This is a genomic window from Xylanibacter oryzae DSM 17970 (assembly GCF_000585355.1).
In the GTDB taxonomy this organism is placed as follows: Bacteria; Bacteroidota; Bacteroidia; order Bacteroidales; family Bacteroidaceae; genus Prevotella; species Prevotella oryzae.
Genome location: NZ_KK073873.1, coordinates 1 through 57,671, shown reverse-complemented (window position 1 = coordinate 57,671; position 57,671 = coordinate 1). Strand labels below are relative to the sequence as shown.

General features: G+C 37.8%; 44 protein-coding genes and 1 tRNA gene (1 of these 45 running past the window's edge). 22 read left to right on the top strand and 23 right to left on the bottom strand.

Annotated features, from left to right (window positions below):
• Positions 1–193 carry the 3' portion of a sensor histidine kinase gene (locus tag XYLOR_RS00215; protein ID WP_036875899.1) on the top strand. Its footprint begins 1,118 nt before the window's first position, so the window shows 193 of its 1,311 coding nt (coding positions 1,119–1,311); the start codon falls outside the window, past its left edge; its stop codon occupies positions 191–193.
• A 110-nt stretch (positions 194–303) separates the two neighbouring features.
• Here XYLOR_RS00215 and rhaD read toward each other — a convergent pair whose 3' ends face one another.
• Positions 304–1,113 (bottom strand): rhamnulose-1-phosphate aldolase, encoded by an 810-nt coding sequence (gene rhaD, locus XYLOR_RS00210; protein WP_036875897.1) that lies wholly within the window; start codon positions 1,111–1,113, stop codon positions 304–306.
• A 144-nt stretch (positions 1,114–1,257) separates the two neighbouring features.
• Complete coding sequence (locus XYLOR_RS00205; protein ID WP_036875894.1) at positions 1,258–2,940, bottom strand: SulP family inorganic anion transporter; 1,683 nt, start codon at positions 2,938–2,940, stop codon at positions 1,258–1,260.
• 997 nt (positions 2,941–3,937) lie between these two features.
• Between XYLOR_RS00205 and XYLOR_RS00200 the strand changes: the two genes are divergently transcribed.
• From XYLOR_RS00200 to recA, 3 genes are read left to right on the top strand one after another with little or no spacing between them, the layout of a single operon-like run.
• Positions 3,938–4,531, top strand: coding sequence for a DUF6621 family protein (locus tag XYLOR_RS00200; RefSeq protein WP_036875891.1), 594 nt, complete (start codon positions 3,938–3,940; stop codon positions 4,529–4,531).
• Positions 4,532–4,553: 22 nt separating this feature from the next.
• On the top strand, positions 4,554–5,747 hold the full coding sequence (locus tag XYLOR_RS00195) for a saccharopine dehydrogenase family protein (RefSeq protein WP_036875888.1): 1,194 nt from the start codon (positions 4,554–4,556) through the stop codon (positions 5,745–5,747).
• Positions 5,748–5,763: 16 nt separating this feature from the next.
• The gene (recA, locus tag XYLOR_RS00190) at positions 5,764–6,798 is read left to right on the top strand and encodes a recombinase RecA (RefSeq protein ID WP_036875885.1); all 1,035 of its coding nucleotides are present in this window, start codon (positions 5,764–5,766) and stop codon (positions 6,796–6,798) included.
• Between the two features lie 77 nt (positions 6,799–6,875).
• Here recA and XYLOR_RS00185 read toward each other — a convergent pair whose 3' ends face one another.
• On the bottom strand, positions 6,876–8,171 hold the full coding sequence (locus tag XYLOR_RS00185; protein ID WP_051508799.1) for a hypothetical protein: 1,296 nt from the start codon (positions 8,169–8,171) through the stop codon (positions 6,876–6,878).
• 223 nt (positions 8,172–8,394) lie between these two features.
• Here XYLOR_RS00185 and dnaK point away from each other — a divergent pair, with 223 nt between their 5' ends.
• Positions 8,395–10,332, top strand: coding sequence for a molecular chaperone DnaK (gene dnaK / locus XYLOR_RS00180; RefSeq protein WP_036875882.1), 1,938 nt, complete (start codon positions 8,395–8,397; stop codon positions 10,330–10,332).
• 89 nt (positions 10,333–10,421) lie between these two features.
• Here dnaK and XYLOR_RS00175 read toward each other — a convergent pair whose 3' ends face one another.
• Both XYLOR_RS00175 and XYLOR_RS00170 read right to left on the bottom strand, forming a co-directional pair.
• A complete protein-coding gene (locus tag XYLOR_RS00175; RefSeq protein ID WP_084608488.1) occupies positions 10,422–11,711 on the bottom strand; it encodes a M56 family metallopeptidase in 1,290 nt (429 codons plus the stop codon).
• Entirely contained in the window at positions 11,708–12,124 is a 417-nt protein-coding gene (locus XYLOR_RS00170; protein ID WP_036875879.1) for a BlaI/MecI/CopY family transcriptional regulator, read from the bottom strand. Before XYLOR_RS00170 ends, XYLOR_RS00175 begins: the two co-directional genes overlap by 4 nt.
• Before the next feature lie 762 nt (positions 12,125–12,886).
• On the opposite strand from XYLOR_RS00170, the gene XYLOR_RS00165 reads away from it, so the two are divergent.
• Positions 12,887–13,393 (top strand): hypothetical protein, encoded by a 507-nt coding sequence (locus XYLOR_RS00165; protein ID WP_154655632.1) that lies wholly within the window; start codon positions 12,887–12,889, stop codon positions 13,391–13,393.
• A 171-nt stretch (positions 13,394–13,564) separates the two neighbouring features.
• The gene (locus tag XYLOR_RS13510; protein ID WP_169730538.1) at positions 13,565–13,780 is read left to right on the top strand and encodes an AAA family ATPase; all 216 of its coding nucleotides are present in this window, start codon (positions 13,565–13,567) and stop codon (positions 13,778–13,780) included.
• Between the two features lie 143 nt (positions 13,781–13,923).
• Here the strand turns inward: XYLOR_RS13510 and XYLOR_RS00160 are convergent, their stop codons facing one another.
• From XYLOR_RS00160 to XYLOR_RS00140, 5 genes are read right to left on the bottom strand one after another with little or no spacing between them, the layout of a single operon-like run.
• Complete coding sequence (locus XYLOR_RS00160) at positions 13,924–14,913, bottom strand: arabinan endo-1,5-alpha-L-arabinosidase (RefSeq protein ID WP_036875877.1); 990 nt, start codon at positions 14,911–14,913, stop codon at positions 13,924–13,926.
• 36 nt (positions 14,914–14,949) lie between these two features.
• Positions 14,950–16,575 (bottom strand): arabinan endo-1,5-alpha-L-arabinosidase, encoded by a 1,626-nt coding sequence (locus XYLOR_RS00155; protein WP_036875875.1) that lies wholly within the window; start codon positions 16,573–16,575, stop codon positions 14,950–14,952.
• Between the two features lie 6 nt (positions 16,576–16,581).
• Positions 16,582–18,396 (bottom strand): hypothetical protein, encoded by a 1,815-nt coding sequence (locus XYLOR_RS00150; RefSeq protein ID WP_036875873.1) that lies wholly within the window; start codon positions 18,394–18,396, stop codon positions 16,582–16,584.
• 32 nt (positions 18,397–18,428) lie between these two features.
• Positions 18,429–20,180 carry a RagB/SusD family nutrient uptake outer membrane protein gene (locus XYLOR_RS00145; RefSeq protein WP_036875871.1) on the bottom strand — a complete coding sequence of 584 codons (1,752 nt, stop codon included), beginning with the start codon at positions 20,178–20,180 and terminating at the stop codon, positions 18,429–18,431.
• 19 nt (positions 20,181–20,199) lie between these two features.
• Positions 20,200–23,406 (bottom strand): SusC/RagA family TonB-linked outer membrane protein, encoded by a 3,207-nt coding sequence (locus XYLOR_RS00140; RefSeq protein ID WP_036875869.1) that lies wholly within the window; start codon positions 23,404–23,406, stop codon positions 20,200–20,202.
• Between the two features lie 600 nt (positions 23,407–24,006).
• Between XYLOR_RS00140 and gpmA the strand changes: the two genes are divergently transcribed.
• Both gpmA and XYLOR_RS00130 read left to right on the top strand, forming a co-directional pair.
• Positions 24,007–24,753, top strand: coding sequence for a 2,3-diphosphoglycerate-dependent phosphoglycerate mutase (gpmA, locus tag XYLOR_RS00135; RefSeq protein ID WP_036875867.1), 747 nt, complete (start codon positions 24,007–24,009; stop codon positions 24,751–24,753).
• 83 nt (positions 24,754–24,836) lie between these two features.
• Complete coding sequence (locus XYLOR_RS00130) at positions 24,837–25,724, top strand: fructose bisphosphate aldolase (RefSeq protein ID WP_036875864.1); 888 nt, start codon at positions 24,837–24,839, stop codon at positions 25,722–25,724.
• A 230-nt stretch (positions 25,725–25,954) separates the two neighbouring features.
• Here XYLOR_RS00130 and XYLOR_RS00125 read toward each other — a convergent pair whose 3' ends face one another.
• The 3 genes from XYLOR_RS00125 to XYLOR_RS00115 all read right to left on the bottom strand — a co-directional run bounded on the left by XYLOR_RS00125 (position 25,955) and on the right by XYLOR_RS00115 (position 31,267).
• A complete protein-coding gene (locus tag XYLOR_RS00125) occupies positions 25,955–28,915 on the bottom strand; it encodes a two-component regulator propeller domain-containing protein (RefSeq protein WP_036875862.1) in 2,961 nt (986 codons plus the stop codon).
• A 216-nt stretch (positions 28,916–29,131) separates the two neighbouring features.
• Complete coding sequence (locus tag XYLOR_RS00120; RefSeq protein ID WP_036880377.1) at positions 29,132–29,551, bottom strand: DoxX family protein; 420 nt, start codon at positions 29,549–29,551, stop codon at positions 29,132–29,134.
• A gap of 948 nt (positions 29,552–30,499) precedes the next feature.
• A complete protein-coding gene (locus XYLOR_RS00115) occupies positions 30,500–31,267 on the bottom strand; it encodes a DUF2971 domain-containing protein (protein WP_036875860.1) in 768 nt (255 codons plus the stop codon).
• A 424-nt stretch (positions 31,268–31,691) separates the two neighbouring features.
• Between XYLOR_RS00115 and XYLOR_RS13880 the strand changes: the two genes are divergently transcribed.
• The 4 genes from XYLOR_RS13880 (at position 31,692) to XYLOR_RS00100 (ending at position 33,631) form a co-directional block, all read left to right on the top strand.
• Positions 31,692–31,868, top strand: coding sequence for an AlbA family DNA-binding domain-containing protein (locus XYLOR_RS13880; RefSeq protein ID WP_245601922.1), 177 nt, complete (start codon positions 31,692–31,694; stop codon positions 31,866–31,868).
• Between the two features lie 194 nt (positions 31,869–32,062).
• On the top strand, positions 32,063–32,281 hold the full coding sequence (locus XYLOR_RS13975) for an ATP-binding protein (RefSeq protein WP_051508796.1): 219 nt from the start codon (positions 32,063–32,065) through the stop codon (positions 32,279–32,281).
• 29 nt (positions 32,282–32,310) lie between these two features.
• The gene (locus XYLOR_RS13970; protein ID WP_051508795.1) at positions 32,311–32,571 is read left to right on the top strand and encodes an HTH domain-containing protein; all 261 of its coding nucleotides are present in this window, start codon (positions 32,311–32,313) and stop codon (positions 32,569–32,571) included.
• 97 nt (positions 32,572–32,668) lie between these two features.
• Positions 32,669–33,631: a PGN_0703 family putative restriction endonuclease gene (locus XYLOR_RS00100; RefSeq protein ID WP_036875858.1), complete on the top strand. Its 963-nt coding sequence runs from the start codon at positions 32,669–32,671 to the stop codon at positions 33,629–33,631.
• Positions 33,632–33,722: 91 nt separating this feature from the next.
• Here the strand turns inward: XYLOR_RS00100 and XYLOR_RS00095 are convergent, their stop codons facing one another.
• From XYLOR_RS00095 to XYLOR_RS00085, 3 genes are read right to left on the bottom strand one after another with little or no spacing between them, the layout of a single operon-like run.
• The gene (locus tag XYLOR_RS00095; RefSeq protein ID WP_036875856.1) at positions 33,723–35,069 is read right to left on the bottom strand and encodes a hypothetical protein; all 1,347 of its coding nucleotides are present in this window, start codon (positions 35,067–35,069) and stop codon (positions 33,723–33,725) included.
• A gap of 1 nt (position 35,070) precedes the next feature.
• Positions 35,071–37,332 (bottom strand): helicase-related protein, encoded by a 2,262-nt coding sequence (locus XYLOR_RS00090; RefSeq protein ID WP_051508794.1) that lies wholly within the window; start codon positions 37,330–37,332, stop codon positions 35,071–35,073.
• Positions 37,302–38,207, bottom strand: a complete 906-nt coding sequence (locus tag XYLOR_RS00085) for a HamA C-terminal domain-containing protein (RefSeq protein ID WP_036875853.1) — start codon at positions 38,205–38,207, stop codon at positions 37,302–37,304. The genes XYLOR_RS00090 and XYLOR_RS00085 overlap by 31 nt, the downstream gene beginning before the upstream one ends.
• Before the next feature lie 317 nt (positions 38,208–38,524).
• Between XYLOR_RS00085 and XYLOR_RS00080 the strand changes: the two genes are divergently transcribed.
• The 4 genes from XYLOR_RS00080 to XYLOR_RS00065 all read left to right on the top strand — a co-directional run bounded on the left by XYLOR_RS00080 (position 38,525) and on the right by XYLOR_RS00065 (position 41,654).
• On the top strand, positions 38,525–39,043 hold the full coding sequence (locus XYLOR_RS00080; protein ID WP_036875850.1) for a HEAT-like fold family protein: 519 nt from the start codon (positions 38,525–38,527) through the stop codon (positions 39,041–39,043).
• A 242-nt stretch (positions 39,044–39,285) separates the two neighbouring features.
• Positions 39,286–39,861: a hypothetical protein gene (locus tag XYLOR_RS00075; protein ID WP_036875849.1), complete on the top strand. Its 576-nt coding sequence runs from the start codon at positions 39,286–39,288 to the stop codon at positions 39,859–39,861.
• Between the two features lie 43 nt (positions 39,862–39,904).
• On the top strand, positions 39,905–40,345 hold the full coding sequence (locus XYLOR_RS00070) for a hypothetical protein (protein WP_036875847.1): 441 nt from the start codon (positions 39,905–39,907) through the stop codon (positions 40,343–40,345).
• Between the two features lie 34 nt (positions 40,346–40,379).
• Complete coding sequence (locus XYLOR_RS00065; protein ID WP_154655631.1) at positions 40,380–41,654, top strand: S41 family peptidase; 1,275 nt, start codon at positions 40,380–40,382, stop codon at positions 41,652–41,654.
• Positions 41,655–42,447: 793 nt separating this feature from the next.
• On the opposite strand, the gene XYLOR_RS13165 is transcribed toward XYLOR_RS00065, so the two are convergent.
• From XYLOR_RS13165 to XYLOR_RS00040, 5 genes are all read right to left on the bottom strand, one after another.
• Positions 42,448–43,638, bottom strand: coding sequence for a TlpA disulfide reductase family protein (locus tag XYLOR_RS13165; RefSeq protein ID WP_084608485.1), 1,191 nt, complete (start codon positions 43,636–43,638; stop codon positions 42,448–42,450).
• Between the two features lie 215 nt (positions 43,639–43,853).
• Positions 43,854–44,240, bottom strand: coding sequence for a DUF1634 domain-containing protein (locus tag XYLOR_RS00055; protein ID WP_036875842.1), 387 nt, complete (start codon positions 44,238–44,240; stop codon positions 43,854–43,856).
• A 5-nt stretch (positions 44,241–44,245) separates the two neighbouring features.
• Positions 44,246–45,079, bottom strand: a complete 834-nt coding sequence (locus XYLOR_RS00050) for a sulfite exporter TauE/SafE family protein (RefSeq protein ID WP_036875840.1) — start codon at positions 45,077–45,079, stop codon at positions 44,246–44,248.
• A 776-nt stretch (positions 45,080–45,855) separates the two neighbouring features.
• A complete protein-coding gene (gene bamJ, locus XYLOR_RS00045; RefSeq protein WP_036875838.1) occupies positions 45,856–46,482 on the bottom strand; it encodes a BamJ family beta-barrel-assembly machinery protein in 627 nt (208 codons plus the stop codon).
• Positions 46,483–48,024: a glycine--tRNA ligase gene (locus tag XYLOR_RS00040; RefSeq protein ID WP_036875836.1), complete on the bottom strand. Its 1,542-nt coding sequence runs from the start codon at positions 48,022–48,024 to the stop codon at positions 46,483–46,485.
• 85 nt (positions 48,025–48,109) lie between these two features.
• Here XYLOR_RS00040 and XYLOR_RS00035 point away from each other — a divergent pair, with 85 nt between their 5' ends.
• From XYLOR_RS00035 to XYLOR_RS00020, 4 genes are all read left to right on the top strand, one after another.
• On the top strand, positions 48,110–50,821 hold the full coding sequence (locus XYLOR_RS00035; protein ID WP_036875835.1) for a DNA gyrase/topoisomerase IV subunit A: 2,712 nt from the start codon (positions 48,110–48,112) through the stop codon (positions 50,819–50,821).
• Positions 50,808–51,641 carry a DUF3316 domain-containing protein gene (locus XYLOR_RS00030; RefSeq protein WP_084608484.1) on the top strand — a complete coding sequence of 278 codons (834 nt, stop codon included), beginning with the start codon at positions 50,808–50,810 and terminating at the stop codon, positions 51,639–51,641. The genes XYLOR_RS00035 and XYLOR_RS00030 overlap by 14 nt, the downstream gene beginning before the upstream one ends.
• Complete coding sequence (locus XYLOR_RS00025) at positions 51,638–52,654, top strand: S41 family peptidase (protein WP_036875834.1); 1,017 nt, start codon at positions 51,638–51,640, stop codon at positions 52,652–52,654. The genes XYLOR_RS00030 and XYLOR_RS00025 overlap by 4 nt, the downstream gene beginning before the upstream one ends.
• A gap of 54 nt (positions 52,655–52,708) precedes the next feature.
• Positions 52,709–52,790: transfer RNA gene (locus tag XYLOR_RS00020), tRNA-Leu, on the top strand.
• Positions 52,791–52,881: 91 nt separating this feature from the next.
• Here the strand turns inward: XYLOR_RS00020 and XYLOR_RS00015 are convergent.
• Positions 52,882–53,841, bottom strand: a complete 960-nt coding sequence (locus XYLOR_RS00015) for a transporter (RefSeq protein WP_036875833.1) — start codon at positions 53,839–53,841, stop codon at positions 52,882–52,884.
• 99 nt (positions 53,842–53,940) lie between these two features.
• Here XYLOR_RS00015 and XYLOR_RS00010 point away from each other — a divergent pair, with 99 nt between their 5' ends.
• Positions 53,941–55,977 carry a TonB-dependent receptor plug domain-containing protein gene (locus tag XYLOR_RS00010; RefSeq protein WP_036875832.1) on the top strand — a complete coding sequence of 679 codons (2,037 nt, stop codon included), beginning with the start codon at positions 53,941–53,943 and terminating at the stop codon, positions 55,975–55,977.
• A 66-nt stretch (positions 55,978–56,043) separates the two neighbouring features.
• On the opposite strand, the gene dnaA is transcribed toward XYLOR_RS00010, so the two are convergent.
• On the bottom strand, positions 56,044–57,453 hold the full coding sequence (gene dnaA / locus XYLOR_RS00005; RefSeq protein WP_036875830.1) for a chromosomal replication initiator protein DnaA: 1,410 nt from the start codon (positions 57,451–57,453) through the stop codon (positions 56,044–56,046).
• Positions 57,454–57,671 lie beyond the last annotated feature (218 nt).

Below are 57,671 nucleotides of genomic sequence, written 5' to 3'. Positions count from 1 at the left end.
TGAGGGCATCTCAGAAGACACACAGAAGAAACTATTCAGTCCATTCTTTTCTACCAAACCCAACGGACAGGGTATCGGTCTTATATTCATACGCGAAGTACTGATCAAGCACCAGTGCCGTTTCTCGCTTAAGACTTATGCAGACGGCATTACCAGATTCAGAATAGAATTTGTAAAAATAAATAAATCCTGATACAACAAAAAGTCCCGTTTCTCACGAAGCAGGACTCTCTTTTAATTTAACCATTTAAATCAACATATTATAATAGTGCTAGAATTTTAATCTTCTAACAAAAACCTTTCTTATTTAGGCAGATTGAAGGCCTTCGTCATCTCAACCATTTGAGCATCACTCATTCCTTCCGGGTCTGCACCCATATTCTTAGCTGCGATATAAATAAGTGCACTCTTGTTAAGTACATCTACCTGATCGAAAGCAGCCATGATATCATTATCGATAGCAAATACACCATGTTTCTCCCACATAGCTACATCATAATCGTCCAACTGACGTACAGTCTCTTCTGCCAATTTTACGCTACTAGGCAATTCGTAAGGAATAATACCCAGTCCCTTAGGACAGAAAGCCTTTGTCTCAGGAATCATACTCCAAAGCAACTTTGTCAAAACATCTTTGCCCATGAATTTGCGTATGTGAGTCATCGCTATCAATTCTATTGGGTGAGTATGCAATGAAGCCTTAAAGGTAGAACCCTTTTCTATCAGATGATTATGCACCATAAGATGTGAAGGAAGTTCACTTGTAGGATTTACAGGATTGTCTGCAATGATAACATAACTTGCACAGTCGTCAAGAATACGGATTATGCTACCGTTATCCATAGGCCAGCGAGCCAAATCGCGCATACGCATTCCTGTACCTTTACAGAAGAAATATGTGCCTTTAAGATGTGGCAGAGTAACACCAATCTGTTTTACCTCGCTGATAGCGGGCATATTTTTGATTTCATCATCTACCAGGTCTGTAATATTAACAGTAATATTACCACCATTACGTTCTGCCCATCCTTTTTGCCAAAGGTATCCGGCAACCTCAGCTATCTTATCGACCTCTTTTTTAAGAGCCGGTCTTCCTTCTAGAATACTTTTCATCTTATTACATTAGTTTTTACGATGCAAAATTAGTATATATAATAATGTTACTACTACGTTATTTGATTTTTAATCTTCAAGTTTTGAGATTTTCTTTCTATCACTAAGATATTTGCTCATTAACAGAACCGCATGCAAGGTTCACTATACATCTGCAACTATTTCTGAAGCCCTGTCTAGAGCGATATTGATATGACTGCATATATTCTCCCTGCCTATCAACTGATCAAAGCCTGACTTATAAAGAGTTTCCTGCACCTTTGCATTTACTCCTGACAATACGATCTTAATGCCCTCTTTCTGACTCATTGTACATAGGTTCTTCAAATTATGTATTCCTGTAGAATCCACGAATGGCACCTTACGCATTCTTATTATTCGCACCTTGGGACGATCACCAAATGTGGCCATAATCTCTTCGAAACTATTTCCTGCTCCGAAAAAGTAAGGACCGTTTATCTCATATACTTCTACACCTTTAGGAATAGTTAAGTGCTCTATATTCGACGTATTTATATCCACCTCTTTATTAGGATCTATCTCGTCCATAATAACTTTCACATCGGTAGTCTCTGCCATACGGCGCATAAAGAGAAGACAGGCAATAATGAGTCCCACCTCGATGGCAACAGTAAGATCGAATATGATCGTGAGGAAGAATGTTATCAGAAGCACCGAGACATCACTCCAAGGATTATTCATCAGTTCTTTAAACGATCTCCATCCACACATGCCGTAAGATACGACCACCAGCACTCCTGCCAGACAAGCCATCGGTATATATTTGGCTAAAGGCATGAAGAAAAAAAATATCAATAACAACACTGCCGCATGCACTATACCGGCAATAGGAGTTTTGCCTCCATTATTGATATTGGTCATCGTACGAGCGATTGCCCCTGTAGCCGGTATTCCTCCAAAAAGAGGTGAAGCAAGGTTGGCTACTCCCTGAGCGATCAATTCTGTATTGGAATTATGATGCTCGCCTATTACGCCATCAGCTACAGTTGCAGACAGCAGCGACTCTATTGCTCCAAGTATGGCAATTGTCACAGCAGGCGAAACAAGGCCTTTTATAGTCTGCCACGTTATTTGTGGCACCTGAGCAGAAGGTAACTGATTGCTTATCGAAAATCTGTCTCCAATAGTCTCTATGCTATGTACACCAAGAAACTGTTTTAACAACAAGGCAGCGACAGTCATCAGTATTATTGCAATCAGCGAACCGGGTATCTTTTTACTTATACGGGGCATAACGATAATGATCAGCACACTCACAATACCTACCGTTGCACTCCATGGGTCTATTGTACTAAAATTTCGAATATAAGTAATCCATTTTTCAATAAAATCAGAAGGCATATTCTGAATTGAAAGTCCAAAGAGATCCTTCACCTGAGTTGTAAATATCGTTACAGCTATACCACTTGTAAAACCGACTACGATAGGATAAGGAATATACTTTATGATTGTACCAAGATGTAATATGCCAAACAGTATTAAGAATGCGCCGGCCATAAGTGTGGCGATGGTAAGTCCCTCTATACCGTATTGCTGTATGATTCCATATATGATCACGATGAACGCTCCTGTAGGTCCGCCTATCTGCACCTTACTTCCACCTAAAGCAGATATGATAACTCCCGCAACGATTGCTGTTATGATGCCCTTCTCAGGACTTACGCCCGAAGCAATTGCAAAGGCAATAGCCAAGGGTAGAGCAACAATGCCGACGATAACTCCCGAAAGTAAATCAGCTGCAAATATCTTACGATTATAGTTCTTTAGAGTTGATAATATGATCGGCTTAAATTCGAATAAATTCATATTTCTTTTTATGTGTTTCTTGAAAACGAGCTGCAAAGGTAAGCATAAAATCTTACACATCAAAACATATTTTAATATTTCTTAGCTATTAATGCGAGATACCCGTCAGCGCTTTAACAGCAAAGGCATAACAAAGAAGTTTTTTGATATTTTCGTTTTCTTGATTTGTTTGTTTTCTTCTTGTGCAAGAAGCGGTTTCCTCATCGTGAGGATGATTTTGTGCTTTCCATGGGGTTGGCTTTATTATCCGACAAAGGCGGTGTCGGCGAGCGCTTTGAAAGTTGTCTGCGGCAGTTGATCAGTCTGTCCGGCAGCGGCGGCGGCGCTTATTCTCATTGACAAGTGCAAAGGTACGGCAAATCTTGCAAACATCAAAATTTTGAGGGTACAAATCTACATTCGGCTATTCCACAACTTCAAAAACGCCCCTGAAACGCCGATGTATACAGGTGTTTCGGCGATACCACAAATTTCATTTTCGAGTTAACTAACTTGTTCTTTGGGAGCATGAAAAACTAAAAAGTCTCGGTCTCAAGTCTCAAACATGTAATTGAAGAAATTCCCTTAATAATCCTCTCCTAGCTTAATTATAATATATAATATTATTATATATTATAATTAAGCATAGGGAGGATTAATAATGGAAAATTGAAAAGTAACGTTTGTAACTTGTAACTTTTGTAACTTTTTAAACTTTCACGATGGACCAAGAACATGTTATCTTATGAAATATCACAACAAATAAGCGCACATTATTTCATGGAAAACATCTTTCAAGGATAATTATTTTGCAATATTTATGTAAATAAAATATCATGCTTTATACTTGCAAAAAGTAAAAGGTTAAAAAAGTCACAAGTTACAAACGTTACTTTTCACAACCATTACTATTCATTTGACAGCATACCTGCATGCAGTGGCAAAAGTTTGCAAATTTGCAATAAAAAAAAGCCCTATTTATTTTGTACTACGCTCGATTTTTATTAACTTTGCAACTATGAATAAAAGCATGCTAAAATCAGAAAAATGGAGTGAGAATGTTATTCTTATTGACGCAGATTACATAGACAGCGTAGCATTTGACCTCATTGTGAACTTTGAGAGGATGATAGGTCGCCGCATACCCAAAGCCGACATTGCACATTGGATAGACTGCATAGCTCTTGACGGAGGCCTACGCGAAGGTGATAATAAGATACAAGTAGTTTTCATTCACAATAAAGATAGTAAAAGTCTAAGCAACTTCACTCCTTGCAAATTCGAAGAAGAGATTGACGGGAAAGCCTTTAAAGACAAAATAGGCGAATTTATGATGAGTGCATTCCCTGTTGAAGATATTGTAGGAAAAGATGATTTTTTTGTAGATGCATTAGAGCTTATACTAAATGGCGAAGGCGTAAAAAGAGTTATGGTAATACCCGACCAAGACAAGACTTACGAAAAAGTACGCGTTGCGCTACATTATGCAAACGATGAAAAACGTATAACCCTGTTTGCCATGCAACCTATGCAAGGGGGCAATTTCCGCCAGGAGATACTTGGCTACTCACTTATGAGTGCACTTGGTATCAAGTCGGACGAAATAAAATAAGAAAATAATAATATATAATAATATGGGAAGAGTATTAGTTATCGGCGCCGGTGGCGTGGCTACAGTAGCCGCTGTAAAAATCGCCAAAAACACAGACGTGTTCACTGATATCATGATAGCAAGTCGCACAAAGTCAAAGTGCGACAAGATTGTAAAAGCTATCGGTAATCCTAACATCAAGACAGCACAGGTGGATGCTGATGATGTTGAACAACTTAAAAAACTTTTCAATGAGTTTAAACCTGAGTTGGTAGTCAATCTGGCATTGCCTTATCAGGACCTTACTATAATGGACGCTTGTCTTGCATGTGGCGTAAATTATCTGGATACAGCTAATTATGAGCCAAAAGACGAAGCGCATTTCGAATACAGTTGGCAATGGGCATACAAGAAACGTTTTGAGGACGCAGGTCTGACAGCCATTCTTGGTTGTGGCTTCGACCCCGGAGTAAGCGGCATCTTTACTGCATATGCTGCCAAGCATCACTTTGATGAGATACAATATCTTGACATAGTAGACTGCAACGCAGGAAACCACCACAAGGCTTTTGCCACCAACTTCAATCCGGAGATCAACATACGTGAGATCACTCAGAAAGGACGTTACTTCAAGGATGGCAAATGGGTTCAAACAGGTGCATTGGAGATACACAAAGACCTCACCTACCCTAACATTGGTCCAAAAGACAGTTACCTGATGTACCATGAAGAGTTGGAGAGCCTGACAAAGAATTTCCCAACAATAAAGCAAGCCAGATTCTGGATGACTTTCGGACAAGAGTATCTTACTCATCTACGTGTTATTCAGGACATCGGCATGGCCCGCATTGATCCTGTCGAATATAACGGTCAGCAGATCATCCCACTGCAATTCCTGAAGGCTGTACTGCCTAATCCTCAGGATTTGGGCGAGAACTATGAAGGCGAGACAAGCATCGGCTGTCGTATCCGCGGTATAAAAGACGGAAAAGAACATACATATTATGTATATAATAACTGCAAGCACCACGAAGCCTATCTGGAAACAGGAATGCAAGGTGTAAGCTACACCACAGGTGTGCCTGCAATGATTGGGGCTATGATGTTCTTCAAAGGACTATGGCGCAAAGCCGGAGTATGGAATGTAGAAGATTTCGATCCGGATCCATTCATGGAACAGCTCAACAAGCAAGGCTTGCCTTGGCATGAAGAATTCGACAAGAACTTAGAACTTTAAACTTAAAAAAAGTACAATGGCAAAGAAAGAAAACGAAGAAATGGCATCTGCAAGTGCTCAAGAAGGAAAGTTGAAAGCCCTGCAGGCTGCTATGTCTAAAATAGAAAAAGATTTCGGCAAGGGTTCTATTATGAAACTTGGCGATGAAAGTGTAGAGAAGGTGGATGTCATATCTACCGGCAGTATCGGATTGGATGCAGCTCTCGGTGTAGGTGGCTTGCCACGTGGCAGAGTAATTGAGATATACGGTCCGGAAAGTTCGGGTAAGACCACGCTGGCCATACATGCTATAGCAGAAGCTCAGAAAGCTGGTGGCATTGCTGCATTTATTGATGCAGAGCATGCCTTCGACAGATTCTATGCTGCAAAGTTAGGCGTGGATGTAGACAACCTGTGGATTTCTCAACCGGACAACGGTGAGCAGGCTCTGGAGATAGCCGACCAACTGATACGTTCGTCTGCTATTGACATATTAGTAGTAGACTCTGTTGCAGCACTAACGCCTAAAGCAGAGATTGAAGGCGATATGGGTGATAACAAGGTTGGCCTTCAGGCAAGACTGATGAGTCAGGCGCTCCGCAAGCTGACAGGAACAATAAGCAAGACTAACACAACATGTATTTTCATAAATCAATTACGTGAGAAGATTGGTGTGATGTTTGGTAATCCTGAGACAACGACCGGTGGTAATGCTCTTAAGTTCTACGCTAGTGTACGTCTGGATATCCGCCGTGTAACAAGCATCAAAGATGGAGATAACGTAATAGGAAACCTGGTACGTGTCAAGGTTGTAAAGAACAAGGTGGCACCTCCTTTCCGCAAGGCTGAATTTGAAATCACATTCGGAGAAGGCATCTCTAAGGTTGGTGAGATTGTAGATCTTGGTGTAGAATACAACATCATTCAGAAGAGTGGTTCATGGTTCTCTTACAACGGTACAAAGTTGGCTCAGGGGCGTGACGCTACCAAGACAACACTGAAAGACAATCCTGAACTTTGTGATGAATTGGAAGGACTTATTAAACAAGCCATATCAGATAAGGCGGTTTAATAACACCATTATATATATAGATCCCCTCATTCTAAGATAAGAGTGAGGGGATTTTATTTATAACCGCTATATATAATCTAATGCTTTTCTACTTTAAAAACTTTGCCCGACTTATTGAATTTGATGACAGTGCCATCATTATAAGCCCATAAAACACTTCCATTGTGCGATTCTACTACTTTATCAGCATCACCTTTAGCCATGGATACTTCACTCTTGCTCATCCCAATCACAGCCCTACCCGCCTGTATTGCTTTCCAATGAGCTTTTGAGATACCCTTTTTGCCTACAGATCCGCTACCGAAAAGATAATTATAATAATCCTCCTTATAACCATCAATATCGCCGGCAACATTCTCATTAACAAAGGTAACCTGCTTAGTATACAATTCGCCTGTTGCAGACGAACGGAGTGTCATTTTGACATAATTGGTATTACCATTAGGCTGAATACCCTTAATAATAAAATTAGAAAATTTGCGTATTGAGACGACCTTGTCTTGTTTATTAGTCATCTTTGTAGCGTATTTAGTATGAACACTACGACCCACATACTTAGCATACTCCCCGGGGGCTGACATGTTGGCACCAGCCAGTTCAAAAGCACCATAAAATGTATTGCGTACATTATCCATGATGAATTCATCATCGCGCATACCACTATTCGTTCTGCTGATAGCTACATTCTCAAAGAATTGGTTTCCGCTTGCATCCTCTACAATTATCTTAACAGGGAAACTACGTGTCCCTACTCCAACAGCTGCTACAGTAACTTCAGTATTCTTAGGTACAGTAACCTCCTCTACTGCATCCATTGTCGTATTAGAATCGATATAGTATAGATCTGCTTTAGTATACACCTTAGAACCTATCAATTTGGCACGTGCGATATCTACATCCCCCAAATAAGCTAAAGTAGGAACTCCAAGTTTACCATAACAATAGTCTTCAAAAGAACCATTAGGTATCTGATAATAATACATCTTATTATCATCCTGACATAAGAAATTAACATGCGCGTTTCCATCCGCAGCCAGACTGTGCCCCTTATATATCATTATCTTATAACGTAGAGAACCGTTACTGACCTCCTTGTTAGTAGACGCATCGATAAATGTATTTACGATCAAGTCATACCTTTCAGGGATAACCATAAATTTCATACCTTCCTGCCAATCACAAAGGCTATAAAACTTGAAATTGTCAGCCACAAAATCAGGCTCCCGGTCACTTTGACTATCAGTACCCGTGTATTCACCAGCAATTGTCACATTAGATTTAGTAGCTCCGTGAGTTTTAACAATATAGGAATTCTGAGCTATCACTGTATTGAAAACAAAAGCTATTCCCAATAAAAATAACACTCTTTTCATAATAATGGTCGTATTAATTTACTATTTGGCAAAGATAGTGTAAAATTTTGATTAATCGAAATGAATAATAAATAAAATGTCAAAATGACGTGCCAATAAGACAAAATTTCTATTCTGACCTTATTTTGGCATAAGCTTTGTTTGTTATTTCGTGATTGCGGGAACAAATACGCCCCCACGACAATAAAACTAAGATTAATAACAAAATAATAAAAATAAAATTATGGGAAAAATCATTGGAATAGACTTAGGTACTACAAACTCTTGTGTTGCCGTTTTTGAAGGTAACGAGCCGGTAGTAATCGCAAACAGCGAAGGCAAACGTACTACACCTTCTGTAATAGGTTTCGTTGAAGGTGGAGAGCGTAAGGTCGGTGATCCTGCAAAGCGTCAGGCTATCACTAACCCAAAGAACACTGTATACAGTATCAAACGTTTTATGGGCGAATCTTGGGATCAGACACAGAAAGAAGTAAAACGCGTTCCATTCAGCGTAGTAAACGAAGGTGGATATCCACGTGTTGATATCGACGGAAGAAAATATACTCCACAGGAAATTTCAGCTATGGTACTGCAGAAGATGAAAAAGACTGCAGAAGACTATCTAGGACAAGAAGTAACTGATGCTGTAATCACAGTGCCTGCATACTTCTCAGACTCTCAGCGTCAGGCTACTAAAGAAGCCGGACAGATTGCAGGTCTTAATGTTCGTCGTATTGTCAACGAGCCTACAGCTGCAGCTCTTGCTTATGGTGTAGACAAAGCTAATAAGGAAATGAAGATCGCAGTGTTCGACCTTGGTGGTGGTACATTCGATATATCTATTCTTGAATTTGGTGGTGGCGTATTCGAAGTTCTTTCTACTAATGGTGATACACACCTTGGTGGTGACGATTTCGACCAGGTAATCATCGACTGGCTTGTTCAGGAGTTCAAGAATGACGAAGGAGCAGACCTATCAAAGGATCCTATGGCAATGCAGCGTCTGAAAGAGGCAGCTGAAAAAGCAAAGATAGAGCTATCCAGTTCTACAAGCACAGAGATCAACCTGCCATACATCATGCCTGTAGGTGGTGTTCCAAAGCACTTGGTTAAGACTCTTACACGTGCTAAATTCGAGCAGTTGGCTCATGATTTGATACAAGCTTGTCTTGCACCTTGTCAGAAAGCCATATCAGATGCAAAACTTACAACAGCTGATATTGATGAAGTTATTCTAGTTGGTGGATCAAGCCGTATCCCTGCAGTACAGACATTGGTTAAGAACTACTTCGGCAAAGAGCCTTCTAAAGGTGTAAACCCAGACGAAGTTGTAGCAGTAGGTGCATCTATCCAAGGTGCCATCCTTAATAAAGAAGGTGGTGTAGGTGATATCGTATTATTGGATGTTACTCCTCTTACTCTCGGTATTGAGACAATGGGTGGTGTAATGACAAAACTTATCGACTCTAACTCTACAATTCCTTGCAAGAAGAGCGAAGTATTCTCTACAGCAGCTGATAACCAGACAGAAGTTACTATCCACGTACTACAGGGAGAGCGTCCAATGGCATCTCAGAATAAGAGCATTGGTCAGTTCAACCTTACAGGTATAGCTCCTGCACGCCGCGGAATTCCACAGATTGAAGTTACATTCGATATAGATGCCAACGGTATACTTAAAGTATCTGCCAAAGATAAGGCAACAGGTAAAGAGCAGGCCATCCGCATCGAGGCTTCTTCTGGCTTGAGCAAAGAAGAGATCGACCGCATGAAGGCTGAAGCAGACCAGAATGCAGACAACGATAAGAAAGAGCGTGAGAAGGTAGACAAGATGAACCAAGCTGACTCAATGATTTTCCAGACAGAGAATCAGTTGAAAGAAATTGGCGACAAGATACCGGCAGACAAGAAACCGGCTATCGAGCAAGCTCTACAGCAGCTGAAAGACGCTCATAAGAGTGGTGATGTTACAGCTATCGACACAGCCACAGCAGCTCTTAACGCAGCATGGCAGGAAGCCAGTGCACAGATGTATCAAGGTGGAGCTCAAGGAGCTCAGCAAGGTCCTGGCGCAGGTGCACAGGGTGATCCTAATGCAGGTGCAGGTCAGGCTCAAGGCAATGACAGTGCAAAGAGCGATGACAACATCCAGGATGCTGACTTCGAGGAAGTGAAATAATTGTTGATAATCAACAATAAGATAAAATAACAAAATAGGGTGTAACTCAAGTAGTTACACCCTATTTTCGTATAGTTAATAAAAGAGATCTATTTTGAGTGAAGATATTTCTTTTTTAATTGAGGTGAGAGTGGCTCTTTGGATGCTTCTACCAGCTTGCCATTAATCGTTTTGTAGTGAGTGCGGTATGAGTGATGTGTAAGTGGCTCTTTGGATACTTTCACCCACTTGCCATTTTTCTTTTCATAGGTAGTGCTGTATTTCTCATCCTTGTCTACAAGATTTATCTTGTTGCCTATATACTTAGGGCTAAACGACTTCTTGCATTCGGCATACTTTTTATCCATCATAGCCTGGAACTCAGCGTCTGTATACACCTTTCCATCTTTAATCTCAGGAATAATTTCAACAGTATTGATTGTTCTTGTCTTAACTTGCTTTACTTTGATCTTAAGAGGTTTCTGAGGATCATTGTTCACTTCAGTCTTAGGACTTGCAAAAACACAAAGTGCGAGCGCTACGAGTGGGATGAGATATAATGTCTTGCCATAGGCCCACTTGCTTGTATTTTTCTTCATCATCATGGTAATTCTATTTTTAATTAAACTATGTTTGAAATTATTCGCAAAGACGTAGGTTCCTGTCCCCAAAGCTTTACGGATTAATAATATCTGATATTCCTGTATATTAATCCCTGCGGTGAGCACATGGTTATCAGCCTCATATTCATGTACATCGCGAAGGCTATTGCCGAGGATGTAGACCAAGGGATTCCACCATTGCAACGTCTGCACAAAGGTGAGCAATAGGATGTCGAGCGAATGATGGCAGAGGATATGTCCCTGCTCATGAAGGATGATCTGATGACCATTCTCCTTGTAGTCCTCGTCATTGATCACAATACTCTTCATCCAACTGAAAGGCGAGACATCACCTGCATGACAGTAAATGGTGCAACCATCTTTCTCCTTACTCCACAGACTGCCCCGCTTCACCATGGTTTGCATGCGCACCATCTGCAGCAAGCGTACAAGCGCCATTACAGCCATTCCAAGAATCAAGAGACCGTGCAGCAACATGCTCCAGTCGAAGAATACTAATGGGCTCTGAGCAGCCATCTGAGTAGAACTATTAGATACTACTTGCCCTTCGTCGAATTGCACATATATCTGCCTTGTTGCTTCAGCTACAGGTTCACTGCCGATTGCCAATGCAGAGAAGTTGCATGCTGGCAGAACGAGCGAGAAAAAGAGGATACTGAGCAACATCATGCGGTTCATGCGGAAGAAGCTTTCCTTGCGGAGCATCAGCATGTAAGGCACATAGAGCATTGTCAATACCAAGGCCGACTTCAGTGAATAGATGAGTATATCATTCATAGCGTTTCCTCCTCTTTAATAGAAACTGATACGTCTTCATTATTGATGGTACTCAGCAAATCGGCAATCTCCTCATCGGATAGATTCTCCTCCTTCACAAAGAAGTTCAGCATGGAACGCAATGAGCCACCAAAGAAATCTTTCTTTACATCAGCCATGGCCTGTCGGGTGTATTCTGCACGTGTTACCTTAGCCTGATATATCTTGGCCTTGCCTTCTCCTTTCACCTTGAAATAATCCACATAACCCTTTTCTAGAAGCAGTTTCATATAAGTAGCCACCGTGGTATAAGCTGGCTTAGGTTCTGCGAAACGTTCAAGAATATCGTGAACAGTTGCCGAATGATTGATGTCCCAGAGAGCCGACATCACATCAAACTCTGCCTTTGTAAGTGTATTGCTTTTGTGCTTCATAGCGTTTTTTGTTTTACAGAAGCAAAGGTATGTCGAAATCAGTTTCGTGTCAAGTTTTTCATTTCTAAAACTTACGAAATAGAGTTAGTTTTAACAAATACTTTTCGTAATGCAACACATTTTAAGAAATATCCTATCGGTTAAAGCTAAAATACGGATTTATGATGAAGACCAACCAATAGCAGTAATTTTCAGAATGACTGCTTGCAATTTTTCACTTCTACTTGCTGCTAAATGTATTTATAGAGTTATGTGTTTGCTTTGGTTTTGATACTATCAAATCGTATTCAAAATGTTCACATGTTGCTATAACTGTGTGATAATCAATAGTGCTTACTTTCGAAGAAGAGGAATAATGGAAATAAGAAAGCCATGCAAGTTAATAATAACGGATCGGTTTATTGGTTGAGATTTGTATGCCTTTTCTTATTTTTTATTAGTATATTGTGAGGAATACAAGATAATTGAGAATGGAGTTGGTGTATAAGTTTTAAATAGCACCACTATTATTTTTCAATTATCAACCGCCCTACACATAGCGTTAAAATAGTACAAATCACGGCAAAATAAGAACAATTTATCACAAAAATTGCTATATTTGTTTCAGAATACAATAAACAAGACTTAATTAATTTAAAGAAAGGATTTATATGAAAAAGTTATCATTAACACGTTGCGTTTGGTCTTCAGTGTCTCAAGTGTAGATTTATCTTGGGGGAATGGATATACACTACAAAAACAGAAAATTTAATAACTAGCATTATGCATAAGTATATATATATTTTACTCTTATTTTTAGGTTTTCCACTTCATGCTTTGTGTCAAGCCAACAGCATGGAAGCTGAAATGCACATGCAAGGTAATTCACTTTCAAATGAGTTTCAGCCTTATGAGATTTGCGCTGATTTCAAGTATAATATCCTAAAACGTTTGTATGTGAAATGTGAATTTGAACATACCATTGCACTATTTAATATTAATGGTAATAAAGATTATTATACAAACAATATGTTGGGAGCCAAAATAGGTTATACTTTTCTAAGCATTTCTGATTTAAGCATGAGTGCCGCATGCGGCATTGGGGATAACTTGCAAAAAAATAATAATTGGAAGTATTCGTATTACGACGCAGGTATATATGCTTATATCGGACATTATATTATCAGACCATGCATTGGTGTGCTCTTAAGAAAATATGATTCACGCAATAGTAATTTTCACGATTATACAAGACTATTGATGTCATTAGGAGTCAACATCAAAATATAAGATACTCAGTCACAATCTAGTAGAAAGAAAACATATGTAATTACACAAAAAGATCGGATAAAACATTGTGAGTCGAAAATATTTAGACATCTTCTTAACCGACAAAAACGTGTAAACACACATAAATATCGGATAAAAACATGAAGATAGAAAGAAAATTACCTGAACAAGTTGATAGATCATCGCGATAACAGACGAATTAAGGTAATTATCGGTATTCGTCGTTGTGGCAAGTCAGTACTGTTTCTCGATATTTTCAGCAATTATCTTCGAGAGTCTTGCGTCAAAGAAGACCAAATTATCACCATGCGCCTTGACGAGCTATCCAATACTCGGTATCGCAACCCGATGGAACTTGATAAAGTACTACACCAATGGTTCATGTGAAGAGTTCTGCACATGAAAAAGGGATATTTGACTTCACAGTCATATATCCCTATGCGTCAATCTAGAAAAACAACCTTATATCTCTATGCGTCAATCTAGGAAACAACCTTAATTAATATTCTAAAACTTTTAATTCCAATATTTTATTGCATTACTTCAGGCCATCCTTCGGCAGTCCATTTCAATTCTCTTTTCACAAGATGCGGCATTCCATTGTCATGTATTTCATAACCGTGAGCAAAAAGATATGTATGTCCGGCGAAATCGTAGACAGAACAGTGACCTACTGCAGAATACGTCTTATGATCACCCTCTAATAGTATGCTACCTCCGCCTTGCAACATATCCTTACCGTCTCTGTCAAGATACGGACCTTTTATATTTACTGAACGACCTATGGCTATTTTATAGTTGCTTTTCAATCCTCTGCAACAATAGTCGAACGATACAAAAAGATAATAATATCCACTACGATGATAGATGAACGGAGCCTCAACGGCATCATCCCCTGGCAGACTGTCTGGTAGAATATTATTCATTCTCTTGCACAGAGAATACCATTCTTCAGGCTTTGCCACAGCATTCATATCGGCAGTAAGTCTGACTAGTTTAATACCGTTCCAAAATGATCCAAACGTCATCCATGGAGTACCTTCTCCATCTATGATGACATTCGGATCTATGGCATTCCATTCGTTCCTGCCGGGAACAGAATTGACGATACATCCTTTGTCTTCCCATTTATAGCGTGCATCAGATGGATTCAGGGTGACATTCTCTGCATGGCCTATGGCTGAACGGTTTTTACCAAATGTAGAACAACTGTAAAACAGATGATACTTACCCTGATAGAATATGATATCGGGCGCCCACGTATGTCCTTTGTATCCAGGGACCATTTTCATTGCCCACTGTGGTGCGGCATCAAACACAGAAGGTTCATCGCGCCATTTGTTCAAGTCGGCAGATGAATACACCTGTATTCCCAGACCTGTACAATATATATAATATCGGCTACCATCATAAGCCAGCACAGGATCATGCACAAATGGTGATGTAATACCGTCGGCAGCTTTCACTGTCATAAAACAAGAAAGCAAAACGGTATAAAAAGTAAATAGTCTCAATTTCATTCTTCTGTCTTTAAAATAAGTATTTCAAACTTTATATTAGTTTACTTTCTTACCCCAATATGTCTTTTTACCATTATAGCCTGCATAGACGATAGTAGCCTTACGGGGAGATGCCTCCCAGTCTACTTCACGCTGCAGATACAACTTAACTCCATTGGCGGTAAGCACTTTATTGGTGGCATCATAGCTCCATGTTGCACCTTGCCATGTTCCTGCTGTAATGGTATGATTGGCAGCTAAATTCATCGTAATTGCTACATCCTGTTTAGCATAATTATAGCTCAGATCGATATGTTCCCAATTGCCTACAAGTTCGCTCTCAGTGATCGCCGGCTGTGGTACTGCACCATAACGCTCAGGCATCACGACAGGCCAGCCATCGTCAGTCCAGCGAATGCTGCGCACCTGTCCCATCATAATAGCATTGCTATATGCGTTTCCACCTACATTAGCCGGAAATCTGCCCTGTGAAGAGAAGAACCAGTTGCCATTACCGTCATCGAAGACAGCACAATGGGATATGCCTACCCATCCATAACCCTTTGAGAACTTATACGGATGTGTAACTATAGGGTATGCATCACCTCCGTTATTGGTAACATCCGTGCCATCTATACCCACGTAAGGGCCATCGATATTCGTGGAACGTACAACTCGGGTATTATAAGCCACAGACAGTTCATCATAAGCCATAAACATATAATAATAACCATTATGATATACAACCTCAGGAGCCTCTGAAGCCTGCCAGCGATTACCCATTTGACGAGTATTAATCAATTTGCCATAAGCTGAAATATCTGTGCCCCATGGATTCCCCAATGTCTTAAGCGGCATACCGGTAGAGGCGTTAAGTTGAACGGCCGCGAAACCAGAATGCCATGAACCATAAGCCAACCAATGTTCACCACTTGGTGTGATGATATATGACGGGTCTATGGCATTATATTTGAAATAGCAGTTTGCCCAGTCATTAGACTTTACATTAAAATTTAGTTCTTTATCTGATACGTTTGTAATCACATATCCTTTATCCACCCAACTGCTTACATTGGCTGGTGTACTAGTCTCCATCAGACCAATGAAAGCACGCTCAGACCACGTATTATCACCATTGATTGTGCCGGGAACTGTGATAACATAATACATTCGATACAGATTGGCACTGACACGACGTACACAAGGAGCCCAGAAACCGAACTGCGTTTCATCACTGAAATTGACAGTGCTGGCTGATAGCCCCATATTAGAGCGAATCTCATTTAGTTTGGTCTTAACCCATGCAGGTAGTTTTGACATTGTAGCACCCATAAACTCCCAGTCTACAAGGTTTTTAGAACGACGACAGAAAAAATGTCCATGTCCTATATGTGCATTACCATAAGATGCATCAGTCTGATAAATATAGTAGTAACCGTCATCTGCTTTCATCACAGACGGATCATGAACATTAGCAAGATTCCATTTACTACGATTGTCCCAACTTGCAATAGACGTATAGTCATCATTATATGTTGGTGCAACATAACTTGCCAACTGCTCATCAGATCCACTTGGCGGTGTAGGTGTGGGCTTACTAACGTCTTCAGTAGCGTCGCCACCTGAGCAGCCTATAGCAAATAGGCTGCTCAATGACAACAATATTATATTCAGATATTTCATTCTATATCATCCTTTATGATAAAAAGCGCTTTTACTTGATGCAGTTGATTTGAATACCAAATGGCAACTGTCGATGGTAAATGCAAAGCACAAATCATTTACATCAATGGTGTTCACGCCTAGATAGTACTGTACGTAAGTCTTTCCGTTGGTTCCTTTCATAACAGCCTGCACATCTGCGGTGCCATTGTTACAGTTGGTGACATAAACGGTGACATTTGCTCCGTTCATCGCCGCTAGCCATGATGCCCAGTCTGCTTGTCCGCCACTGTTTCTTGATGCTGCATATCCGTCGCCCCAACCATAGTTGTCTGAACGCACCACTGCATATTCTTTGTTAACTGAATTGCGAAGTATTGTTACGAAATTATTCCAGTTGCCTGCCATACTGCTGTAATTGGTGAATGATACAACATAAGTTTTACCGGCTGGAACTTTAATGTTATCCGTAAATACAGACCACCATGCGCCAGTATTGTCGGTTGCTCCAAGGTTACTAGGATTTGGAGTTACAAATGCAGACTCTGATTCAGATACCGATACAGAAACATTATCAGTCTTACCATTTGCAGTACTAACTGTAACGTTGTAAGTACCGGCTGAAGCTGGGACAGAAGAGAACTTAAGTTTGGAATTATCAATTACCGCTGAGCTTCCGTCTGCATAAGTTGCAGTGACTTCCATACCAGTAGGGTCAAAAGCCAAAGTGCGATCTGTAAGACCACTTGTTGCGGCAGAATTGAAGAAGTAATAATGACTTCTGGTCGGCGCCGTTGTAATCTTTATGGATGCAATACTGTTAACGACATTGAACTTGGCATAGGCAATAATAGGCTTGGCTGCATTCTCGCCTTTGAAAGTCTTGTTGTATATAACTACAAGATTTTTCTCTCCAGGGACATCCATGTCTGGAATAGCAGAGATATAAAGTTCTGAAGCAGGGATGACCTTCTTCACACCTTCCTCATAAGTAACTTCAGCAGAGATATTTGACATTGCCTTGTCAAGTGCTGTGCCTCGTGTGACTTCATCAGGTACATTCTGAAGTACCATAGATACAGGAGCCTTATCCTTAGCAGATGTAAGTCCACCTATAGGAACAATATTGGTCTGTAGGAAATCAATGTAAGAACCCTCTGGCACGAGGAAGCAACGGATGTTAGTATCAGAAGCATCGGCATTGAGATTAGGTAGCTTATAAGGTTGCTCGTAAGTCTTAGTAACTGTACCGTTAGTGATTTTTATTTTAAAAGCATTGCTACTTGTACGGTCAACTGTAATAGTTACCTTGCCACCTAGCTTCTGTACGTTTGCATCTTTATTGTTGGCATCAGGAGCTAGCAACTGTGTACTGTTGGTATACTTGAAATATAGATATTTACCCCACTGCGAATTATACTTGGCAGAATCACCGGTAGCATCAAAACGGTAAGCACCATATTCCTGATATCCGGCACCCCCGCGGTCAACATCATTTGTGATGATAATGGCAAAGTTCTTATAATAAGTGTCATCACTAGAGTTAAGGTTGAGGTTTAACACAGCATTCCACTTTTGTCCGTTTGGTACAACGTAATATTTAGAGAAGCTAGACCACCATCCTGAAGTATAGTCACTCTTGCCGATAGTGTACACATCCTCCTGCATACCAACCAACACCTCTTCATTCGATTTCTTAGAATTTTCTATTGAGTCTATTTTCTGGGAAATCCAGGAAGGAGAATTCACACCGTACAAGTCGCCGCCCTCGCAACTGGTAATAGCCAGTATTCCAAATGCAGCACCACATAAAATGGATGCTATTTTATTTAGATGTTTCATAATCTTTTATAGATAAATGTATTGTATTATTTCTATTTGCTTAGACTTACCACCGGATGTATTGTCCAACCCTTCTGACTGAAGTAGACAGAGTTATCTGTTCCATCATTAGCGGAATTACCCTTAAGATTAGGATTATTATTAAGCAAACCTTGATAAATAGGCAGGAACTCATGTCCCTGAACATATGAATCGTAAGAACTCTTCAGTTCTGGATCATTAGCTATATTAGAATAGCTAACAGGATCTTTTGCATGGTGGATAGAACGGCGGAAAGTACCGTGTTCTTTTAACTGATGCAAACGGTCGGCACTGTAGAAGAAGCCCCAGCGCAAGAGGTCGAAACCACGTCCGAACTCACAACCGAACTCCTTTGGACGTTCAACATTAGCAATCTGCTCGAACAACTTATCGGCTGTTGGGAAATCAGCAAGTTTTAAGTCGGCAAGCTTTGCACGTTCACGAACCTGATTAATCCAGTCGATAGCCTGCTGTGTAGGACCGTTTACTTCATTTTCACATTCAGCAGCACGAAGCAACACATCTGAGTAGCGCATCATACGCAGATTTATACCATCATGCAAACCAGTTACCACCTTGTTATATAGACCTGTACGCATGTTTGTAAACTTAGCGATAGGCAGACCTCCGTTGTTATTGTTTGTTACTACTGTGTCTGCAGCGGTGAGTTTAGATGTATAACATGTATTGCCATATTCAAAACCTTCCCAATCTGACTCATAAGTACCAATAGTCCAATATAAACGCGGATCAAGTTTACCGGCTGTTGTACGCTCACCCTTGAAAAGCTGATACAACCATGGTGAAGCAGATATATCAGCCCAACCACCATAAGCACCGGGGCCGAAGTTACTTTCTATAGCAGAACCCTGTGTAGCATAAGCACTAGTGTTTACAGGTGTCCACTCATCATCAGTGCCCTGTGAACCATAATCAAGGAACTGTACCTCAAACAGACTCTCGGCATTATTCTCATATTCAGGACCTTCACGGAAATTATCACCATAGTTTGCCATTAGCTTATATGTGCCGTATTTCTTGGCGATGATGTCCTTAAGTACTGCAAGAGCATCGCTATACTTATGGCGCTGCATAAGAGCACGGGCATAATATCCGGCAGCTGCACCACATGTAGCACGACCACCAGCCCATTGTCCGCCTTCATCACGTGAAGGAAGTAAAGTAATAGCCTCCTGAAAATCTTTTTCTACCTGATCAAGAACTCCATCGAAAGTGCTATTAGCGCCATAAAGACCTTCAAGCGTAGAGTAATCTTTATAGTCTGTTATAAGTGGTGGATTCTGATAATATCCGGCAAGGTTATAGTATGACAACCCACGAAGGAACAGCACCTGTCCCTTGATGCGGCGCATAGCCTCTGAGAGTTGGGTATCATCACTGTTGCAACGTGAAAGAACGAAATTGCATACATTGACAGTGTAATACCATTCACGCCAAGACCATGAACCTATTTCATCAGTAATAGACTCGTTAAGGTCGTCGAAAGGCAGATACCAAACCTGTGAAGAGTTCCAAGCTTCATCACCACGGCATACATCGATAGTGTAGCCCACACGAGCATAAGAACCTTCCATACGAATGTGGTTATAAGCAGCCACTACGCTTTCTTGTAAATCATCGGCTGTATTGCCAAATGTACCTGTTGTTTGCTGGTTTGGATTCATCAATTCCAGCTTATCATTGCACGATGTAAGCGTGCCTAGACCCAACAAAAGGGTCAGTGAAATTTTATATAGTTTCATATTGAAAATCCATATTATGTTAGAATGTAAATTGGACACCGCACATATATGTATGTGGAGTCGGGAAAGAACAGAAGTTATAACCAGGAGTGAATGTTCCACCGGCATAGTCAACGTTATAACCGTGATAACCGGTAAATGTATAAATATTCTGTGCCGAGATATATGCACGCGCACCGGATATCATCCCTTTGAACCATTTGTCAGGTAAGTTGTAACCAAGTTCAATGTTGGCAATCTTCCAATATGCAGCATTCTGAATTTTGCGAGAACTGAAAATATCGTTCCATGCCAAAGAGGCATTGTTTGTTACATAAGTACGTGGAACATCTGAGATGTATGTCTGGCCATCACTAGAATATTGGTTGGCCTTTAGGATGGATACATCTTTGTTTCCCCATCCGTAACATGAATTAAGACTGTTATAAATATCGTCTGATACATGATAGTTAAGTGCTCCATAAGTAGAAATAGACAAATCGAAGTTCTTATATTCAAGACGCGCACTCAAACCGAAGTTAATCTTTGGCAGACCACTGCCCAGCACTACTTGGTCGTAAGCATCGATTTTACCATCAGGTTTACCGTCCGGACCACTTACATCCTTGTATAGACAATCGCCGATGTTGGCACCCTGCTGTGTAGCATGATTGTCCAAATCTGCTTGTGTACGGGCAATACCTTCGTAAACCCAACCGTAGAACTGGCCAACTTCATGACCTACATAAGTAGCATAAGCACCTGTTATATATGAATTAGTACCGAATCCTAAAGAAGTAACCTTATTCTTCAGTGTGCTCAAGTTGGCACTGATATCATACTTCAATGGATTGTCATGATTACGATAGGTGACAGAGAATTCAAAGCCACTGTTGTCCATTGAAGCGGCATTCATTGTAACACTTGTATTTGAAACACCTGCCTGTGTAGGAACTGGAACTCCGTAGAGCAAATCCTCTGAACGGTTTTTGTACCACTCTGCAGTAAACTCAACGCGATTGTTGAACATTGCAAGGTCAATACCGATATTGGTGGTCTTCTTCTTCTCCCATGCGATATTATCATTTACGTAGGTAGATATGGCAGAACCAGTAACAGGTGTGTTGTTGAAACTGTAAGTCATGTTGTTACGATTCATTGTAGCCATATACTGGTATTCACCAATATTCTCATTACCAAGCACACCATAGCTGGCGCGGACCTTGAACATATTTACGATATCGCGACTGATTGGGAAGAATTTTTCCTTGTCAAAGCGCCAACCTAATGATACTGAAGGGAATGTTCCCCAGCGAATATTTTTAGAAAGACGTGAACTACCATCACGACGGATGATTGCAGAGATCAGGTATTTCTCATCATAATTGTAATTAAGACGAGCAAGATAAGAAGCCAATGCATGCTTATATTCGTAAGATGAAGAATATGTTTTGGCTGCATTCTGAAGCTGCAAGAAATAAGGTTCAGAGAAGTTAACACCCCAGCCTGTAAGTGTATTGGTATTCTCCTCTTCGTATGTCTGGCCTAAAACAAGATTGATGTTGTGTAGTCCGATTGTACCATCGTAAGTAAGGGTATTCTCAATCAACGCATCGTTGTATGTACGCTCACCTTTTGTAAGACGCTCATTGCTCTTGTCTAAGTACACACGGTTACTCTGAATCCATGCAGATATCCAAGTATTGTCCTTGGCGTGTGTAGTACTATATGAAAGATTAATCTTGTAATTGAGGTGGTGGTTTTTACTGTCTAAGCCTATCATCTTTAATAAGTCAACATCTGCAGAACCGGTACCTACAAAGCGATCTACGATAGTATTACGTTTAAGCAGATTGTTTACCAACAAAGGATTGGACGCTGATATATCACCATGTATATTGTCATAATATACACCATAGCCGTATGCATCATAATTATAATTGCTAGCAGAACCAACCTTATCGTCAAGTACCCATGTAGATGAGTCATAAGCCTTAATAGTAGGTTGCATCAACAACGTTCCACGCAGTACGTTGGTAACATCACCATAAAGTCCCTGAACATACTCTGAAGAATTAGAAAGTCCCATATTGTCTTGTTTTGAGTGTGAGTAAACCGCACTGGTACGGAACTTAATAAATTTAGTTTCGAAAGTATTGTTGGCACGTGCATTATAACGCTCGTAGTTAGGACCGGCACCTTCAAGCGTACCCTTCTGCTGGAAGTAGTCAAGAGCTACATTATAAGTACTGCTAGCACTACCACCACTGAAGTTTACACTATGATTCTGTCTGATACCGGTTTTAAATACCTCATTGAACCAATCTGTGTTGGTATTATCCATAAAATGATATTTACCTGTACTGGCATCAAGGCTGTAACCTCCAGGTAAAGCCGTTTTAGAGTTTGCGCAAGCCTGACCAAGGTAATTACTATATTGATCAGCATTCATTACATCGTAAACACCACTTGAAATTTTATCAATACCAAAATAGCCGGAGTAGCCCACCTTCAAGGGTTGGTCTTTTTTACCGTTCTTTGTAGTAATGATAATCACACCGTTTGCAGCACGTGAACCATAAATAGCACCGGCAGAGGCATCCTTAAGCACTTGTATTGTGGCGATGTCATTAGGTGAAAAGTCACGGATAGAAGTACCCATAGGCACACCATCTATAACATATAGAGGTGCTGTACTTCCAAACGAACCGATACCACGCACTCTTACTGTAGGATCAGCACCAGGCTGACCATCTGTAGTAATCTGGACACCAGGTACCTTACCTTCAAGCATAGTAGAGATGTTAGAGTTTGACACCTTCTTCATCTCTTCTGCATTTACAATAGAAACGGAACCTGTCAGGTCAGCTTTCTTCTGTGTTCCGTAACCGACAACAACAACCTGATTAAGCATCAAGTCGTTAGGGGTGAGTTGAATCTGATCAATGATTGCGCGCCCACGTACGGCAACCTCGCTACCTTTATAACCAACATAGCTGACTAACAAAACAGAGTTAGCCGGAACATTTAGTTGGAAATTACCATCAAGATCAGTCACAGTTCCTACATTGGAACCTTTAGCCTTGACTGTTGCACCAATAAGAGGTTGTCCATCTTGGTCTACAACACGACTTTTTACATGAATGGTCTCTGTCTGTGTTACTGAAGCGAGCATGGGTAAAGGGCTTATTGTAAGACCTCCCATAAAACTCAGAACAAGCATCACTGAGAATAAATGTTTTCTCATCTTAATTGTTTTTAGTTATTAATGTTAATAGATTTAATGAAAATTTATGCCGCAAATATAGAAAAAGGGTAAAAACAGATGGTGGATAAAACAATCTATTAGGTGGACAAATGTATATTTAGGTGTATTTTTTACATTTATCCAATAATTCTAAAAGGCTTTGTTTACTAGTATTTTTCGTTAAAACACAATATCTTATTTTATAAAGACTGTGTGTTCTCACTACATGGTATCATTAACATCTATTTTTCTCTATAAAAATATATGTGTTAATCAATTACAAGCGTACCCACTAGTTTTAGTGGACACTAATGATAACATATATAATTCATTTTGTTCGTTGCAAGAACAAAATAACGACATTATTCATACAAACACTTTTTATAAAGAATAGAATCATTACCCTTTTCTTTATACGTAACTTTTTTATTATCATCAAATAGTTAAAAATTCCCTAAAAATTAGTTCAATTTCAAATTTATTATTATCTTTACCATCAGGTCAGAGATATTTTCAAACTTTGGCTATTACTACCAAGAATACAACAGAAGAATTTTCTCCGGCCAATTTTAGTATAATTCTATTTAGTTCGTAAAAGAGATGAAAAAAATAGTACTTATCAGACACGGCCAAAGCCAGTGGAACAAAGAAAACCGGTTTACAGGTTGGACAAATGTAGACTTGTCTCCTCAAGGTATTGAAGAGGCTGAAAATGCAGGAACTCTTTTAAAAAAAGAAGGCTATTCTTTCGATGTTGCTTACACCTCTTATTTAAAGAGAGCTGTAAAAACACTCAACTGTGTCCTTGATAAAATGGATGAAGACTGGATCCCTGTCTTTAAATCATGGAGACTGAACGAAAAGCACTACGGTTTCCTTCAAGGAATGAACAAGAGCGAAACCGCTGAAAAATATGGAGACAAACAGGTTCATATATGGCGCAGAAGTTTTGAGATAGCTCCCCAGCCTCTGGCAGAAGACGATTTGGATAATCCGCGGCACGACCCACGTTATGCCTCTGTTCCTCCTGAATATATTCCAAACACGGAATCCCTGAAAGACACGATAGAAAGAGTTATGCCTTACTGGGAGTGTGAAATTTTTCCTCATCTGATGAAGGTTGACAATATACTGGTCGTCGCCCATGGCAATAGTCTGCGGGGCATCGTGAAGCATCTAAAAGGTATTTCTGATGAAGCGATCAGTGATATGAATATTCCGACAGCAGTTCCTTATGTCTTTGAGTTTGATGACAACCTAAAAATTGTCCGTGACTTCTACTTGGGAAATCCGGAAGAAATCAAGCGCAAACAGGAAGCTGTTGCCAGACAAGGACTGGCAAAATAAACAGATACAGAGATGCCAGTTCTGTAAATAGATAAATAACAAAAGCTCTGTGTTTTAAAATAACAAGTTTAAAATAAAAAATTATGAATGCAATTCAATTAAAACAAATGACATCCGCAAAAGGATTCATTGCAGCACTAGATCAGAGTGGTGGCAGTACGCCAAAAGCCTTGAAGGGATATGGCGTTAATGAAGATGCGTGGACTACTGATGAAGAAATGTTCCAGCTTGTCCATCAGATGCGTACTAGGGTCATCAAGGCACCAGCCTTCAAAGGTGACAGAATCATCGCATCCATTTTGTTTGAGAACACGATGAACCGTAAGATTGACGATAAATATACCGCAGATTACCTTTGGGAAGAAAAGAAGGTAGTTCCTATCCTGAAAATAGATAAGGGACTAGCTGATTTGGAAAACGGTGTACAGGTAATGAAACCGATGCCTGATTTGGATGACCTACTGGAACAGGCACAGAAGAGACATATTTTTGGTACAAAGATGCGTTCTGTAATCAAGGAGGCAAATGAAGAAGGTATTAAAAAAGTTGTTGACCAGCAGTTTGAAATTGCCAAAAGAATCATTGCCTACGATCTTGTTCCTATCATCGAACCGGAAGTAGACATTCATGCTCCGGAAAAGACAAAATGTGAAGAACTCCTTAAAAAATATATAAAAGAGGAGCTGAAAGCGTTAGGTAAGGACCAGAAAGTAATATTCAAGTTAACCATTCCGAGCATTGACAACTTCTATGCTGACTTGATGAAAGATCCCCATGTTGTACGTGTTGTTGCGTTGTCCGGCGGATATTCACAAGATGAGGCCTGCGAAAAGCTAACACATAATCACGGAATGATCGCCAGCTTCTCCAGAGCCCTGCTGCAAGATTTAAGTATCAGCCAGTCTGATGCAGACTTTAATAAGATGCTGGAAGACTCTATTGAGAAAATATATCAGGCCTCGATACTGTAAGAACCTGCAAAAATTATTTTCCAGATCATTACAACAAGGAAAAATAGTTACTACTATAATATTTCCCCGAAAGTTCTTTTACTTTCGGGGAAATTCATTAACAGATTGACTGCAACTGTTTATACAGAATTTCAGGCAAGTCATTATTCTGAATTTGCACATAATTATGACATTAATCAATAATACACAATAAGTCCTATAAGATTGGGAAGTATTGTTTGCGCAATATGTTATTCACTCTTGTAGGTAGTTGGCGATGAACCATACTGACGTGTAAAACATCTGGTGAAATACTTAGGGTCATTAAAACCTACTTTATATGCTATTTCAGTGATGTTCCTGTTACCAGGATTTTTTATTATTATATCCTTGGCTATTCCTAGACGATAATTACGGATAAACTGACTTGTAGGAAGTCCGGTATTGGCAAATAACTTACGACTAAGCACAGCCCTACTCATCCCTATTTCATCAGCAAGTTCACCAACACCAAATTCGGAATTCATATAATTCTTTTCCAAAATAGCAATCACCTCGTCAATAAACGGTTTATTTTTCAGTTTCAACTCTTCCTTGTCTGCCTCAAAACTCTTTATCTTACTTTCATTTAATTTGCGCTGATTGTTAAGGATATCCTCTATACGTGACTGCAACTTATTAGGTTCGTCACTATCCCTTATGGCTTCCTCTATCGGGCGCATTAGTTTTTCTGCCTCACGTCGGCGCATTTCTGTTATGCGCCATTCATAAAGATACTTGGCTAGTACTGTGAATGCCAACAGCAATATTGAAACAAACCACCAGCTCTTCCAAAAATATGGAGCCACATTTACATCTATCGAAATAACTTCTCCTTTACCATTTGTAACAGCAGAAGAATATTTCACTTCAAACTTATAACTTCCAGAGGGCAGACTTGTATACCTCACACCATGCTCCCCTGGCTTCAACGGAATCCAATCATCCTCAAATCCCTTCATGCGATAACAGTAACCTCCACGGTTCTCATTACCATAGTTGAGCGAAGAAAAATCAATTGACAAAGACTTATCTCCCTCTCTAATGTTTATTTTTTGCGCAAGGGCTATATCCTCATCTATGAAACGACTTCCGGCATTTACTTCTTCATTGCCCACCATAAGTCTGGTAAATCTTAAATGTCCCTTATAAATAGCATCAGAGTTATCGCCCTTCAATATCGTAAGTCCCTTGTCACTTCCAAGATAAATTATTCCATCTGACGATTTCACTGCCGAGTTCCAATAGAACTGTGAAGATAATAGTCCGTCATTTGCTGAATAATTTGTAAACGTTTCTGTTTTCGGATTAAACTGCGAAAGACCGTTTTCCGTAGTTATCCACAACATGCCATTATTATCCTCGACAATACCCTTCACGGAATTATTTGCCAATCCATCCCTTAGAGTATATGCCTTGAAAGTCTCATGCCCGTCCTTGTCTATTATGCGCTTGTAGAGTCCGTATCCATTGCTACCCAACCACAGCGTACCATTACGAGTCTGACAGAAAGCACAAAGCTTATCTATTATACCACTATTGGGATCATCAAGTTTATTAGTGATATGCACATAATTAAATCTATGCAAGCGTCTTCCAGGTGACTTCAGATTGATTTTAACGACACCGGTCACACATCCTATCCACAGATATCCATATCTGTCAACTATAGAGCCAATAGAGCCTCGTATATCACGATTCCCTTTAAAAGGTTCAAACATAGTGTTAGTGTTCAGGTCATAAGCGAATATACCGTCATTGCTGCCTATCCACATTATATTATTATACTTATCATAAGCCAAAGCTCCGATAAAGTTCAGCAATGATTTATATTTCTGCGGTACATTAAGACGTGAAACGCTACTATGAGTATGTAGGTCAACAAGATTAAGGCCACCAGCCCATGTACCAACCCACAATCTACACTTTCCATCAACGGCAAGAGTTGATACACTGTTGTGGGATAATGCAGAATTAGCAGTCGTGAAATGCGTAAAAGAGCCATGTCCTCTTTCCATTCTGTTCAATCCACCTTCAACAGTTCCTGCCCAAAGTGTACCATTTGGTTCAACATACATTGCATTTAAAGCATTTGGAGACAGACTCGTCGCATCATCAGTATGTCTAAAGTTTTCCAGTATCAACTGTCTTGGAGCAAGTTTCACTATACCACCGGTCTCTGTTCCCACCCATAACAATCCATTTAGCGAATAGAGACAATTAATGAAATTACTGCTCAGCGGATTAATCTTGCTTGACATGTTCCAATGCGAGAAATCATCAGTTTCAGGATTATACATGTCTACACCGCAAAGCGTCCCGATAAGTAAATGATTATCGGCCGACAATGCTAATGCAGATATATAAGAATGAGAAAGAGCCTTCTGCCCTATTGTGTTTTTATATACCTTAACTTGTCTGTTGAGCATGTTATATCTCATCAGTCCAATATTTGTACCTATCCATATACTGCCTCGATAAGTCAAAATAGACGTGACATATACTCCAGGAAGATCTTTGAATGTTTTCGAAATATCCATGCGCACAATCTTATGATTCGATACAACAAGTCTATATAGTCCTCCATCAATGGCAGCCCACACAGAACCATCATTATTTATATCGGCAATGGCAATATCAGGAGTATTATTTTTATATCCAAATTTTATAATATCTTTTACATCTCCAGATTCATCAAATTCCACCCTGCATATATCATTTCTTCTTACGATCCAAATATATCCCTTACTGTCACAATACACCCTTACTGACATTTGGTTCATTATGCGCCTGAGTTCATCATTTTTACTCTTCGGTACAAGCGAATGCATGGTTTTAAGGTCTAGCACTTCTGTGCATTCCTCAAAACTGATCCAAAGGCGATGAAACCTGTCTTCAACAACGTTATGACAAGTGTTGCTCTTAAGCGACATTCCATCACTGCCAACTCCAAAATAACGATATGAGAACCCGTCATACCTCACCAACCCACCACCATGAGTGGAAATCCATATAAAGCCGAAACTGTCACTGTATATATCGTCAACAAAATTACTTGGAAGCCCGCTCAGCATATTTAGATAAGACATATTGCATCTATCAACGAAAGCAAACTGTGCAAACGCAGATATATAAACAAACATCGAAATAAAAAAGAAAAATAAGCGTTTCATTAGTATTATTTTATTTACCCATGCAAAGATATTATTTTATTTTGAAATAAGAAAAAAAGCCGTTTATATTTCTTTCTCATATATGTCAAATGCTCTATGATTTAGAATCTTTATAATCAAAAAAAACGTGCAGCTAAATGAGTTGCACGTTTTTTGTTATTTGTAATGACCATACTTTTCCAGACCATGGCAAAGTAAGCTAACCTACTTTACATATCATGAAAATATATTATTTCGTGTCATGGCATAACATCCTCCTCCTGTTAATGCTAGAGCAAGTGCCGGTAACAGATATAGCATTGGCAATTCGATTGCCCAACCGCCTTGAGGTGTTAGAGAGAAAATATCACCGGTGTGTACCATCAGTATAGCAATAATCATATTTACTACCATTGCTACGGCAGCAGCACGAGTCCATAATCCCAATACAATAAACATGGCGGCTACAAGTTCTACTAGCAGTGTTCCATAAGCTATAAATGAAGGTAATCCCATTGAAGCAAGCATATCACCGATAGGTCCAACACCATCTATTAATTTGGAGAATCCATGGAAAAGCATCAATCCTCCAGTTGACACACGCAGAACTAGAAGTCCTAAATCATTGTCTCTCATAAAATCTTTACTCAATTTCATAGTTGTCATTCTTTTTAATTATTAAAAAATCGCCATTTTATTTTTTTACTATCATAGCTGATAATTTTATCGTTCGGCGATAAATAAACGATTCAAAACTAAAATATATCACACTGACTGTAGCGTTATAATCTCCCAGCTTTGCGACAAAGATAAACATTATTATTATATTGTCAAGCTTTATAGGATAGTTTTTTATGCTATACCCAAAAATTGATTATCTGTGCACAAAAATATTATAATATGGAATTGCAGATGATCAGCTTCAATTAAGGCTTGAAGCATTTGGCGCCGTTCAAATCAAAGGACCTAAATGGTATGGAAAAACTACTACTGCAGAACAAATAGCAAATAGTGTTATCAATAAAAGCTTATTATTTTCAACAAAACACTTACGAAATAATTAACAAAGGCAAAACAGCAGTAAAATGATTCGTCCAAAATAAAGAGAATGGACTGTTTCCCAGAATAATTAGGAAGGAATTCTATTATTGTCGAACCCTCATTATATTTATTGATCAGCAGTAGAAGAAGTTATCTACACTGATTTATAAGCAGTCAAGAACTTCTAAAATGTTATTTTATCAGCAGTGAGATATGTATAAAGACATAGGCAAAAATATCAATCGGCAGAAAAACAGTCTTGTCCGAAAAGAAGAGAACCGCTAATACAAGACTCAGCATAAGGCAGTACGTAAAACCCTGACCAATGCCATCATTCATGCCGACTTTATGCTCAATGGCATACTGAAGGTTGAGAAGTATGACGACAGTTTTGTGTTCACAAATCCCAGTTTGCAGAAACTACCTACCGATCAGATTTATACCAAAAGAGAGTATAAAATCCGCAACCAACATAACCTAATTGAATATTTGAATAATCGCTATTGGAAGAGTTGATGTTAATCGTTATCTGTATTTCTTAATTTGATGTTTTTCTTATGCATATTATGGATTTATTAATTCTGTATTTAGCTTAAATGCATTAGGATCTACACTCATTTGGTATATTTTGATATTGGAATTCAAGCTCTTTGCGGTCTTAATAATATTCATTTTTATATCTTTATCAATGTTAACTCCCAAATAAACTGAATCAAAACATTCTAGGCCAATAGACGGATAAAATCTTATTTCTTTGTAATCTACAATTTCTTTATCGTCAAATTCTTTAGGGACTGCGTGTCGAATCATTTGAGATGGATCTGTTATAACTAAACGTTCCTCTTGCTCATGTTCCCAAGCCTTCGCCTTAGTGCACAATTGATAACTAAAGAGGTCTTCTTCACTTTGAAAATAGTCTGGTTTTTCAACAATATCCTTATATTTTACTTCAAAATTCAAGCATCCAAACATAACTTCTCCATATATTTGTGACAAATATAGATCTGCCTTTTCCATATCAATCCCTATACATATACCTTTATGGGCATTGTAATAACTCCACATTAATAAAGAATCGAACCTTTTTGATAGACTACATATCCAAGTTCTGTCTCTTTGTCTTATAAATCGGTTAGAACTAAGGTCTTCTATATCTTTTTGTGACCATATTTTACATCGCTCTTCCGGAACATGAGAGAATTCTATCAATGAAGGGTGGCAATCAAATGGGTCATTAAGCTTGGCTGCATTGGTAAACTGAAGATTATGATGTGATAACATCTTTAATCCTCCATCTGCATCTAAATATTTATATAATATTTCTACTGCCATCAATTAATTCAATTTTAATAAATCATCTAATTTTACCTCTCTTTTTGAGAGGAAACTATTTTTCACGCTAAGATGTTTACTATCCATTTTGTAAACATTATAGTTGTAACACAAAAATAATTGTTATTTTTGAAAATAACTAAATAATAAAGATAAATTTATAGTTATGATCAATAAAAAGACAAAAATATCAAATCCTAGAGACTACATTAACCCTTGATGGAAAATACTCCGTCCCCTCCTACCTCATACTCCACCTGCAATGAAAATTCCACAAAATTTCCATGAAAAAAAAGGAGATAAAATAGAAAGAGTAAAAAAATATACAGTCAAAACGTATTAAATAAAAATAAATGATTATTTTTGTAGTTCGATACATATAAAGACATAGACAAAGAAATCAATCTCCAGAAAACCGTCTTGTTTGAAAAAAGAGAATCGCAATAAGATGAAGGAACAGAATATACAAGAACTGCTTGCTAACGGCGAGCATGTAACTCTTGAATGTAAGAAAGCACAAACCTGCGTTCTGAATTCCTTATGGGAGACGTGTTCAGCTTTCGCCAATACGTATGATGGAAATTCTACTGAGCATACTTGAAAACAAGATAGAGAAAGACCTTCAAAAACGGTTCACGATTACAGGCGTAACCATGAGGGAGATTATCTTGCAAGGAGCATGAACTGATTTACCCCGTCCATTCAGAATAGAAGGGGGTCATCCGGAAAGATGACACGCCTCAGCATAAGGCAGTACGTGAAGCTTTGACCAATGCCATCATTCATGTCGACTTCATGCTCAATGGCATACTGAAGGTTGAGAAGTATGACGACCGTTTTGTGCTCACAAATCCCGGTTTGCTGAAACTCCCTATCGTTCAGATTTATGCCGAAGGAGAGTCTAAAGCCCGCAACCAACGCATGCAAGCCATGCTTCGCATGATAGGCTATGGAGAAAATCTTGCTTCCGGCTTTCCTCTTATCCTAGCGCATGGAACGAAAAGCATTGGCTAAAGCCTGAATTGGTTGAGCAGCCAGAACTAATGCAGGTAAAGCTGATCCTGCATATTGAGACAAAGAATGTCGTAAAAGATGTCGCAAAAGAAATATCTGATCGTCAGCGCATTATACTTGAATTACTACAAGACTCTCCAACATTAAGTGCTACAGAATTGTCACAAAAGACAGGAATGACATCAAGAACCATTCAACGCGATTTAGCAGACTTACAAGAAAAAGGTATCTTATCTCGTGAAGGTGGTCGTAAAGAAGGACGCTGGATTATGCTTAAAAAAATTAATTAGTATGGACAAACTATATATAAAATGAAATATCCCTACTATTTGAACCATAAGCAATTCTACCGAGGGGTATAATGCTATAAATTCAAATACATTTATTATGAAATTCAAGGAATCACAATATCTACATCAAGCACAATGTGCAAAGGAGCATCCTGAATATTTTGAGAACGACCTTCTTGGAGGAGTATTCCGTAAGAAGAAACAGCCTTTTGCCTTACAGAAAGACAAGGGAGAAAGAAATCTTTTTGAAAGTATCCGAATAGATACACTTACATACTTTAAAGAAAATGGAATATCATGGTGGAATGGGACATCTCCAACAAATCACATGCTATCGTCTCAGATCGCCTGTCTAAATCACCTATTTGCCATACGACATGATTATGATGCCGCAAAAGCTATAGCAGAAACTATTTCTGGATTTGAATTTGACAGTATACTCAAGGTACCTGATGATAAGGGAAAGCTTGGGTATATTGCATTTGAGGAGGTCAGTGGAATTCATAATTTTTTAAATGAAGGGAAACCGAGCAGAGGTTCAAACTGCACATCTATTGATGCTCTTCTGTTCGCAGAGAAAGACAATGAGAAATGGATTATCCCTATAGAATGGAAATATGTGGAACAATATTCAACTTTTGATAAGTCCAAGGGAAATCCTGGAAAGGTTAGAGTTAGTAGATACGCAGAACTCATAAATCAGTCGGAATATTTAAAGACACTATCTCCTATTGAGGGATCAATCTATTTTCAAGAACCTTTCTATCAACTAATGAGACAAACACTTTGGGCAGAGAATGAAATAAAGAGAGGTGATGTAAGATTTTCTGGTGCTAAACATTTCATCCATGCTCATGTTGTACCGAATGAAAACAAAGAACTCCTTCAAAGAAATTACCGGGTATCAGGATTAAAGATGGAGGATACATGGCGTGCGTGTCTTAAAAAAGATGTCTATAGACTAATTACGCCAAAAGATCTCTTCAAGTCTATCTGTAATAATCCCGTATTAAGTAAAAGATACAATAACCTAATTGAATATTTGAATAATCGCTATTAGTAAAATTTTCAAACATATTCTTTTAATAGCCAGCACTGATCATTATTGACACCACTGAAAAGAAACATTTCCTTTGTTTCTCATCCAAAGCCTATTCATGATCTTCGTTCACTTCTTCGAGAAACGCATATGCAGCATCCTCGAACAGTTTCTCGTCTGATTCATATTTATAGTTAGGATTAACTTCATTAAGATAACATCTAAGGAGACTGCGAGCGTCTTTGAAATAAGCCTTGTAACATACTTCCTTGCCATGAAGTCTTTTATGGTAATATATATATTTTGCAAACTTCGTCAAGGCATCCTCAGTAATCATACGATTGAATATACGTTTATCATCTTCCTTATCAGAATGATAAAACTTTATTCCAGCAAAATTCACCATACGTATTGCCTCAATAAGATTATCCAAAGAATAGTCATAATCATATCCTTTAGTCGATGGAGAAATTCTTATATGTATATCTTTCCGTTGGGTAAGGTAGTTTATATTAATATGGACATAATCCTCTCCTTTATGGGGCAAATCAAATCTTGCAACCATACCACAGTAAGCATTCTCCTCTAAATATACCTTCAAACGTGTTGTATTAGATTCAGCACCACGCTCATCTACACTATCGCTCAATAAATCTGCTGTTTCTGAGACTACCTCGAAAATTGTCAAGTTAGAGTGCCGATCTCTAACAGCTCTGAAAATATGGTTCAACACCATCTTCTCATTTTTATCCAGATTCGGAAATGTTAGCAAATCAAAGAAGGCTAACCACAATGCAAGATAATTGCACTGATTAGCATACTCTTGCATGATAAATTTGCAGCAAAGATCATAATCCTCTTTATCTTCATCCAACTTTTGAATGCAAACATCTTGAATGATACCAAGAAACTGTTTGAAGCCTTCCAAATCGATGAAGTTTGGACCGTAACGCTTGCGGTAATCAAATTCATTACCATAAAGGTTTAAGGAATAATATCCAGAGATAGCATTGTTTACCGCAATATAGTCTATATATATGGCCATAGAAATCGTATTTATCTCACTTAAAAAATTCAAGTCAGAGAGTTTCTGGAATGTTTCTTGCATTCTTGCAACATGAATACTTGTATCAAGCCTTAATAATAAATTATCCAAATGTTGAGCACAATAACGCACCACACCATATTCTTTAGTAGACACTCTGAAGAAATAATCAAGAGAATGCTTCTTGCATACCTCTACTAAATCAACTACGTTCTTTATGCCATCTGGCAATGTGAACTTTATATGAGATTCAAAGTCTTCAGAATATTCTTCAGCAATGACACATCTAACCAACTTTGCAAAAAGTTGTACTTGTACAATTGCAACATGCTCTGTAAACTCAAAGTTCATACTACTCGCTTCATCATAATTATATTCTAGCATTTTGATATATGTCTTTTTATCATCGTTCATATCACTCCACTATTTTCTGCACATCATTAAACACCTTACGTTCAAAATTATCGAACCCCTTTTGAAGTTGTTTCTTTTTTGAATCTTCTGCTACCTCGTAATAATCGATAATTTTCTGAGGAACACCAAAATCACTCACAATTCTTCCATTATGAGTATATGAATTATACTCAAACTTCATTAGAACGCTATCAATGCCAACAACTTTTTCAAATGGTGTATTTGTTGTTTTGCTTAAATAGTATTTATACATCAAATTAAAAGCTCCGAAATATTTTGTCACTTGATACTTCAATATGTGATATACAAATTCGGTAGATTCTCTTATTGCTGTATTAATATTTTTCTTTTGCTCATCTATTTTATATTTTATCATTCCAGGTAAACCTCCTTTCATATAGCTCAATATAATACCTGTAAGATAACAATGGTCTTCTTTCCTGCCTTTAATGAAAGAATCTATTTTAGAATTAACAGCAATTGGTGCTATCGTTTTGATAATTATTTCCAAAAGTTTTTTATCAAGAAACTTTTTCTGATTAAAATTTAAAATCAAATTCTTAATTTCCCTTTTATCTTCATCACTCAAATTAGCAACATTCTCATACACCGTCAATTTTTCATCCAAAGATAAAGCTTTTAACATATTCATGATATCATCAGGAATCCCCAATCTATTCTGTTTCTGCCTAGTAGAAATATATATATCTTTTTCTTTATCTGACAAATACTTATTTTCAGTATATGGAAAATCAATAGAAGTATGCTCTACATCTTTCCTAAAATAAAGATGTTCAAGTTTCTCACTATCCGATTCTATAATCTTCTTAAAGTTAGAATCCAAAATGATAACATTGCCACTATAGTGTGACATAAACCTTCCTGCTCGTCCCTCTATATTTTGAGCATCAAATTTTTTTAAATCCTTAGTACCTTTCATGCTGGAGGTAATAAGCACATTCTTAGCAGTTGTATTTACACCTTCTGTAATAGTAGTTGTCGCAATTAAAATCTTAATAATTCCTCTATTAAAAAAATCAATTATCTCCTTTTGTATATATTTCGGCACAAGGCCGTGGTGTATGGCTATTCCTTGTTCCAATGCGGTTATTTCAATCCACTGCCGTCCATCATGGTCTTTTGGATAATTAGCCTTAATATGTTCAATAAATTCTTTAAACTCATCAGGGGTATTATTAATATTAAGGAATGAAAAATTCTCTTTTATCAACTGTTTCACTTTATTTTCGGCATCACTCCTTGACTTTGAATATACTATTGCATTCTGATTCTTTTTAAGAATTTCACTAACCTCTCTCAAAAACATCTTTTTTGCATCTTTTATAATATATACAGATTGTTCAATTTTATTTACCAACTCTATTGAATTATAATTCAATGGCTTTATACCATATTTTGAGAAGAACCTAAACAGCGAAGATTTATCCCGTCCTTCCTCTGTTTGATGAATCTCTACATATGGGCCAGCAAGTAAAGCATCCGTATGAGCATCCTGCAATGCAAAATATAGTGCTATACGATAGGCAATATCCCTTTGGTCTTCTTTGCTCTCTTCATCTATAATAAATCCATTATCCAGTTTGTAAATTTCATCCACGAAGATAAAATCAAGACTTATATTTTTATTATTATCTATAAATGTAAGATATCTTTCAGGCGTATATAGAAAAATATTCCATTCTCCTTCGGGCTTGGAGTCACTCAATGTATGTATCTTATATTTTTCTCTAATCCATTCGTATTCATCATTACTATATATTTTAGCAAGGTTCTCTGTCATTAGAGCAATTGTAGGAAACATTAGTACGATATTTTTATATTTCATCTTGCGTATTATCTCATACACAAGATAGGTCTTACCAAACGAAGTGCTTGCTGAAAGAAAATATCTGTTAAGTTCCCTATGATGATAATGATCCAAAACGTTAATCTGATATCTATGTAAATACGAATCATTGTCAACATAATAGCTTGAGTTCTGCACTACATAGCCAAACACCAATTGATTTACATTTGGGATTTGTGGCACATCTTTATTAAAATGCGGCAGCATATCATAATATTGAGGTATACCAACTTTTGATGCCACATAATAAAGGAATTGCAGATCGGCATTCGAAAGTCCGTTAGCCTTCTCTTCATCAAAAAATTCGCACACGTCATGTATTATCTGAGGTGTTAACGAATCGTCATTTTGATTTAGCATTCTTACTATTTTGGCTGCACTTGCTGACTTATCCATTGTATTACAGTTTGTTTAATCGTTTTAGTGTCATTCACAGGCAACAATATGAAAAACAACTCGAAAGGAACCGATAATTTAATATTTAACGAAGCATATTTATTATTTGCATAATCTATCAATCCACTTATTGTTTCATTATAGTCCTTGTTTTTAATATTATTACAAATAACAAGCATGGGATAAACCAACCTCATGTTATATTTCTCAATTTCATCAACGACATTGATTGAAGGATTATCTTTCCAATCAGTTGCTATTCTTAATAATTCACTCTGCTGTATATTCCATTTATCAGCATCCTCATCAAAAATTGTAATTGCATTTTTGGAAAGGTAGCCGTCCGATAAAGAAGTAGAAACTTTCTCCAAAATACTTTTAATTGCAGCTTTACCATCAGCATAGAATTTAACTTCGCCAAACCAAAGTTCTACAAGATCAGGCGCATTTTGTATTAGATGAAAGCAATCGAATCCTTTTGTTTCAGCATTTTCAATCGGATGATAAAAGTATCCACGAGAAATCAGTGTTGACGTTTTATAGAATTTATTCAGCATTAAATGCAGTATAACTTCACCATAGAAACCATACTTCTCTTGTTCTTCTATGCTGGCATTCTTATCATATCGAATCTTCGCTTGCAACGCCCTTTTATGCAAAGGAGTCAAGCTATCAACATTTATATCATTATCGTTATAAGAATAATCTATAAGACCATTATAAATTGCATTGGCAAAATCATTATTATTGAGACCTTTATAACATTCATCTTTCCTCACTGAATTTTTATAAGGAGGTATTGATAATTGCATATTAGGTAACTGGTATCGAAAAGTAATAGCTTTCACGATTATATCTTCCAAGGTTTTTCGCATAGATTTATGTTTTAATTGACAATATAAGTTGTCTTAAATAATTACTTTTCAAATATTATCACTTCAATTTAACTGCAGAACTTGTTTCTGCACGAAACATGGAGTAAGTGTTGCAAAGATATTATATATCTTTGAACTTTCAAAATTACTTTTCTATTATTTCATTTTCGACCTCCTTCTTTTTATAAATAGTGTTAGTTCGACGAATTATAATCCATTGAAATAATGATATACAAACATTTTTCTTATCTTTGTACTTGATAATTTAGGGAATCTTTTATTTAGTACCGTGATTGCTATTAAAGAATAAAACACTTATGATCACCTGCGAGAGACTAAAAGGTGCATATAGCGAAGGAGAAGCTTTAGCTATATACAACGAAGTGAAACAATATGATGATTTTCTCGGCTTTGCCAAGGAATTCATGCACAACGAGGACTATCAAGTGGCTCGCAATGCGCTATGGGGACTGACCAAGGCTACCAATAAAGAATTATCCCCACTGCAAATAATCCTCGATGATCTCATCGACCTTGCTATGCAGACAGACAATTCATCCGTAAGACGCCTGTCGCTTAACCTAATAGAGAGATTGAAAATGGAGGAAGAAGATTTGAGAACCGACTTCCTCGACTTCTGTCTGGAACACATGTCAAGTATCGAAGAATATCCGGGTATTCAATCGCTCTGCATGAAACTCGCTTTCCGTATATGTAAATTCTATCCTGAGTTGATGGATGAGTTGAAACGCACCATAGAAGCAATGGAAATTGATTATTATAAACCAGCCGTGAAAAATATCAGGAGTAGAATACTTAACAAAAAAATAAAATAAAGATTTCGAAGCACGTAAAATAGTAATGCAATGAATCTAGAGCAAGTTAGAGAGTATTGCTTGGCACTCCCGGGCATAATAGAAGATTCGCCATACGATCCTGATATGATTGTATGTATGGAGATGGCTATTTAGCAACAGCTCGTACCCAACCATCCATCAATAGGAACTATTTAAAGAATGATTACTTTGACTTTTAAAGAATATTTTATACCTTTGCATTCAGAAAATTATCAAATAGGATGAAAAGAATAGTTATAAGCATACTTATATGTGGAGTTGCACTATTATGCAACGCACAAAGAGTTAAAGTTAAAAATTTTGAGTTAGAACCTTTTATTGGCGCTACGGTTGCTACATCTAATTTATCTAATTATAATAACGTAATAGGACCTGCCTTAGGATTTGAGTTTAGATGGAATTTAAAAGAACTTCCGCTGGATATTGGAGCTCAACTCTATATCGGAAGTGCTGTATATAATGGCAAAAATATAGGATATGATGACGATTTAAGTTGTCGTACTTTTGCATCAACAGCCTTTATAGACTATAATTTCAAAAAAGGCACTAAGATATCCCCATTTATCGGTTTAGGATTAAGTGCAAATACTTATAACATCGTTGAGGGAGATTACGACTATTCAAATAGTGATGATAATAACGGTATAGGTATCTGCCCAAGAGTAGGAATAGTATTTTTAAATCATCTACGTGCTACATTAACAGGACATTTTGGTAGCAAGATATATAATACGATAGGTTTTACTATCGGATACTCATTTGGAGCAGGAAAGAAAATCAGCCAAAGCAGATATTGACCTATGAAATGAAAGGATAAAGCAAGAGGTATAAAATAATATCATGAAACAATCAAAACTTATTATTACAATCTTATTAAGTACGATTACAATCATTTTTTCTTCATGTACAACCACAAAGGATGATGGTGATTGGGATCCTATGAAATTAACAAAGCAGGAAATAACATTTAATGCTAATGGAGGTGTAGACTCTATAAGAGTAAATAATTATTCTGTGATGTGGATGTCAAGAGTTTATGAAGGAGAAAGCAATAATCCAACCAAAGAATACCGTATAATAAATACAGCATATCAAGATGCGCAAGTGTTAAATGGAGATTGGTTTCAAGCTAGCGCTGATATCATGCCAAATAAGCAGAATTGGGCATACATTTACGTAAACAAGAACACATCCGGAAAAGATAGACAACTGACCATCACACTTACTTGTGGTGATATATTCAATGATATAAGTGTCAAACAATCTGCGGATATAAAGTGAAATATAAATTAGTAAACAGAATAATATATTTTTGTTGAAACTAGAACTTTTCATTATGGAGATTGAGAAAAAACTATGTGTAATTTTGTTTTCATTAATATCACTTCAAAGCAATGCACAAATTCTGACTGTAAGACAGCAGCAAGACGATATAGACAGCCTATATAGCAAAATAGAAACTGTAATGCCCTATCCATTTCGATATATTAAAAGGGGGCAATTTGTACATATGGTAGATAGTCTAAAAAAATCCATTACCTCATCAAACGCTACTTCAAAATTTTATCTCAATATAGCTCAACTATTTGCTATGTTAAAGAATGGACATTTGTACATCGAAATACCTATTAATGAGAGACTTAAATATACTAATGAGGGTGGTAAGATAATGCCTGTAAGATTATACTTAGATCATGGAAATCTTATTGTAAATTTCCCATACCGAGATTGTGGCATTGCACGGGGAGATACGATAACTAGTATAAATGACGTATGCTCTAATGAAATTGTGAAAAAGCTTTATTCTCTGCAAGGTTCTGAAATCAATAATGATCTTAAAGATAAAGGAATGGAACAATATATAACGCCACTACTATGGTATATATATGGTTGGGGAGACGAATATAAATTCAGAATAAAGAACCATGGTTATATAAAAACGATTTATGCTTCAGGCGTTCCAAATCAAGAAGCTATAAAAATGATCAACACACATAAAGCTACAAACCGAGATTTCAGAGTGGATTATCTTGATAAAGACTCTGCAATAATGACAATACCAAATTTCTACCAAACAAAAGAATTGTCTGTCTTCTGTGATTCAGTTTTTAAGCAATTACGTGACAAAAAGATAAAACTTCTTTATATAAATGTAAGAGACAATTTGGGTGGAAAAAGTAGTAATGTAGAATTATTACTTTCCTATTTACGACACCCTGCTTATGATTCATTCAGAAAAGTAATTATCAGAGTAAGCAAAGAGACTATTATTTATTATAAACGTATGGATCAAGATATATACAACGAGATTAAAGATTTGCCTAATGGTAAATTCTTTGAGCTTAAGTCTGATAAGACCAAATCTAACAAGCATAACTCGAATATATTTAAGGGTAAAGTTATAGTACTTGCAAATTACAGGACTTATTCTGCGGCTTCTTATTTTGTACATATGATAGCTAAACATCATATAGGAAATGTAATCGGAACAACAGGGTGTCCTAGTGTATGTTCTGGAAATCCTATACAATATTCATTGCCTAATTCTCATTTAAATTGTTATATTCCTACAGGTTTATTTTGTGAATAAGAATATTATCCCATAACTGCTTTGCAATATTACTCTTTCGTTTTGACGAAATTATATATTAATTAATTTACGATGCATTGTTTGTGCATCGTAAAAGTTTTATAAGTTATTTTCGTTTTGCTTCCAATAAAGGTTTAAAACGTTGAATATCAGTACATTATGCTGAAGGCAAAATTAAAAGCAAATAAAATAAAAGAATTTTTTATCTGGACAGTCTTTTTGTGTATTGTAATAAATAACGGCATCAAAAAAGAATAATGACTAAGTGATAAAAGGGCTCTTTTAGATACTCTAAAGGAATGGTATTATGCTCTAATAACTACTCTTTTCAAACTTTCGACCTAGGTCAAACGATCGTGCGACCTAGGTCGAAAGTTCGTTTCACATTAATCGAAAGTTATAAAAGGATAACTTATACGATTTAATTTACATGCTGTCAGTATAAATTAGCTATGCTAAATTTACTGATCCATATAAATATTTTTCAAAACATCCACCGTTTTATATACAATAACACACAATTGCAACAAATCATGTATTCATATATAATATAAATAGACTATGTCAGAAAAGAATTTAATTTATTGATAATTACAGACCATAAAATTGCCTTCAGCCAAACACATTGGTAATCAGTGCTTTAAATCCACGCTGAAGGCAAAACGAGATTTAAAAATCATTATATTACGCTCAAATATCACAATAAAAAGGCTTATACTATCACGGCATTAATAAAAATCTCCATTTATATTTTTAATTATAAATGGAGATTTTCTACTATACTGTAATTTCATTATTCGCTTAAATACTGCTTTACAGTATCGCCTATCATTTCACCTCTTAATCCACGCTTTAGAATTTTACCATCAGGACCAAAGAGTATTATTTCAGGAATGCCTGAGATGCCATAAGCATCTGAACCTACATTCTGAGCATTATATATCTGTGGATATGCTATGCCAAGTTCTTGAATAGCCTTCTTTGTATCTTCCGGTTTATCCCATGTGGCAACACCTAGAACTTCAAATTTATCACCTTTATACTTGTTATATACATTAATGATGTTAGGAATTTCACCACGACATGGTCCACACCAACTTGCCCAGAAGTCTACAAGTACATATTTGCCTTTGCCTACATAGTCAGAAAGTTTTTGAGTTTTACCTTCGTACTCAACTGTGAAATCCTTGAACATTACACCTTCACCGGTCTGTTTCTCTACAGCCTTAATCTTTTCCTGATGTTCTTTCATTAAACGTTCTTGTTCTACTTTTTTCTTTAAAAGATTAGCTATACGACCTTTTTTTACGGATTCGCTTGCAGCATTCCAAGTACCCTCCACATCATCAAAGTATCTTGCCATATACATTATGCAACCTTCTTCGTTGTTATGCTTCTTAAGATATTCTTGAACAGCCGTATTTGTTTTATTAATCTCATCTCGGTATTCATTGTTTAATAGCGTAAATGCTTCTTTATCTTTTTCAGAAACTTTATTTTCGTCTTTAGGCAATTTCTGCCATGCATTCATAGCCTTATTTCTTTTCAATTCTATACTCTTCTGATAAGGAGTATAGAAATCATCAAATGCCCCCCACTGCTTATAAAATGATGATCCACTAAGTCTAAACTCGCCATTGCATACTAATAAGTTAGCCTTTTCGCCCGGTAAAAAGGGGAATTGCATATAAGCAGTGCAAATTGTACCATCATCCAAGACGGCCTGAATGCGTCCCTCACGAATATCATCAAGGTTCACACTATATGAAAACTTGCCATTCTTAACATCAACGGAATCGGTAGGTGTGCTACTAATCGAACCATTGGAATCTCCAATATAGATGTAATATTTTACATCATGAAGTCCTCTTAATACAGTGCCATCAATCTTGAATGTTTTACCGGCAAACGAATTAAAAGAAACACATAGCGCCATTGCTGTCAATGCAAATGGCATAATTGTCTTTAAAATTTTGTTCTTCATAAAATAAATGTTTTTCTTTATTTATAGGTTAGTTGTCTGAATCGCTGCTAAAATACAAAAAAATATTCGTATAAAGTTTTTTTTGCAACAGATATTTTAGATTGAATAAAATTTGTAATAAAAAAGCAAGATTTATCAATAAGAAAATAAAAAATCTGCTGTTGACAATGTCTTACAGCAGATTTTTAATTATATAATTTTATAAGTATGCTAAACTACAATATACCTCCTCCTATAGAGTTGGATAATATAACAAGGAATACGATTGCCGTAATTGTAACGTACAACCAATCTTTCTCGTGAGCAAAATCTATAAGCGAGAGTATTATTCGGGTTATTGGGGTAAGCATAAGCACCAAGACCCCTAACTGTATCCAGTTTCTAGCCTGAAAGTGTAGTAAGCCGGAGAATATACCGGATAATGTGGTCAGCGAAACCGGTTCTCCATGGAACTTCATATAATCAGGTACTGGCTCCGCACCATGGCGAATTAAGTAATATGAGCCACTAAGTATCGCAATACAACACGCTGTCATAACACCTACACGAAGTGTTGTGCCAATTAATTGTTGCATTTTCTTATTTTGTTGTATTATTTCCATATCGATTAAAACTTACCCATTATACCATTATATATCATATTTATTGCTACTAATAAGATAGCAAATACAAAGATTTTACGAAGTACCTTAACATTAAGTCGCTTCAATAATTTCGCACCAAATAGAGAACCTCCCAAGACTCCTATCATTATAGGGAATGCTATACCCGGGTCTATATATCCTCTTTGGAGATATACAACCGCTGAGGCAACGGCTGTTACACCGATCATAAAATTACTTGTTGTTGTACTTACCTTGAATGGCACTTTCATAGCAGCATCCATAGCCAATACTTTTAATGCTCCACTTCCGATACCTAACAGACCGGAAAGTATTCCAGCACTTAACATTACAGAGAATCCACCGAAAACATTGGTCAACTGATAACTTTTCTCTCCATCCTTGGTTGGATATGTGCCATACAGCTTAAGTTTCCTTGCCATATTACTGCCTACTACATTAACATGGTCTGTAGTGCGACGCTGTTGCATCAGAGCTGTGAATACAAGAACGGCGCCAAATATTACAGCTATAATATTTGTAGGCATCCAAAGCGCTATTATTGCACCTCCCACAGCACCGATCGTGGTTGCTATCTCTAAAAACATGCCAAGACGTATGTTAGTTATACCTTCTTTGACGTATGCACTCGCTGAACCTGATGATGTTGCTATTGATGCGATAAGTGCAGCACCTATTGCATAATGAAAATCAACATGAAAACAAAGAGTAAGAATTGGAATTACGACTACTCCGCCTCCTAATCCTGTAAGAGATCCCAAAAGACCGGCTAAAAAAGCCGAAATAATTAAAATGATGGTAAATGTTAATATTGTCATCCTCTATTTTTTGCTTGCAAAGGTACAACAAATTATTTTATCTCTGGGTTATTTTTAGCAACTCATAGAAGATATTAGTTATTTATAATCCTTTTAGCACTGATTTAACGGGTTTTTAGATTGAAAGCGTTAAACCATCTTAAAGGCATTGGACTCGTCTTTATAAATTAAAAGACAATAGTAAAAGCTTGCTACAGCTATTATAATATAATGTGATAATAAGAAAGACGGACGATACATCTAGATGTATCGTCCGTCTCAATATTTATTTCTACTACTCTCTAACTAAGATCCGAGAACTTTATTTTTTCTCAATACCCTTCTCGAACCAAAAACCTGTTGCGAACAAAAGTGCGCTCAAGCAACATACTAATGTTAATCCTGTCATAATCTTTTTCCTTTCTTAATTTTAAATTAAACATTTTATACTGAACCTCACGGTCTCATATTTTCCCTTAACAATCTCTTTTTTCCTTATCTAATAACTATTTGTTACCTTATATCCAATCTTTTACCTTGTAACTAACACCTTTATATTTATCTAGATGTTATTTCCTTTTGACAATGCAAAGGTACTACTATTTTCTTTTCGTGCAATATAATACGAATCTTATTCTTAAAAATGAGTGTATTATTGACCTATATCAATTTAACTGTGTACGGACACATATGCTTTATAACATAAAAAAGAGGGCTTTTAATATAAAGAAATAGTGCAATGTACTCTTGTAGAGTACATTGCACTATCTCATATAACTTCTATATCCGAAAATGTATTATTTCCAAACGGGAACAGTTTGTCCTCGTTTATAGTATGCCACTAATTTAATATCAAAAACTAAAGTACTGAATCCCGGAACTGCAGTACCATAACCGCTCATTCCGTATCCAAGCTGATATGGAATAATAACACTCCATTTATCACCTATATGCATATGCTGCAATGCTGTAGAAAATCCATCTATAACACCTGATACAGCCATCTTGGTAGGTATGCTTGTAGACTCATCATAACTATTTGTAGAATATGAGTTGTCAAATACATATCCTGTAGGGTAAGTGGTTGAAGGCATTCTCCATGCATAATAATGTGCGCGTACAGAATCAGTGTATAAAGGACATCCGGATCCTTTACCTGCTTCCTCTACATGAACAATAATTACACTATCACTTTTACTGCCAACAACAGAATCAGCCTGTGACCATATTGGATAAATTCTCCAGTCTGTACGTCCACTCTTTATTAATTGACGTACCGAATCTCTTATATGCGTAAAATAGGTTTCATTCCTTGGCTGCCAGTTAACATATTCATCTTCCTGACCAGAACTTTCTCCACAAGAAGCGAATCCTATTACAGCGAACAGCAATAATACCAGATATAGAAATTTATAATTCTTCATTTATTGTAGTTTTTTCAGAAGGCTTGCAATACTTACCTTATCTTCTATGATACCATTTAATTCTGAGATATTAACCCTCTCCTGCTCCATTGTATCACGGAATCGAAGTGTTACGGTATTATCTTTCAACGTGTCGTAGTCGACAGTTACGCAATAAGGAGTTCCAATTGCATCTTGACGGCGATAACGCTTGCCGATAGTGTCCTTCTCATCATAATGAGTATTGAAGTGGAACTTAAGTGCGTTTACGATTTCGCGTGCTTTCTCAGGCAGTCCGTCTTTCTTTACCAATGGCATTACGCACAATTTTACAGGTGCGAGTTCTGCAGGAAGCATTAATACTGTACGAGTCTCGCCGTTCTCTAATTGCTCTTCACAATAAGAATGACACATAATACTTAAGAACATACGGTCTACACCAATTGATGTCTCAATATCATACGGAGTATAACTCTCGTTAGTCTGCGGGTCAAAATATTTTATGCTATGACCTGAGAATTTTTCATGCTGGCTCAAGTCAAAGTCTGTACGAGAGTGGATACCCTCAACTTCCTTAAATCCAAACGGCATCTTAAATTCTATGTCTGTAGCTGCATTAGCATAATGTGCTAGTTTTTCGTGGTCATGGAAACGATAGTTTTCAGGACCAAATCCTAGAGCCTGATGCCACTTCATACGGGTCTCTTTCCATTTAGCAAACCATTCCATTTCTGTTCCTGGTTTTACGAAGAACTGCATCTCCATCTGTTCAAATTCTCTCATACGGAAAATAAACTGGCGGGCTACAATCTCGTTGCGGAATGCCTTACCTATCTGAGCGATACCAAATGGTATTTTCATACGGCCGGTCTTCTGAACATTAAGATAGTTTACAAAGATTCCCTGTGCTGTCTCAGGACGCAGATATATTTTATTTGTAGAATCTGACGCAGAACCCATCTCGGTTGAGAACATCAGATTGAACTGACGAACATCTGTCCAGTTCTTTGTTCCACTAATAGGGTCAACAATACCTTCATCCAGAATAATCTGTTTAAGAGCTTCCAAGTCAGGACCTTGCATGGCCTCTGTATAACGCTCGTGCAACGCATCGCGTTTCTGCTGATGCTCAATCACACGGGGATTAGTCTCACGGAATTTAGCTTCGTCAAAAGAATCGCCGAAACGTTTTTTAGCCTTAGCTACTTCCTTGTCTATCTTTTCTTCATACTTAGCTATTTGGTCTTCTATAAGATTATCTGCACGATAACGCTTTTTAGAATCACGGTTATCTATCAAAGGATCGTTGAAAGCGTCAACGTGTCCTGATGCCTTCCATATTGTAGGGTGCATAAAAATAGCAGAGTCTAGACCAACGATATTCTCGTGGAGCAAAACCATGCTCTTCCACCAATATTCTTTAATGTTGTTTTTTAGTTCTACACCGTTCTGACCATAGTCATACACAGCTGCTAACCCATCATAGATGTCACTACTAGGGAAAACAAACCCGTACTCTTTACAGTGCGAAACAATCTTCTTAAAAACATCTTCTTGTGCCATTTCTTTTGCTTATTTTTCGAATTTTGTGCAAAGATACGCCCTTTTTTCCAATTTTCTTCGTATATTTGCGTTAAAATAGAGTAATATGAGCGACGAAATTAAAGAAAACGACAATCTTGAGTCTAAAAATAGTGAAAACGAACCAGAGGGACACTCTGATTATACTCCGGTAAACAGATTTGACGCATCTGCCGTTCATCATCTTAGCGGCATGTATCAAAACTGGTTCTTGGATTATGCTTCATACGTAATCCTAGAACGTGCTGTACCGCATATAGAGGATGGCTTAAAGCCTGTACAGCGCCGCATCATGCATTCTATGAAAAGAATGGACGATGGGCGATATAATAAAGTGGCAAATATCGTTGGGCACACTATGCAGTTTCACCCTCATGGAGATGCGTCTATAGGTGATGCATTGGTACAATTAGGGCAGAAAGACTTACTTGTAGACTGCCAGGGTAACTGGGGTAATATCCTTACCGGAGACCGTGCCGCAGCATCTCGTTATATAGAGGCCCGTCTTTCTAAATTTGCGCTTGACACTGTATTTAATCCTAAGACAACAGAATGGCAACAAAGTTACGATGGGCGCAACAAAGAGCCTATCACTCTACCTGTAAAGTTCCCTTTACTACTTGCACAGGGTGCTGAGGGTATTGCTGTTGGATTATCGTCTAAGATTCTACCTCATAATTTCAACGAGATTTGCGATGCTGCCATAAGTTATCTACATGGTGAGGAGTTTCAATTATTTCCTGATTTTCCTACCGGTGGAAGTATTGATGTCAGCAAGTATAACGACGGACAAAGAGGTGGAGTAATAAAGGTTCGTGCCAAGATAGAGAAACTTGACAACAAAACACTTGTAATAAAAGAGATTCCTTTTGGAAAAACCACAACGACCCTTATTGATTCTATTATTAAAGCCATTGAGAAAGGTAAGATCAAGGCTCGTAAGGTAGATGATAACACAGCTGCCAACGTAGAAATTCAGGTGCATTTGGCTCCGGGTGTATCATCAGACAAGACAATAGATGCACTGTACGCTTTCTCTGACTGTGAAGTTAATATATCGCCAAACTGTTGTGTGATTGAAGACAACCGCCCAAAGTTCCTTAACGTAAGTGATGTTTTGCGTAATAGCGTAGACCGTACGATGGGACTATTACGCAAAGAACTTGAAATACGTAAAAGCGAATTGTTGGAACAGTTGCATTTTTCATCTCTTGAAAAAATATTCATTGAAGAAAGAATATACAAAGACAAAAAATTCGAGCAGGCTGAGAATATGAATGCGGCTTGTGAACACATAGACGAGCGCCTTACGCCTTTTTACCCACAGTTTGTACGTGAGGTAACAAGAGATGACATTCTTAAACTTATGGAGATCAAGATGGCTCGCATCCTCAAGTTTAATAAAGAAAAAGCAGACGAACTTATAGCACGTATCAAAGAAGAGATAGCAGGTATAGACCGCGACCTTAATAATATGGTTGAAGTTGCTGCCAACTGGTTCAAATACATAAAAGAAAAATATGGAAAAGATCACAAGCGCTTGACCGAGATTAAGAACTTTGATACCATTGTTGCAACAAAAGTAGCAGAAGCAAACGAAAAACTTTACATCAACCGTGCCGAAGGATTTGTTGGTACAGGAATGAAAAAAGATGAATATGTATCCAACTGCTCTGATATTGATGATATAATCATATTCTATAAAGATGGAAAATACAAGGTCATAAAGGTTGCTGACAAGATATTTGTTGGCAAAAACATCATACATGTAGCAGTATTCAAGAAGAATGACAAGCGTACTATATATAATGTGGTATATAGAGATGGTAAGCGTGGTGCTTACTTCATCAAGCGATTCAATGTTACGAGTATGACCCGAGATAAGGATTATGACATAACACAAGGCACAGAGGGTTCACGAATCATATATTTCACAGCTAACCCTAATGGCGAAGCCGAAGTGATAAAAGTTACACTAGATCCTAACCCGAAACTTAAAAAGATTATCTTTGACAAGGATTTCTCTGAAGTAATTATCAAGGGACGTGCCAGCAAAGGCAATCTGCTAACGAAGAACCCGGTTCACCGCATTGGTTTAAAAAGCAGGGGACACAGTACATTGGGAGGACGCAAGGTTTGGTTTGATCCGGACATAAACAGACTAAACTATGACGTTCGCGGACGCTTCCTCGGTGAGTTTAACGATGAAGACCGGATATTGGTCATACTCAAGAATGGAGATTTCTATATTACCAACTTTGACATCAACAATCACTATGAGGACAATATACAGGTGATAGAGAAGTTTGATGCTGAAAAAGTTTGGAGTGCAGTGTTGTATGATGCAGACCAAAACAAATATCCTTATGTTAAGCGATTCTTAATGGAGGCTACTTCGCGCAAACAGAATTACATTGGCGAGAATCCAGACAGTAATCTGGTACTACTTACCGGACAAGTTTATCCACGTATACTCGTAACATTCGGAGGAGTGGACGCATTCCGAGACCCTCTCGAAATAGATGTAGAACAATTCATATCAGTAAAAGGATTTAAGGCCAAAGGAAAACGACTCACTACCTTTGCTGTTGAAAAGATAGAAGAGTTGGAGCCAACAAGATTTCCAGAGCCTGAAGAAAAGTCTGATGAAGAAGATACTGATTCACTGGCCGAAGACGAGAACGAAGATAATCTGGATCCTGATGCGGGGAAGTCTACAACACAAATAATAGACGAGATAACAGGTCAACTAAATCTCTTCACGGATGAAGATAAATAACAAAATATTTAAAACATGTATGGTGGCATTGGTATTTATATCATTGCCACGTACTGTTTTTGCACAAAAGTGTGATACGATACCGGATAATGAAATCACCACTAGTGTAAAGATGCTTGGAATAGGTGCAACAAATGTTCTTGATACATATATCTCGCCTGAGAAATACACAGGCAGGGAGATCCGTTTCATATCTTTGGTAAATAAGATTAAGATTGGAAGCAGATGGTCTACAATGATGATAAATCAGGGTGATGTATCTTACACCAAAAACCGATCTTCTGATGGAGACGAGATTGCAGGAATGTATAATTTTGCATACGGATACCATTATAATTGGACTCTATGCTCTGGAGCACTGCGATTACAGGCAGGAGGGCTAGCCGACTTAAATATAGGATTCATATATAATACGCGTAGCGGTAACAATCCTGCTCAAGCCAGATGCTACCTGAATATTACCCCATCAGGATCTGCTGAATATGATATTCATATACATAATCGTATATACATGCTACGCTACTCATTGCAGCTACCGCTTGTAGGAGTAATGTTCAGTCCTAATTACGGACAGTCATACTATGAAATTTTCTCTAAAGGGAATTACGACCACAACATAGTACCGACTACATTCATGAGCACTCCATCTTTCAGACAAATGCTAACTGTTGATTTCAACATCTGTCACACTACCCTGCGTGTGGGATATTTGGGCGATTATCAGCAGTCTAAAGTCAATAACCTAAAAACGCATATCTATACCAACTCAATAGTAATAGGTGTAGTAAAACGGTTCCAAATTTTTAGAATAAGAAGATGAAATATCTCATATCCTTTATATTATGTCTACTTGCCTTTACATCATGTGTTGACGAAGAGCAGTACTCAGACACCCCACGTGGCAATTTCGAAGCTCTTTGGAAAATCATGGATCAGCACTATTGTTTCTTTGATTATAAGAAACAGGTCTACGGACTAGACTGGAACAGCATTTATGACAAGTACAAAGTAAGAATATATGATGGAATGAACGACGACCGCTTATTTGAAGTATTGGGCGATATGCTTGGCGAGTTGCGCGACGGTCATGTCAATATGTATTCATCATCAAATGTAGCACGCAACTGGTCATTTCAAGAAGACTATCCATCTAACTTCATTGACACCCTGCAAAGAGCATATATAGGTACAAATTACAGAATGACATGTGGAATAAAATATACCATTCTGGATGACAATATAGGCTATATGTATATTGGTACAATGGAAAACAGTATTGGCAGCGGCAATATAGACGACATCCTTTCGTACTTCGAATTATGTAACGGAATAATAATAGATGTAAGAGAAAACGGAGGCGGACTGATAGACAATGCAGAAATATTGGCTTCGCATTTCACGAACAAAGAACTTCTGGTAGGATACATGCAACATAAGACAGGTACCGGGCATAGCGACTTTTCAGCAATGCAAGAACAGGTTTTAAAGCCATCAAGCGGATTGCGTTGGCAGAAATCAGCAGTAGTACTTACCAATCGTAAAGTATATAGTGCCACAAACGAATTTGTCAAGTACATGAAGTGCTGTGACAAGGTAAGTATCGTAGGCGACAGGACTGGAGGTGGTGCAGGTCTGCCATTAAATAGTGAGATACCTAACGGTTGGAATATACGCTTCTCTGCATGTCCAATGTACGACAAAGATAAACAGAGCACAGAGTTTGGCATTGATCCTGACTACAAAGTTGACATCAACAAAACTGATTTTTTGCGCAATAAAGATACTATCATCGAATATGCGAGATCACTAATACTTAAAGGTAAGTACAAATAATCTCAAAATTATTTGGAGATATGCGAGAAAACCCTTACCTTTGCAACCGCAAATGCGCTTGTGGCGAAATTGGTAGACGCGCTAGACTTAGGATCTAGTGTTTCACGACGTGTAGGTTCGAGTCCTATCAGGCGCACAAAATAAAATGCGAATCATTATATAAATGATTCGCATTTTTTATTTTGTCTCTTTTTCCAAGATTTTGCCGGATCCTTTTATGGTATAAGTTACCACTTCAGATAACCGTATTTATCTTTATACCACAACTGCCATGCATTAAATAGATTCTGCCATATAGCATATACTCCTGGTGCTACAGATGCTACCGGATTAAGGAATGTTATTGTAAGCCATAGGCCTACAGCAGTATTTTTCTGACCCAATGCCTGACCTGCACTAATACTGTCTCCATAATGTTTACCTACATATTTACCTATGGCAAAAAGCATGAAAGTAACAAATAATGGTAAGATAAGCAAAAGAGTAAGTACCCACCCTGATACAGTAGACTTGAGAATATTTGCTATCGTTATACCTGACAATATAGATAGATTGACTCCCCATAGATAAAATGCTAGATTCTTGCGTTCCTTAACCTTTGCGGCAAAAGAAGGTGCAAACCTTCTGGTTAGTAACGCTAGACATAATGGAAGGACAAGCACTACAAGCACCCTACGAAGCAACATACTGAACGCTGTGAGAAATGAAAGGTCTGCATTTTTTTCTACTAACGGGAAAAATAATGGTATTATTATAGAAGTAACTATATTCGCTATTATAGTATATATGGTAAGCGAAGCTATACTTCCGCCCAATTTCTCTGTTATCACAGGAGCTGCGGCAGCTGTTGGACAGATAACACAAATAAATACGCCCTCTAATATAAGTTTTAGATTAGCATCATGAGCTATACTTATAAAAAACACTAGTATCCCCGATAGCGTGATACGTATGCCCTGCAATACGAAATGCCATTTACGGGGACGCATATCCTTAATCTGTATCTTGCAGAACGTAACATAAAGCATTATAAATAATACATATGGTATAATATGCACAATTATAGGACCTAAAATATTACCCGACGGAACCAAAAAAGGAATCTTTACGAATAGAAGATAAACCACAGCGCCGATTAACAATGACGACGGCAACGTCCACTTTTTAAGAAACGATATTATACCCATGTATATATATTTTGACTGCAAAAGTACTAACTTTTGAGCTATTTTCCGTAACTTTGCACTCGTTTTGCAATAATGCATAACATTTTTAACAATTAATTTATGTACAAAACAATTTCAAGTAGGTGCAGTTCCCTGAAGTTCAAACACTTCGGACACAAGGGATACTCTCTCTTCTCTTGTCTTGGCAAAGAGGTTCTTATCGGAACTCTTAGCGTGGCTACTTTAAGTCATGCTAAAGCGGAAAGTGTAAGCACACAACCGGTTAAGAAAGATTCTTTATCAATGGCAGGCAGCAAAGAGGTAATGCTCGATGAGGTGAATATCACCGGGTCGAGGGCACCAATGACTGCATTACAGTCAGCCAAAATCGTTTCTGTCATAACACGCGACGATATCAATCGTGCGCAGGCAGAGAGTGTAAATGACCTACTAAAAATGGCCACAGGCGTAGATGTCCGTCAGCGCGGTGGCTTTGGTGTTCAGACGGATATTAGTATCAACGGCGGCACGTTCGACCAAATAACCATTCTATTGAATGGTATTAACATCAGCAATCCACAAACTGGTCATAACGCAGCCGACTTCCCTGTAAATCTTAATGATATCGAACGAATAGAGGTACTAGAAGGTGCTTCTGCACGCTTATTCGGTTCATCAGCATTCAATGGTGCTATTAACATCGTTACACGGTCTGACAGACAAAGTGATGTACGTATCAATGCTGAAGGCGGTTCGTTCGGTTCTGTTGGAGGTGGAGCCAGTGTAGCTCTTGCCGGAAAGAATGTACACAATCAGATCAGTAGCGGTTATATGCGCAGTGACGGTGGTTCGGATAACAGCGACTTCAAGAAGTGGCATGGGTTCTACCAAGGTGATCTGGCATCTCACTACATCAACCTGAACTGGCAATTTGGTTTAAGTAGTCAGGATTATGGTGCCAATACTTTCTACTCAGCAAAATATTCTAACCAATACGAAGAGACACGCCGTATTATTGCCTCTGTAAGCGGAGACATCCACAATCTTCCTGCAGGACTTGTCATTACCCCTACTGTATATTGGAACCGAAGCACAGACCACTATCAATTGATACGTTTCATGGAGGGTGATAAAGCAGGCGAGAATTATCATAGGGATGATGTTTACGGAGCAAGCGTAAATGCCCATATATCCTGGTTGCTTGGTACAACAGCCATCGGTGCTGATATTAGGAAAGAACATATATACAGTACTGCCTTAGGCGAACTAATGGGTCAGTCGCAATGGAAAAGCATTCACGGCACAGAACGTATGTATAACCATGAAGGTGAACGTACCAACAATAGTGTTTTTATGGAGCATGATGTGGTACTTGATAAGTTCACGCTGTCTGCCGGAATTCTTGCCAACAAAAATACTGCACTTAGTGGTGGTTTGCGTTTCTATCCTGGTATAGATATATCATACCGTCCAAACTATAATTGGAAATTGTATGCCTCATGGAACAAGGCTTTGCGTATGCCGACCTTCACTGACTTATACATGAGTAATGTGATACAGCAGGGCGACACAAAGCTAAATCCTGAAAAAAATGATACCTACAAGATAGGTACAAGATATCGTTGCAAAGGCATAGAGGCTATTTTGAGTGGCTTTTACAGTAGAGGCAAAGACATGATCGATTGGGTGTTTGAAAGTAACACATCAACAAAATATCATGCTATGAATATAGGCACCCTTAACAATATCGGATACTCTGCAGATATCACGTTAAATATTCCTGAACTTATATGCGAGACTTCATACATCACTAAGCTGAAATTTGGCTATGCATATATACATCAGAATCACGACACTGACCAGCCAATATACAAATCTCTATATGCATTGGAATACCTGAAGAATAAATTTACGGCCGAAGCAGACCACAGGATATTCAGCAAATTGAGTGCTGCATGGTATATACGCTGGCAGCAGCGTATGAATGGATACAGTCCTTATACAAAGATAGACTGCAAGGTGCAATGGACAGAACCGAAATATGACCTTTATGTGAAGATGGACAACATAACCAACCATAGATACTATGATCTGGGAGGTGTGTTACAACCGGGCTTCTGGATAATGGTAGGAGGTAATCTGAAAATAGACCTATAACAAAACAGAAAGGACAGACTTATAAAGCCTGTCCTTTTACATTTTTATAGACCAAAATCTAAGAATTTATTTTTTCAATTTGAACGAATTCTCAATACTAATCATTTCATCTTGGAATTCTTTATCTACCTTAATCCTCTTCTCTATAAGGTTACAACTATGTACCACAGTTGAGTGATCTCTTCCACCAACTAGTTTACCGATACGTGAAGCAGGCATCTTGGTATATTTCTGGGCCAGATACATAGAAACCTGTCTGGCTATAACAAACTCATGTTTGCGACTCTTTGTGAACACATTAGTCTGTGTTACATTAAAGTGTGAACATACACGTTCAAGTATATCATCTACAGTAAGAGGATGATTATCTAGTTTCACTGCTCGTTTAATGACCCTCTCAGCCAGTCTCATATCAATGTTACTGTTATATACCACAGAATAAGCCAACAGAGAATTGATCACTCCCTCCAAATCACGAACACTACCATTTGCCGTTTCAGCAATAAACTGTATTACATTTCTCGGTATAGTAAGTCCGTCACGGCGAATCTTACAATTCAATATATCAACACACAACTGCACATTAGGTTTTTCCAACTCAGCTATAAGTCCACACTTGAAACGCGTAAGAAGACGCTCGTTCATTCCCTGCAACTCTACAGGAGGACGGTCACTGGCAAGAATAATACGTTTGCCATTCCTGAACAGATGATTAAAGATATGGAAGAATGTATCCTGCGTCTTGGTGGCAGTCATCCATTCCTGAATATCATCTACTATCAAAGCATCAATAGTCTGATAGAAATTAATAAAATCGTTCGTGCGGTTTTGTCTTACAGAGTCTGTGTATTGCACCTGAAATAGACGAGCACTTACATAAAGCACACGTTTTTCTGGATACATCTCTTTTATTTTAACGCCGATCGCATTAATAAGATGCGTTTTACCACATCCAGACGGCCCATAAAGGAAAAGAGGGTTAAATGTATTCTTATTAGGATGTTCTGCAATAGACAATCCGATGCTTCTAGGCATCTTATTACTGTCACCCTCAATGTAATTTTTAAATGTTTGATGCACATTAAGCTGTGAATCAATCTGCTGAGGAGTCGCAGAATCAAGGGCACTCGGCGAACGGTTTACATTTTCAGTCTTCTTTGGTTCATCAATAACAGCAGGCTGTTCTGCCTCTACTTCTTGTGATATGTTATTAGTCATATCAGTAAGTACGCGATACCTCAACTGAATTCCGTCACCAAAATAAAAATTAAGAACCTTGGTAAGCAAATCAACATAGTTTTCCTCCAAGTACTCATATACAAAGTTACTTGGAAGCCTCAACGTTAGCGTCTTATCCTTCTGTGAGAAGGAATCAAAAGCAATCGTCTTGAACCATGCCTTATATTGCGATTCTGAAACATTCTGTCTTATCTTTTGAAGACATTCGCTCCAGAGAATTTTTGGGTTACCAACCATTCTTAAATTAATATTTTACCGTTATGAAATTATTTATAACATATCCTAATCAAAGAATAAATAGAGGCTAAAAGTCTTAGACACTTTTTATGTGTCTATCAAAACTTTTAAATCATCTGTTATTCTTAGCCTAAGGTTATATGTTCAATTTGCAAAATTAGGATTCTTTTTCGAAAAAAACAAATCCTTAAATTTATGAACCATATGCACAATTTACG

Coding starts and splice junctions, on each gene's coding strand:
- XYLOR_RS00025 (WP_036875834.1), top strand. CDS start 51,638: ATGAAATATCTCATATCCTTTATATTATGTCTACTTGCCTTTACATCA.
- XYLOR_RS00120 (WP_036880377.1), bottom strand. CDS start 29,551: ATGAAATTGAGTAAAGATTTTATGAGAGACAATGATTTAGGACTTCTA.
- XYLOR_RS00195 (WP_036875888.1), top strand. CDS start 4,554: ATGGGAAGAGTATTAGTTATCGGCGCCGGTGGCGTGGCTACAGTAGCC.
- XYLOR_RS00125 (WP_036875862.1), bottom strand. CDS start 28,915: ATGAAACGCTTATTTTTCTTTTTTATTTCGATGTTTGTTTATATATCT.
- XYLOR_RS00100 (WP_036875858.1), top strand. CDS start 32,669: ATGAAATTCAAGGAATCACAATATCTACATCAAGCACAATGTGCAAAG.
- XYLOR_RS00170 (WP_036875879.1), bottom strand. CDS start 12,124: ATGAAGCACAAAAGCAATACACTTACAAAGGCAGAGTTTGATGTGATG.
- XYLOR_RS00095 (WP_036875856.1), bottom strand. CDS start 35,069: ATGAACGATGATAAAAAGACATATATCAAAATGCTAGAATATAATTAT.
- gpmA (WP_036875867.1), top strand. CDS start 24,007: ATGAAAAAAATAGTACTTATCAGACACGGCCAAAGCCAGTGGAACAAA.
- rhaD (WP_036875897.1), bottom strand. CDS start 1,113: ATGAAAAGTATTCTAGAAGGAAGACCGGCTCTTAAAAAAGAGGTCGAT.
- XYLOR_RS00155 (WP_036875875.1), bottom strand. CDS start 16,575: ATGAAATATCTGAATATAATATTGTTGTCATTGAGCAGCCTATTTGCT.
- XYLOR_RS00070 (WP_036875847.1), top strand. CDS start 39,905: ATGAAACAATCAAAACTTATTATTACAATCTTATTAAGTACGATTACA.
- XYLOR_RS00080 (WP_036875850.1), top strand. CDS start 38,525: ATGATCACCTGCGAGAGACTAAAAGGTGCATATAGCGAAGGAGAAGCT.
- XYLOR_RS00200 (WP_036875891.1), top strand. CDS start 3,938: ATGAATAAAAGCATGCTAAAATCAGAAAAATGGAGTGAGAATGTTATT.
- XYLOR_RS00090 (WP_051508794.1), bottom strand. CDS start 37,332: ATGGATAAGTCAGCAAGTGCAGCCAAAATAGTAAGAATGCTAAATCAA.
- XYLOR_RS00130 (WP_036875864.1), top strand. CDS start 24,837: ATGAATGCAATTCAATTAAAACAAATGACATCCGCAAAAGGATTCATT.
- XYLOR_RS00055 (WP_036875842.1), bottom strand. CDS start 44,240: ATGGAAATAATACAACAAAATAAGAAAATGCAACAATTAATTGGCACA.
- recA (WP_036875885.1), top strand. CDS start 5,764: ATGGCAAAGAAAGAAAACGAAGAAATGGCATCTGCAAGTGCTCAAGAA.
- XYLOR_RS00030 (WP_084608484.1), top strand. CDS start 50,808: ATGAAGATAAATAACAAAATATTTAAAACATGTATGGTGGCATTGGTA.
- XYLOR_RS00185 (WP_051508799.1), bottom strand. CDS start 8,171: ATGAAAAGAGTGTTATTTTTATTGGGAATAGCTTTTGTTTTCAATACA.
- XYLOR_RS00140 (WP_036875869.1), bottom strand. CDS start 23,406: ATGAGAAAACATTTATTCTCAGTGATGCTTGTTCTGAGTTTTATGGGA.
- XYLOR_RS00205 (WP_036875894.1), bottom strand. CDS start 2,940: ATGAATTTATTCGAATTTAAGCCGATCATATTATCAACTCTAAAGAAC.
- XYLOR_RS13970 (WP_051508795.1), top strand. CDS start 32,311: ATGCAGGTAAAGCTGATCCTGCATATTGAGACAAAGAATGTCGTAAAA.
- XYLOR_RS00115 (WP_036875860.1), bottom strand. CDS start 31,267: ATGGCAGTAGAAATATTATATAAATATTTAGATGCAGATGGAGGATTA.
- XYLOR_RS00175 (WP_084608488.1), bottom strand. CDS start 11,711: ATGAATGATATACTCATCTATTCACTGAAGTCGGCCTTGGTATTGACA.
- XYLOR_RS00145 (WP_036875871.1), bottom strand. CDS start 20,180: ATGAAACTATATAAAATTTCACTGACCCTTTTGTTGGGTCTAGGCACG.
- XYLOR_RS13165 (WP_084608485.1), bottom strand. CDS start 43,638: ATGAAGAACAAAATTTTAAAGACAATTATGCCATTTGCATTGACAGCA.
- dnaA (WP_036875830.1), bottom strand. CDS start 57,453: ATGGTTGGTAACCCAAAAATTCTCTGGAGCGAATGTCTTCAAAAGATA.
- XYLOR_RS00085 (WP_036875853.1), bottom strand. CDS start 38,207: ATGCGAAAAACCTTGGAAGATATAATCGTGAAAGCTATTACTTTTCGA.
- XYLOR_RS00160 (WP_036875877.1), bottom strand. CDS start 14,913: ATGAAATTGAGACTATTTACTTTTTATACCGTTTTGCTTTCTTGTTTT.
- XYLOR_RS13975 (WP_051508796.1), top strand. CDS start 32,063: ATGCTCAATGGCATACTGAAGGTTGAGAAGTATGACGACCGTTTTGTG.
- XYLOR_RS00035 (WP_036875835.1), top strand. CDS start 48,110: ATGAGCGACGAAATTAAAGAAAACGACAATCTTGAGTCTAAAAATAGT.
- XYLOR_RS00015 (WP_036875833.1), bottom strand. CDS start 53,841: ATGGGTATAATATCGTTTCTTAAAAAGTGGACGTTGCCGTCGTCATTG.
- XYLOR_RS00165 (WP_154655632.1), top strand. CDS start 12,887: ATGCATAAGTATATATATATTTTACTCTTATTTTTAGGTTTTCCACTT.
- bamJ (WP_036875838.1), bottom strand. CDS start 46,482: ATGAAGAATTATAAATTTCTATATCTGGTATTATTGCTGTTCGCTGTA.
- dnaK (WP_036875882.1), top strand. CDS start 8,395: ATGGGAAAAATCATTGGAATAGACTTAGGTACTACAAACTCTTGTGTT.
- XYLOR_RS00150 (WP_036875873.1), bottom strand. CDS start 18,396: ATGAAACATCTAAATAAAATAGCATCCATTTTATGTGGTGCTGCATTT.
- XYLOR_RS00075 (WP_036875849.1), top strand. CDS start 39,286: ATGAAAAGAATAGTTATAAGCATACTTATATGTGGAGTTGCACTATTA.
- XYLOR_RS00040 (WP_036875836.1), bottom strand. CDS start 48,024: ATGGCACAAGAAGATGTTTTTAAGAAGATTGTTTCGCACTGTAAAGAG.
- XYLOR_RS00010 (WP_036875832.1), top strand. CDS start 53,941: ATGTACAAAACAATTTCAAGTAGGTGCAGTTCCCTGAAGTTCAAACAC.
- XYLOR_RS00050 (WP_036875840.1), bottom strand. CDS start 45,079: ATGACAATATTAACATTTACCATCATTTTAATTATTTCGGCTTTTTTA.